Raw genomic sequence first — 57671 nt, 5'->3', positions numbered from 1 at the left:
CAGCAGCCGACGGGGAAGGGCGCGAAGCGCAATCTGAGTCGTGATTATTCCCGGACGAGTTGTGCGTAGTAAGCATGTAGAACTGCTTTGCGGCATCAGATTGACCAGTTGTCCGTCCTCCAGAAACGGCGCAGCGATGTCCGCAGGCATCAGTGTGTAGCCGAGGCTGGCCAGTACAGCATCCTGAACCATGAGTAATGACTGCAGATAGTGACAAGGAAATCGCGCGATCGAGACCCCGAGCAGCTCACGAAGGCATGCGCTATGGCCAGTGGATGAACTTCAAAGCCATCAAGCGCATCGGCAACGACCGATACACATCCTTGCACGTCACCGCGTTTGAGGATATTCAAACTAGAGCATCGATCATCCGAGATGATTTCTACGCAAACCTGCTCAGCGCGCATCAGTTCGATCAGTAACGGCGCGAACCATGTATTGAGTGAGTCGGGATGTACGCCAATGGCAACTTTTGAGCTCATACTGCTTTTGTGCGAGAGCAACTTAAGAACATCATGTTCAAGCGAACGCAAGGCCGAGGCGTGCTGTAGTAAAGCCTGGCCTGCCGACGTGGGGTGAATGGGCCGTTCTCGAATAATTAAAATGGTTGAAAGAGAGTTTTCCAGCGACTTGATCCGTTGCGAAATAGCGCCGCCGGTAATATTAAGGGCCGATGCAGCACGCTCAGAGCTCTTATGTTCTATGACGCAGGCAAATGCTTCCAACTGTTGGCGATCCAGCGTGTCAACCTTCCTGTGAACCAGCGTTAATAACGTTAAAAACGCGTGGTCATGAACATCCGTGTACTCATGGCAGTATTGCCATCACATACATTTCACACTGGCCGTAATCCGAAAAGCCGGATCGATTGAAGCAGGAAGACTAATGCGGGGAACTCGCCCCGGTTGAACCAAATCGCAAGTCGTCAACTATAATTGACTGTCGAGTTTGTATTCTCTCTATAAATTGGAAGCCGTTCAGGCGGTAGATTCATAAATCAGTCTCCTCAGCTCAACAGATCATCGAGGGCTGAACGGAACAACGCTTGCGGATATTGTCATCGAAACGCAGATGAATATCGCGGACGTCAGCCGGCAGTGGGAGTGGCGTATCACCACTGACCACCACCAGGATTTGGCTCTGAGTCACTTTCCCAACCTTCGCCGATCGCGACCAGCCGCCGGCGACCCAGCTGTGAAATTCGCCACATCTAGAACAGGTGGGTTTCATGTGCGCTGAACGGCTGACCCTACATGATTGCTGTAAGCGTATGGCGAATTCAGTATCGGCCTCAGCCCGCGAACCTGGTTCCCGTTCTAAGCGCAGGCTCTATTTTTTTCCGTATAGAGCGCATCGAAGTTGACGGGGGCCAGCATCAGCGGCGGGAAACACCCCTTCAGCATGAGGGTGTCGAGGGTTTCACGAATATAAGGAAACATGACCAGAGGGCAGGCGGAGTTGAGGGCTTCATCCAGTTTCTGCTCGGGGAAACCTTTGATCACAAACAGTGCGGCCTGGTCGACCTCGACCAAGAAGGCGAGAATACCGTCGTTTTTTGCGGTGACCGATATGGACAGCACCACTTCATAGATGCCATCACCGATCGATTCGTGGCTGACATTCAAATCCAGGCTGATCTCAGGTTTCCAGTTCTGCTTGAAAACCTTCGCCGCATTCGGCGCTTCGAAGGATGAACTTTTAATATAGATTTTTTGTAATGCGAAGAACGGTTGTTCGGCGCTGTGGGTATTTTTATTTTTATCCAACATGTCACACCTCATAATGCATTATAGTTTATTAAACAGGCTTGCAACGGGAGGAATCTTGGGAATACTCCGGCCGGAGTCCGGCCGGGGTATCACTTAGGGCGGACGCCGATTAAGCGTTCACGGGGGCGGGCAGATCCAGCCAATCAAACAAGGCTTTCAGATCCGGCTGGAAGTCGTGAATGACCGGATACCAGGGCGTGGGGGCCTCGATATCGTGCATCACTCCACAACTTGGGCAATAGTATTCACGATAGACCTGCCAATTGGTGTCTGGGGCCATCAGCGTGGGATAAACTTCCTGCATCTTCTCTTTGCTGTCACGCACGTAGATCAGCGCATTGAGCTTCCAGTTTTTTTGGTAATCGCCATACTCATGACCACAGGAGCATTTGGTGACAAGTTTTTTATCTTGCTGGGTTTCTGCCAGAAACAGGTGAGGACCAAAGGGCATGATGATCTTATCATTCCAGGATACCTGCTCCTGCAACACGGCAACGTAATTGGCATAGCGCTCTTTGTCCTTGGGCAAAGATAACATGCGGTGCAGAGTATCCCAGTCCAAATCCCCTTTGACCAAATCGGACACTTGTTTTTTGGTATAAGTTGACATAATCAGTCTCTCTTTTATTTTTTGAATTGTGAGATGCCATTGAAGAGGACGCTCAGGCATCCCCTTCGTAGACAATCACTGTTCGGTCATGATCACGGGGTGAACATCGGGTAATTCGCTCAGATCCATATGGTGTTTGGCGCCAAACATGGGTATATCGAGTTCTTCCTCTTTCAATTCCCAGCTGGCCGGCAGATCCCAAAACGTTTTGAATTCGGCGAGGAACTTCTCTGACAGATAAAAGCTGGAGGCGAACATCTGCTGGACCTGGACCGATGCCTTCTTATCCAGAATTTTCTGACGCTCCTGCTCCATCCATTGATGGGTCAGTTGGCCCCGGGCGATCCGCTCCTGGCGGATCGCCTGCCGGCGTGCCGCCGTTTTCTTTTCATCTACTACCCAGTCGCCGGCTTTGTTCTGGGAGATCACTACGCCGTAAACCTTTTGGGCAAATTCCGGCAGCACGAAGTTCTGGTTGAGGTCTTCGGCGACCGCCGCCGGATCGCGATCCAAGGGATCACCGAAGCCCGGACCGCCACGCAGGTAGTTGAGGTAGAGATCGCCATTTTCGAAGATCGTTTCGGTGGTGATGCACTGCTTATCGCGCTTAACCCGCGCACCGGCGTCGAGGTGTTTCTCGAATTCGCAGGTGCCGGGGTCACGATCTTTACCCAGGGGCAGCGACTTGCCCGCCTTGATGCGATCCAAAAGACCGGTGTTATGGGCTTCGAAGCGGTAACCGGTCGCGGCCGGATAACCGCCCATCAGCCCCCAGTCGCTGTTCATATAGCCGTTGCCCATAAAGAACATGGTCCAATCGGCGGAACCCCAGACCATGCGCAGGGTTTCGAATCCGAGACCGCCGCGGTATTTACCGTAACCGCCGGTATTGGTCTTGATGGTCCGTCCCATATAGAGCAGGGGTTCGGCCAGTTCCCAAATCTCGATATCGCCCATGTCCCCTTCGGGATTCCAGATTGCCGCGGCGTGATTCAGGCCATCCTTGACAGCGCAGGCGCCCGTGCCGCAGGCCGCGGTTTCGAAGCTGTTGACGGCATGGATCTCGCCTTCCTGGTTGATACCGCCACCCTGGAGCCAGTTGCAGGGGTTGGAGTTGCCCGCGTTGACTTCCTCCAGATAGCCGCGGCCGAAATAGGTCCGGCTCACGCCGCGCCACAGGGAACTCCAGGAAGAGACCAGGAAGTGCCAGGCATCGGCGTGGGCGGTACGGCGGTCATCCGGATTGGTCCAGGTGCCTTTGGGCATCCGGAATTCGGTGGCGTAACGGGCACCGTCATTGATCCGTTCGGTGGGCACCAGGGATTGGGTCATCATGACCCAGATGCCGCTGGTGAAGGCCACCGGGTTGGCATTGTAGGTGTGCCAGCCCCAGCGGCTGCAGCCCTCGAAATCGAGGCGCCAGGTGGCGTCGGGTTTTACCGTGATTTCGCAAGGGGCATGCATGATTGTATCGATCTTGGCGAAGGGCGGAACGACCACATCTTCGTGCATATAGGGCACGTCCACAAAGGCGACGGTGCGGATCTTGCCGGGAATGGTCATTGCCTTGATCCGGCTGATGAGCCCGCGCCGGCCATCCTCGATCACTTCCGTGGCAAATTTTGTATAGGCGGCGAGACCCTCTTCACGGACCGTCTCCTCGACCAGATCGCGGATCATATGGCAGCCGGCGATACGGGTCTTCTCGTCCAGGATCCAATACTTGGGGGTGCGCACATTGCGCTGGCTCTCGTGGAGCCAATCCCGCAGCGGTGTGTCATTGATGCCAGTCTTACGACAGGTGATCTGCACTCCGTCACCGAAGCGCTGGACCTGGCCGTTGGACATGGAGCCCGGGCCCACCGCGCCCACATCGATGACGTGGGTCACGCCGCCAACCCAGCCGATCAACTGACCTTCATGGAAAATCGGTACGATGGTGGCGATATCGCAAGGGTGAACGTTGCCGATCTGGCAATCGTTGTTGGTGAACATGTCACCTGGGTTAATTCCGGGGTTAGATTCCCAGTTATTCTGAATCATGTATTTGATGGCGGCGCCCATGGTCCCCACATGAATAATGATTCCCGTGGAGGTGGCGATACAGTCCCCCGCCACGTTATAGAGGGTAAAGCACAGCTCCCCCTCCTGCTCGACGATGGGCGATGCCGCAATCTTCTTGGCCACTTCACGGGAATTGACCAACCCCGCACGGAGCTTGGAAAAGATCCGTTCATAACCGATGGGGTCCGACTCTTTAAATTCCAGCCGTTCCAAGCCGTTGTAGTACCCGGTTTTTTCCGTGCGTTGCAGAATCAGATTGCGATAATCATTGAGCGTTAGTCCGCTATCCAGCAGTTTTCCCGCCTGGACATAGGTTTCTTGAATAGTCATGAGAGGTCCTCTACTTGTTATATTTATAATTGGGTAGTTAGCATTCGATCAGATGGAACAGACGGTTCACATCCAGGAAAGTCTGGAATCCCGGCGGTATAATGTAAGTAGTGGCATCGGATTCGATGACCGCAGGACCTTTTATTTCGTTACCGGGCTTGAGCTTTTCCATATGATAAATAGCGGCGTCGACCCACTCTTTTTCGTAATAGAAGGGCCGGGTACCCAAGCGTGATTCAGGAGGTGGAGTAGGGCCGGCTTCCGGCTCCTCCGGAATATTCGGTTTCTTGGTTTCCACGGAGCCACGCATGATGGCGCCGGTGATCCCGTAACCCAATTCCGGCGATCGCGCGGCGTCGGCGTAAACCCGCGCGTAGGTATCGTTGAACGACTGCACCAGGTCGTCCCAGTCCTCGGCACCGGACAGTGCCGCCACCGGCGAATCGATTTCCAGATCGTTCAACTGCCCCAGGTATTGCATGGAGTAACCGGGGGTCAGAGTGACCTCCTCGTCCTTGAAACCGTTGATCCGGAACTCTTCCAGAACCTTGATGCGCAGTTCGTTCCAGGCCGCCTGCAGGGTGGTAGTTGCCGCGGTGATATCCTCGGTGGTGGACTTCTCGTTGATACCGATATCGACACTTTTGTCGTAGCGATACTCGAAATCGGCGGTCGCACAGCCGAAGGCGGAGAAGCCGGCCGCCCAAGCGGGCACGATGGTCTCCTTGAAGCCCAGCCCCTTGGTATAGCCATAGGCATGCACGGGACCGCCGCCGCCGTAAGAGAAGCAGACGAAGTCGGAGGGGCTGTAGCCCTTGCCGGTGATCATGGCGCGCAGATGCTGGCGCAGGGAGAGATCCAGCAGCTCGATGACCCCGGCGGCAGCGTCCTCCACCGAGAGCCCCAGGGGGGCGGCGATCTGACGCTTAATCTCGCGCCGCGCCCGCTCGACATCCAGTTTCAGGATCCCGCCGAGGAAGTTCTCGGGATTCAGATAGCCGAGAATGATGTGGCAGTCGGTCACGGAGACGGTATCGAGCCCCCCTTCCGGCCAGCAGGTACCGACCTTATAGCCCGCACTGTCCGGCCCTAGCTTGATGGCATTGGCATGGGGGTCGATGCGCACGAAGCTCCCGGCGCCGGCACCGATGGAGTCCATCGCCACCAGCGGCAGAGAAAGCACCAGGCGCGCCATATCCCCGTCTTTATGGATGGCGAAATTGTTCTTGGTGATCAGCGCCATGTCGAAGCTGGTCCCGCCGATGTCGGAACAGGCGATATTCTCGTAGCCAAGTTTTTCACCCAGAAATTTGGCCCCGATCACGCCGCCGATCGGTCCCGATACTAAGGATCGTGCCAGCTCTTTGGCTTTCCAGCTGATGGTGCCGCCATGGCTGGCCATGACCCGCAGGTCGAACTGGCCGCCGACATCCTTCATGCTGTTGCTGATGGTCCCCAGGGTGGCGCGGGATGGTTCGGCCGCGTAAGCCTCCAGGATGGTGGTGTTGGTGCGATGGCTTTCCTTGCGCATCGGGTAGTAGTCCACGGAGGCGAACACCGGGATCTCGACCCCCATCTCCCGGGCGACTTCCTTGCAGACATCGCGGACGGCCTTTTCGTGATGCCCGTTCAGGTAGGAGCTCAGTAGACTAATGACGATCGTCTTGCAGCCCTGCTCGATCAGTTCCCGCGCGGCCTCCCGGGCCTCGTGGAGGCGCAGCGGAATCACCACATTGCCCTTGGAGTCGATCCGTTCGGTGACGCCGCGGGTGTCCTTGATGCTCACCAGGGGATCGTCATAGCGATGGGTATTGAGGTGAATGCGATCCTCGAAGGCGTAACCCAGATAGCTCTGGACGGCGCGCCCCATACGGTGAAAATCTTCAAATCCCTTGCTGACGATCAGCCCGGTACGCAGCCCCTTGCGTCCCACGACGCGGTTGAGCATGGCGGTTCCCGAGAAGACGCAGGTCACCATTTCGGGGAAAACATCCTCCACCGTTCTATCCCAATGGGCCAGGGCGTCCTTGCTGGACTCCAGCACCGCCTGGGATTCGTTGGCGTTACTCTGCGCTTTGCCGACGACAAACGTCCCGTCGGCCCGCACAAAAAAGGTATCAGTCATAGTGCCACCGGCATCAATACCGAGGACTTCTACTGGATTCGCTAATTGATTCAAAGTTATATCCTCTAATTATTCTTATTGCGGATTGCTGACGCTGTTTGCCCGTTCCCGATCAGGAGCGGCACATGAGGTCATCCAAACCCACCGGCCTGGACAACTGCTTGAATACATAGCAGCGGTTGTGCCAACAAAAAATAAGCCAACAAAAACAATAGAAAACATTCGTTTTTTTAAAAAAACCAACTTTAGTGGATGGTATTGCGTTCGAAAATCGGTCGCCTATCGACCGCTAATCGAACTCTTCCAGGTAGTAGCATTGGGATGAGAAAGAAAGAGTGCATCATCGGCGCAGATTTGGCCTGAACCAACAATTGTAAATAGGTCAAGGTGGGGTCAAGCTAAGAACAGCTTCTCTAATAATAAATAGAATTAAAGGGGTGACTATCATGAAGCAGAACCCGCCATTACGCAGATCGGTGGCTGTTGAGCAACCCGGGCGCATCGCCGATGCGCGGGAACGGTTACTGAGCATCGGCACCCTTCCCGACGAAACCGTCCGCTCGGTGATCAAAGCCTCGTGGCAACGTTGTGTCTCTAAAGAGGTGAACCCCCTGGTGGCCAAACAGGCCATCGACCTCAAGAGTGCGCAATTGGAGAAGATCCGGGCCGCTCACCAGGAGCTGATCTGTGCCTCGGAAACCATCATGCGTGATGCCCACGATCTCTTGGCCCAATCCGGCACCATCATGCACCTGGTGGCCCCTTCCGGCGTGATCCTGCGCAGCCACGGCGATCCGAAGACGCTGGAACTGGCCAATCAATTCCGGCTCGTGCCCGGCGCCAACTGGGCCGAGAGTGTTGCGGGGACCAATGCCATAGGTACGGCGCTGCGTATCGGCTCTCCGGTGCAGGTACACGCCTACGAACATTTCTGTGCAAACATCAGCAACTGGACCTGCTCCGCCGCCGTCATCAGGGATCCCTTCGAAAACAAGGTGCTCGGCGCAGTTAATATCTCCGGGCTCAAGAACACCCAGCACGATTACTGTCTGGCGCTGGCCGTCTCCGGTGCCCACCGTATCGAAGGGCAACTGGCTCACCTGCTGCTGTCCAAGCGCGAACTGCTGTTGGGCGAAACCCTGGGGCGCTTCACGTCCCCCGGCAATGACGGCCTGTTGCTGATGGATCTGGAGGGGCGACTGGTGCGCGGCAATGGGCACGCGGAGCGTGTGCTGGCGGCGCACGGCATCAAGCTGGACCTTACCCCCTATAGTCCCGTCCTCTCCCTGAACGGGGAGGGGCGTCTGGCGCCACGGGTGGAACTGATTCTGCCGCGGTTAGCGCGAGAATGGATCGAGCCGGTCCGCCACCGTGGAGAAACGATCGGTTACTTCGCGGTGATCCCCTTTCCCAGACCGCGCACTACGCGCGTGGAGAAGGACGACAAACGCACCCAGGAGACGACCCGTCATGCTGGCTTTTCTCGTCTGATCGGCCAGAGCCCGCTGTTTCTCAAAACCGTACAGCAGGCGCAACGCCTGGCCAAAGCGCCCATCCCCATTTTGCTGCAGGGCGAGACCGGCGTCGGTAAGGAGCTGTTTGCCAACGCGATGCACGAGGCCGGCCCCCATTGCGAGGGCGCCTTCATCGCCCTCAATTGCGGCGGCCTGTCCCGTGACCTGCTAGCGGGAGAGCTGTTTGGCTATGTGGAGGGGGCCTTTACCGGCGCCCGGCGTGGCGGGATGACCGGCAAGATCGAGGCCGCCAATGGGGGAACCCTGTTTCTGGACGAGATCGGCGAGATGCCCCTGGACCTGCAACCCCTGTTCCTGCGGGTGCTACAGGAGTTGGAAATCTGCCGGGTCGGTGAAACCCGTCCACGCAAGGTGAACTTCCGCCTGATCGCCGCCACCAATCGCGACCTGACCGAGGAGGTCGCAGCAGGGCGCTTCCGGATGGACCTCTACTACCGCATCTCGTCCATGACCCTGACCCTGCCTGCCCTGCGAGAACGACGGGGGGACACGACCCTGCTGGCCGAGCATATCCTGGCACGGCTGGTCGAACAGCATGGCGGCGTACCCAAGCGGCTTAGCCTGGATTTACAGACCGCGCTCGAAGGCCACTCCTGGCCCGGCAATATTCGGGAGTTGAGCAACCTGGTGACGGCCGCCTATTTCCTCTGCGATGGCGGCGAACTGACCCCCGCCGATTTGCCGGTGACCCTTTGCGCTTCGGCCGCTAGAGTTGAGGAAGCCAGTGACCATCCCCTGGAGTCGGCCGAGAAAGCGGTGATCGCCGAAGTCATTCTCGAGCAGGGCGGCAACCTGACCCGCGCGGCCAAGGCATTGAATATCGCCAAGAGCACCCTCTATAGCAAACTGAAAAAATATGACCTGCCCCGCCCCGACTGACGCATTAGGGGAGGGCGGAGTGAATAAAAATAAATCACTCCGACCCGAATGGCACTCGGCTACCGGAAGTGAGGAGCCCCACCGCTATGCCGAAAGTAAAATCGGATAGGCTTGAAAGTGCATATTTTCGTCTACTCCGCAGATTCCCCTCGATGCGTTGGCTCGCGAAGACACTGCCTTTCCGCTCCGCGGATGTTTGCGGAGTAGCGGCATGGCCGGTGTTAAAAAATGATCGCTATGGGCCAATTTCTGCCTGTCGTTACCGGCAGCAATGAACAGCTCTCTGCCGATCATGGTTACTAAGCGTGCTGGTCAAGTCCGTTGCAATCGTTGGTCAGGTCGAATGCAAGCGCCTGGTCAAGAGCGATGCAAATGAGTGCTGGGGTAATCTGAATCGGTTTTTTATACTCTTGATTATTATGGTTAATGTTTGTTTTCAATTTTGATTGGAATACCTCCCTTTACCCTCCCCTCGGCCGGTTAAGTTCCATCTGGCAACATTTCTTGGCGTTCATGATAAGCAGTGACATATTTACCGCTTTCGGGATAGCAGGCAGAAACCGGCCGATTCTGTTGAAAAAGTCGGTCTCGGTTTTCACGACAGAAAAGTACACGTCTGAGATTGAAATCCCTGTTTTGAGCAGAGGGTGCTGGACTCGGATTTCACGTAGCCGCGTGAAAAAATGACGTTTTCGCACGATTACGGTTTTTGCCTTGTTTTAGGCTTTAGCGGCGCTGACAAGCAGTTCGACCAGCAATCGCGAGTTAGCCAGCTTTGCCTCGCCACATGCTCGTGCCGGTGCATGTCCGTCGGGCACCCAAGCGTCCCAAACTTCGTTCATCGCTTCAAAGTCAGCCATGTCAGCCAACCAAATGGTCACTTGCAGCAGGTGCTCACGCGAGGAACCTGCTTCTTTTAACAGTGCATCGACGCGAGACAATGCTGTACGAGTCTGGTCCGCTACTGATTCGTGCTCATCGCCTACCTGACCTGCCAAATACACGGTATCGCCATGCGTCACGATCTGGCTCATTCGCTTGTTGGTATGTTGGCGCGTGATGGTGCTCATCAAAATTCTCCTATGGAATGTATCGTTAAAATCTGCTGACCGAGAAATGCTCTAGCCAGTCGGGAGCCTTTCCTGCAATGCATTGAGCAACCAGCTCGCCAGTTGCACCTGCCAGAGTTAACCCAAGGTGCTGATGGCCAAATGCATAAATCACTCGGGGATCATTTGGCGAAGGCCCAATCACCGGCAGGGAATCTGGAAGGGATGGGCGGTAACCAATCCATTGGCGTGCCACCGGTGCTGTGATGCCCATAACCCGACGTGCGTGGCGCTCCAGGTAGTCAAATCTTTTGGGGTTCGCAGGGTCGTTGATTGAGCCTAGTTCTACAGTACCCGCGACTCTCAGGCGGCCCTCCATCGGTGTCATATAAAATGCGTTCTCGACAGGGCAGCAGGGTCTGCTGAGCAGTGGCTGATCCATATCAAATTCGATGTGATATCCACGCTCTGTATCCAGTGGGACACGGTCACCCAGTTGGGCGGCCAGCAAAGCAGACCACGCGCCACTGCATACAACTATTCGGTCTGTCTTATAGGTTTCACCGCTGGCGCTGGACAACGTCACGCCGTCTGCCCCCGACTTTATTCCCGTGATTGTGGCTTTGATGAGTGAGCCATCGGCGACCAGAGGAGCTGCGAGTGCCTCAATGAACGCTTTGGGATCGTTCATGTGGGATGAGTCTGGGAACATTAGGCCTGCGACAGACTTGCCTCCCAGTGCAGGCTCCATTTGATCGACTTCTGAAGCAGTGAGTACTTGCTGAGGAATTCCCAAGGCACGGCGCCATTCAATGGCTTGCTGGGCTCCTGCAAAACCAGCATCCGTGCCGTAGCTATAAAGGCATCCGTTGTGGCTCAGACGACGATTCGCTTCCGGGCATTTGTCCAGGAGTGGCGCATAACCGGTGTAAACGTGCTGGAGAATCTGATGCAAAGCTTTTGAGTTCGCCTCGAATCGAGAGTTTCTGCATTCGTTCAGAAACCTAAGCAACCATGGCATCAGCTTAGGTAGCCGCGCCCAGTTGATTACGAAAGGTGATTCGGATGAAAACAATAGTGACGGCAGTGATGTCAGTATCGAAGGTTGAGCGATAGGCATCACGCCATAAGGCGCCAACGTTCCCGCATTACCAAACGAAGCGCCCGAGGCGATGGAGTCGCGTTCGAGCAGTAAAACCTTGTAGCCCTGGCGTCGAAGCCACAAGGCGGTTGAAACACCAACGATTCCGGCCCCAATGACGGCCACATCACCTTTGATAGACAGTGTCATCTGTTCAGATCCGGTTGTGCATGTAGAGGTGACCCTGCCGGGCGAGCTGGCTGATCACCTTCAAAGCTTTAACGAGGTGCTCTCGGGAAAGGGCTGCCGAGATATTGATCCGCACCGCTTGAGGTGAAAGCTCGGACCTCAGGGTGAATGCTCCTCCTGCAAGCAAGATCACCCCTCGTTCCTGGCACAGGAGCGCAAAGCGTGAGCCAATCCACGGTTCAGGCAAAATGAGCCATGCATGGGTGCCTGTGGGGCTGTTCTGAAATTCCAGGCCATCCAGATGCTCTGCGAGCAATGACTGCCGTTCGCGTAGCTCTTCTTTTTGCTCGGTAACCAGTTGTTCCGCGTGACCTTCTTCGATCAATTTTGCTGCGATGAGCGATGTCAACGGAGATGTGCTCCAGCAATCGATTCGTTGCATCGTCGATATGTCCTGAACCAACTGCGGCGGTGCAAGAACAAACCCCATCCGCAGCCCTGGCGCGATGCATTTTGATAGAGCGGAAATATAGATTGTCCTATCAGGCAGCAGGCTCACAAATGGAGGTGGAGAGCTATCCAGCAAAGGGCGATATACGTCGTCCTCGATCACCAGAAGGTTGGTCTCTCGAATCACCGCTGCGAGTGCTTCCCTGCGCTCCAGGTCCAACGTAATGGCTGTTGGGTTTTGAATTGAAGGGACCAAAAAAACAAGGCGCGGATCATATTCGTCGCATGCGATTTTCAGGGCCTCTGGTGACATGCCCCTGGCATCAGCGTCGACGCCAATTAGAACCAGACCAAGTGACCGACACAGGGCGTTAATACCCTGATAGGTCACGCTATCGGCCAGCACCACATCGCCTGCATTCGTCAGGCTTCTAAGGGTGTTCGCGATCCCATGCTGGGCGCCTTCGACGATCAGCATTCGTGATGCTTCTGCGGGTACGCCGGTATGACATAACCACTGGGCAGCAGCCTCGCGGGCCCACAGGGGGCCTTCTGAAGGATGGTAATCCTTCATGTCGATGAAGCGCGGGTCTGCGTGGAGTCGAGGCAGTAGCGCTGCCAAAACTCGATTGAATCCTATTGTCGCGGGGCGGTTGACACTCAGATCGATGGTGTCCGGGTCATTGCTCGGCGCGGATTGGAATTGAGCTGCGGGATGGCGAGGAAGTGATACCTGGGTTCCGCGACCAGGCCGGCTCTGCACCAGTCCTTTCTGCTGAAGTACCGCCATGGCTCGGGTCACGGTGGTGATGTTCAATCCAAGCACGCTTGCGAAGTCCCTGTGCGGCGGTAAGCGGTCTCCCGGCTGCACCTTGCCGCTCTCGATAGCGTCCGCCAAAGCGTCTGCAAGCTGCTTATATAGCGTCTCACTGTTGCCGCGCTGCAAAGCGGCGCTGGCTTTCAGGTCATCTAGCAATTGGTTAGATGCATTCACGGTGTGTTTTCCCTGATTGTCATGCTTGTAATGCAACGAGCGAGACAATTACCTAAGTTTTAATGATTTTTATCCGATAAAACGACCGTTGACAAGCAAAAAAACTCTCTTTAAGGTGGATATTGTAATGCTTGTCATGGTTGCGAACACAAAGATCGGCTGCTACGTCCAGCCTGGATCGAGACCACCGTAACAATCGAACCCACTCTGCCGAGCTCATCATTTTTAGTAGGTGATCTATGTCTGACTCAAAATTTGTTACGCAGGGCTTCTCCAGGCGCGGTTTTCTTAAGGCCACCGGCTATGGCTCTATGGCCGCCGTCGCATTGGGCGCCTTGGGCCCCATGTCCAAAGTGTTCGCTGCCGGTGAGCCAATCAAGACCATTCGCCCTGGTTATCTGACCGCCGCGTGTCTCGGGGAAATGCCCCTGGGCGCTGTGCGTGATGGGGTTCCTATTGGTACTGACCTTGAATTGCTTAAGGTTATTGCTGACCGACTAGAGCTGAAGCTGGATGTTCAGACTATGGGCTTCCCTGCGGTTGTTGAGGCCGTTCGTTCTGGTCGTGCAGATTGGTTCGGCGGTAACTTTGCCTGGAACCCCATGCGGTCGAAAATTTTGCTGCTGACTGACTCGGTTTTCTACACGAGCGCCTACCTGCTGATGCGTGATGAGGAGCCTTTCACTACGTCAATGACCGTGGCTGATCTGAAGGGCCGTACCATCGGTAGCTATACCGGTTACTTCTCGATCCCGGACATGAAAAAAGTACCGGGTGTGAAAGAGGTCAAGTTGTATGACGGCACTGATGCTTGTCTTCGTGATGTCCGGGCCGGGCGCCTTGACTTTGCTGTGCTGGACGCCCCAACCATCGACTACATGATCCTTCAGGACCCAAGCCTGAAGCTCAAGCAAGTACCTATCGTTTTCGATGAAAAATACCCAGCCTTGACCGGCAAGTTCGAGGCGATCTGGGGCATTCATCCGCAAAACCAGGACCTGTTCGATGCCGTAAACCAAGGTCTTCGCTGGGTGAAGTCTACTAATCAGATCAAGCCTATTCTTGCCAAATACGGCATCAAGAATGACGACTACCTTGTGCCGATGGCTAAAGATGGTCGACTGGGTGTAGACCGAGATGAGAAAGGCAATGTTATAGGACCGTTCAAGCACGAACCTCGCGACTTTAGCCAAGCCTTTGCCTGAACAGCGCTGCTTTAACACCGGCCTCATCACTTACGGATAACGCTCATGGCTGTAATGAACCCACTGGTGCGCGTCGAGGGATTACACAAATCCTTCGGCAGTTTGAACGTACTCAAAGGCATCGACCTTACCGTGCAACAGGGCCAGAAGATTTCGCTCATTGGCCCCAGTGGGTCTGGCAAGACCACGCTACTTCGCTGCATCAATTATCTGGAGGAGCCCACTCAGGGCAGTATCTACCTGGATAACGAACTGATCGGCCAGCGGCTCGTGGGTAACCGCAAGGTGCCCATGGGAGACAAAGATCTGGCCCGGATGCGTGCTGAGATGGGCATGGTCTTCCAGCGCTTCAATTTGTTTCCTCACCTCACAGTCCTGGAGAACATCATCCTCGGACCCATGAAGGTACAGAAGCGCGAGAGGAGAGACGCAGTCGCTCATGCTGAAGAGCTTTTGAAGAAGGTCGGCATGCTGGCCAAGCGTGATGCCTACCCAGAGCAGCTTTCTGGTGGGCAGCAGCAACGGATCGCAATCGCACGCTCGTTGGCAATGCGACCCAAGCTGATGCTGTTTGATGAGGCGACTTCTGCGCTCGACCCAGAGTTGGTCGGTGAAGTGCTGAACGTGATGCGAAGTCTTGCGGATGAAGGGATGACGATGATTATCGTCACTCATGAAATGCGTTTTGCTGAAAGCGTTTCTGATCAGGTGGTGTTCATGGCCGATGGGAACATCATCGAGCAGGGGCCGCCTCGGCAGATTTTCCATGACTGCGAAATCGAGCGAACTCGCTCGTTCATTCGAGCGGTTCAGGAGCACTGATCATGGTTGATAGCAGTGCCTTCGGCAAAGCCCTCGAGATGTTGCCGTATTTTCTGAACGTGCTCGGCGTAGGCGCATTGACCACCGTCGGGCTGACCCTGGCTGCTTTCGTCGTCGCCGCAGTGCTAGGTTTTTGCCTGGCGTTGATGCGGCTTTCACGCCACCGCACGTTGGGATTTCTCGCAAGCTGCTACTTGGAGATATTTCGGAATATCCCGATCCTGACACAGCTGTTCATCCTGTATTTCGGCCTTACCTACATAGGCATCACATTACCTGCCGTCGGAGCCGCCATCATCGGGTTCGGGCTGAACGGAGCCGCGATTCTGTCCGAGGTTTTCAGGTCCAGCATCAAGACTATCGACAAGGGGCAGGCCGAAGCGGCGTATTCCATTGGAATGACTCGCAGCATGGCGATGCGCATCATCGTGCTGCCGCAGGCTTTCAAGATTTCCATTCCAGGTATGGCGAACTTTGCCATCGGTCTGCTCAAGGACACCTCATTGGCATCCGCTGCGGCGGTTCCAGAGATGACCTTCAAGGCAAAAATGCTGGTGAGTGAAACCTATCAAACCAACCTTATCTATTTTCTGCTGGCGATCATCTACCTCGCGCTGAGCCTGTTTATTGCCTATTGGGCCTCTCGCACCGAGCGCCGCTTGAAAGTCGTCAAGGAGAATTGAGATGGGATACGGCGAACTGTGGGATGCAACCCACGTAGAGCTCCTGGCTGCCGCACTCGCTACCTTGCAAATGGCAATCGGTGCGCTAGTAATCGGGTTGATTGTAGGGCTGGTCCTGGCCCTGGCCAGACGTTCATCAAGCGCTCCACTGAGGCGTGCTGCCTCAATCTATATCGAGGTCTTCAGAGGAACGCCCGCGCTGGTACAGCTTTTCATCATTTACTTCAGCCTCACGGCTGTGGGGATCGAGTTCAGCTCGTTCGTCGCAGCAATCATTGGCTTGGGATTGAACGCTGCTGCATACCTCGCAGAGATCTACCGTGCAGGTCTGGAAGCGGTGCCGAAGGGGCAGATGGAGGCAGCCAAGGCCATCGGGATGCCGCGGGTGCAGGTAATGAGGTGGGTCGTACTTCCTCAAGCGATCAGGATCGTTCTCGCACCCATTGGCAACGTCGCTATTTCGCTCTTGAAGGACACCTCTGTCGCATCGCTGATCGCGGCTCCAGATCTGATGCTGAGGGCACAAGATCTCAGCGCGGTGTACTTCATGCCGTTGGAGACCTACATCCTGGTGGGCGCGATGTATTTCGCCCTGTGCTTCCCGCTGTCTCTCGGCGTTCGATTGCTGGAACGTAAGGGCAAGCGCTGACAGCGATCCCTCCCTGTATATTCGCTTAGCCGCAGTTGGGCGAATTGAAATGCATGTCGATTCAATGGGTTCGGGTTATCAACGGACCTCATTTTGCGTGACTGGCATGAAACAAAGAGGATTTGAGACATGGCTCAATTTGTCCACACTATTGGTGGTCAAGTCTGGCGATTCGACAGCCTGCGAGAGTTGCTGTTGTCTACGACTTCAGCCCCAGCCGCGCGGGTGAGCATGCTCGTAACTTCCTGCACAACTGGAAAGGCAAACTGGTCTGCGACGACTTTGGCGGTTACAAGGCGAGTTTCGAACTCGGCGTGACCGAAATCGGCTGCATGGCCCATGTCCGGCGCAAGTTCTTCGAATTGCACGCAACTAATAAGAGCCAAATCGCCGAGCAGGCGCTGCGCTACATCCAGTTGTTGTACGAAATCGAAAGCGAAGTGCGCGACCTCGTGCCCGAAGGTTCGGCTATCAGCAGGGCACTGGATTACAGCCTGAAACGCTGGGCAGCGCTGTCGCGCTACCTTGATGACGGTGCCGTCCCCATTGACAATAACTGGGCCGAGAGCCAGATCCGACCATGGGCGCTTGGGCGCAAGAACTCGCTCTTCGCCGGGTCGCTACGCAGCGGAAAACGGGCTGCGGCGATCATGAGCTTGATCCAGTCTGCGCGGCTGAATGGTCATGATCCGTAAGCCTATCTGAAAGATGTTCTCACGCGCCTGCCGACGCAGCGAGCGAGTTAAATCGAGCAACTGCTTCCGCATAAGTGGCATCAGGCTTAATCGCGCAAGGCCAACAACGGATGCTTGGTGTAGGCCGTCCATACCAGCGCACCTGAACTTAACTCCGATGACGGTATTCACGCGGCGTTATGCCGGTATGACGTCTGAACAATTGAGCGAAATAACTTGGGCTGGCATAGCCAACCTCAAGGGCGACGTTCAGGATGCTGAGGTCGGATTCCAGAAGCAGCTCCCGCGCCGTTTCCATCCGCAGATGAATAAAGTACTGGGATGGGCTCCGTCCTGTTGCTTTCTTGAACAGGCGACTGAAGTGCGAAACGCTCATGCCTGCTTCGGATGCCAGTCTGTCCAGGCTGAATGCACTGCCCATCCCTGTTTGCAGGGTCGCAATGGCCTTATGGAGTTTGTAGGCCGGTAAGGCGTTCATACGTTTGGACGGTTCGCTGCCGTCGCCATAGCGTCGGGCCAAATGCACAGCAAGCGCTTGGCCTACGCCTTGTAGGTACAGAGAGCTGGCTTGCGGGTTTGAAGTCACTTCGTGATAGAGGGATCTCATCAGCCCCGTAACTTCGGGATCTCGTTCGCCGGACACCTCTCGTAGCCGCTGGACTCCGTCGGGACACGAAACAATATCCCGCGCGGCAAGATCCAGCAGATGCTGGCTGAGATAGACATGCATCACTTCAAAGCCCCCATCGCTTTCTGTTTGCCATCGCATTTCATAGGGGAGGGGCGACGTTGTCAGAAAAAAGTCGCCAGCAGCGACAGGGGTGGCCGTCCACTCTTCGTTCCCAATGCGCTCTTCTATGACGGCAGCACCTGAAACGATCAGAACAAGCAGAGGTTCTGCGACAGCAGGAATCATCAGACTCTGCTGGGTGGTTCGATGTCTGAATATCTGTACCTGCACCTGCGAGTTCAAACTTTGGCCAAAAGGCTGATGGGCCGTAGCGGGTAGGTAGTCCGGCATTTTATGGGCGGGAATCCGCTCATGATGATCTGAACGGGATGGTTGGCCAAGCGTTGCCATGGCATGTTTTCGCGGGTGATGGGTCGACAGAGTAGCGAGTCCAGGCGACTAAAAGCAAAATCCCGACAGCCCGGCAAAAGTGCGGCAGATCCGCGCGAAAGAATGGGAGAAGGTGTCGTCGTCTACAGCAGCAGTTGTTGCAGCTGGATGCCTTCTCTGGAGAGAAAGATGACGGTTGATACATGTGGTGAATTCGAAGGTCGGGTGGTTCTGGTGACCGGTGCAGCGAGTGGGATTGGCCGGGCTGTCGCCCTGATGCTGCATGAGCGCGGGGCTAAAGTGGTAGCTGAAGACAAAAGTCCGACAGTCGAGCAACTCGCCCGGCCGGGCCTAGTTCCACTGATTGCGGATATCACTGAAGATGGCGCTGCCGAAACAGCAGTGGCGACAGCGATAGCACACTTTGGCCGTCTGGATATATTGGTCAATAACGCCGGAATCATCATAAACAAATTGGTCGTGGACATGACTCGCGATGATTGGGAGCGTATCCAGGCCGTCAATGTCACGGCGGCATTTTTACATGCTCGGGAAGCCATAAAGGCGATGATCCCGAATCGAACGGGTGCCATTGTCAACATCGCGTCCTATGCGGCTTACCAGGCGTTCCCTACGATTGCGGCTTATACCGCTTCAAAAGGTGCGCTGGCCCAGCTGACTCGCACGTTGGCCCTGGAGGTCATTGACTACGGTATACGCGTCAATGCAGTCGGCTCCGGAGATGTTGTGACCAATATCCTCAACGATGTTGTTGAAGACGGCCCTGGGTTCCTTGCCCAGCATGGTGAAAAGACGCCGATCAAACGTGCCGCTCAGCCCGAGGAAATCGCTGAAGTCGTCGCGTTTCTAGCCTCAGAGCGGGCATCTTATATTTTGGGCGCCGTCGTCATGGCGGATGGAGGGATGAGCGTCCCCGCCGGAGCCTGATAGGGCCTATTTCTGTCACTTACACCGTGTTGACCGACTGGGCCTGCGATCCTGTTCATGTGATTGGTTGATCTGGTCGCATCAACGACAAAAGGGGCCTTGCCCAGACGGTTACTATCCGGCGTATTTACTGGGTTTCAGGCACAAAAAAAGACATCCGTGGATGCCGGGGTAATCTGAATCATATATATAAGTTATTGATTTATATTGAAAAAAAATATTCCAAATTTTAGTTGGAATACCAATTGGAATACTGGGCGTCATCTCTGCGAATCATCTCATCATCTGGAGCCGAAAAGCGCTCGGCTTGACGGTGCCGGGTAAAATTTAACGTTCGAACCGTGCATTCTTTAGGTACTGCCGGGTCATAGTGCTCCTTGATCAACGCAAAATTTGCGCATGATGCTGGTCTATACCTGGCACATTTCCATCCCAGCTTGGAACCAGTCTTATACTCATCCTTGGCGGGCACAAATCAGGGAGCCGGCGCCTCTGTCACGGCGCTAGTAGGGCTCAGACTTATCGCGATATGCCGCCAAATTTACTCTAAAAAATCCAAGAACTTAGCGGTTGCCAATTGAGGTCTGCTTGCTCACACTCGCTCGATAAATCGACCTAGCCTTGTTAAGGCTGTACTTGTCTAGCTTGATACGGATATGGGCTGGGAGAGATACGTAAGCTCTCCTAGCGAAATTGTTGCAGCAACAATCTGGCAGGGGAGCCTGAGGCACCGTGAACAATCCTTTTTTTGAGCAGCCCATCCTTAACTCCCCATATGACTACCCCAGTCGTCACTGGGAGCTGGATAACTCCGGTCAGCCCACCCAGAAAACTATTGAAAAGCGCCGTCGAGCTGAATTCATTACGCCAATCCCTAAGCCTAAAAAGCTAAAAGGGATACCTACCCAAGCGGGTCTGCTCTTTGATGAGGGCCTGGGTTTGACTTCTAATGATCAGCAGTACGATCACACAGCAGTCATTAATGCCGTGCGAGAGGAAGTGGATAAATGGCGCCGCATCCCCAGCCCGACTGACTGGCGAGTAACTCCTGAAACTGCCCGTCTGCTCCAACATTGGCGTCAGCATGATTTTGCCGGTGTACGTCCGTTCTTCTGCCAGGTCGAAGCGGTGGAGACCGCCATATGGCTTACTGAAGTCGCTCCGCAGCTAGGAAAGGCTGGTCATCGCTTCCTTGATCATTTGGACAGCACCAATCGTGAAGCTAACCCGGAGCTGATGCGTCTCGCTCTTAAGCTAGCTACCGGCGCAGGTAAAACCACGGTAATGGCCATGTTGATTGCATGGCAGACCATCAATGCAGTACGCAAGCCAGGCAGCAAGAAGTTCACCCGTGGATTTCTACTTGTGGCCCCAGGTATCACCATACGTGACCGCCTGCGGGTGCTGATGCCAAACGATCCGGAGAGTTATTACCAAAACCGTGAATTGGTGCCTGCGGATATGCTGGAGGACCTTCACAAGGCCAAAATCGTGATCTCCAACTATCACGCTTTCAAGCTGCGCGAAAGAGTGGAGCTGTCGAAGGGAGGGCGTTTACTGCTGCAGGGAAGAGGGGGGGATGAGCTTAATTTGCTCGAAACCGAAGGCCAGATGCTGCAGCGCGTTATTCCTGAATTGATGGGGATGAAAAACATCATCGTCATCAACGATGAAGCGCATCACTGCTATCGTGAAAAGCCCGGAGGCAATGACGAAGAAGATCTTTCAGGTGATGAGAAAAAAGAGGCAGAGCAAAACAAGGAAGCAGCACGTCTCTGGATCTCTGGCTTAGAAGCAGTCAATCGCATGCTTGGAGTGAGGCGTGTGTTCGATCTGTCCGCCACACCGTTCTTTCTCAGCGGTTCCGGTTATGTAGAGGGTACGCTGTTCCCTTGGACTATGAGCGATTTTTCTCTGATGGATGCCATCGAATGCGGCATCGTTAAGCTACCCAGGGTTCCGGTGGCGGAGAATATTCCCGGTAATGAAATGCCCATGTTTCGTAAATTGTGGGATCACATCGGCAAGAAAATGCCTAAGAAAGGGCGAGGGCAGAGCAAGTCACTTGATCCTCTCAGCATACCTGTGGAGCTGCAGACCGCTCTACAGGCGCTCTACGGTCACTACGAGAAAACTTATCACCTCTGGAGCAAGGCCGGCATCAAGGTGCCCCCGTGCTTTATTGTCGTCTGCAATAACACGGCCACCTCCAAACTTGTCTACGACTACATTTCCGGATTCGTGCGCGAAAATGAGGATGGCTCATCGAACATCGAGAATGGCCGACTGGCGTTATTCCGTAATTACGATGAAAACGATAACCAGTTGGCTCGTCCGAATACCTTGCTGATTGACAGTCAGCAGTTGGAGTCAGGTGAGGCGTTGGATAAAAATTTCCGTGAGCTCGCTGCCGACGAAATTGAACGCTTCAAGCGAGATGCGCTTGAGCGTGGTGGCGAACTTGCCAACCATATTCGTGCGGGTAGGGATATTGACGACGCCACTTTACTGCGTGAAGTGATGAATACTGTAGGTAAGGCTGGACAATTAGGTGAGTCAATACGTTGCGTAGTATCGGTATCAATGCTTACGGAAGGGTGGGACGCGAATACAGTAACCCACGTTCTGGGTGTGCGCGCATTTGGCACTCAGCTGCTCTGCGAGCAGGTCATTGGTCGCGCACTACGTAGGCAGTCTTACGACCTCAACGAGGATGGACTTTTCGATGTGGAATATGCCGATGTGCTTGGCATCCCTTTCGACTTTACGGCCAAACCGGTGATTGCTCCACCGCAATCTCCCCGAGAGACCATCCAAGTGAAGGCTGTGTTACCACAGCGAGAATCGCTAGAAATCCAGTTCCCGCGGGTAGCCGGTTACCGCGTCGAACTACCTGATGAACGTCTAACCGCTCATTTCAACGACGACTCCATATTTGAGCTCACTCCAGCTATTGTCGGACCCTCAATCACCCAAAACTCCGGCATCATTGGAGAGACTGTGGATTTGAGCCTTGAGCATATACGTGATATGCGAAGGTCCAGTTTACTCTTCCACCTCACCGAACGTTTGCTCTACACCAAATGGCGCGATCCGGGTGAGGAACCAAAGCTGCACTTGTTCGGGCAACTTAAGCGCATTGCCAAGGAATGGCTGGACACATGCCTAGTTTGCAAGGGTGATACCTATCCCGGACTGCTGATGTACCAGGCGCTGGCTGATATAGCTTGCGAGCGCATCACCGCAGCTATTACCAGAGCAGAGCAAGGGAAGCGGCCTATCAAGGCAGTTTTAGATCCCTACAACCCGACCGGCTCGACAGCACATGTCAACTTCACCACCTCTAAGACAGACCGCTGGGAAACCAAGTCCACTCGCTGCCAGCTTAATTGGGTCATTCTCGATAGTGATTGGGAGGCCGAATTTTGCCGAGTGGCCGAGGCACACCCCAAAGTGATTGCCTATGTGAAGAACCATAATCTAGGGCTGGAAGTGCCATATCGCTACGCATCAGAATCGCGTAAATACCGTCCAGATTTCATTGTGCATGTCGATGATGGTAGCGGGCAGGATGATCCACTCAACCTGATTGTCGAGATCAAAGGTTACCGTGGCGAGGATGCCAAGGAGAAAAAATCGACGATGGAGACCTATTGGATCCCCGGAGTGAACAATCTGAACAGTTTCGGTCGCTGGGCCTTCGCTGAATTCACCGACGTGTTTCAGATGCATGATGACTTTGCCAAAAAAGTCGAAAGTGAATTCAACAAAATGATCAATCGCGTCACCGCCAAGTCGGTTGCGTAAGGAAGCAGACATGGCCAAGAACCCGAAAACAGCGCTTTCTGTCGAAGCGCTCACGCACGACGAAGCTACACGTAAGAATATTCCTACCGCCGAGTACCAGTCGGTAATGAAAAAGGATGAGCAGGCCCCAGTAAAGGTCAGGTATCCACGTGGTAGCAAAGAGCTCGCAGATGAAAAGAAAAGTCGCAATTACGATTTAGATCCGCAACTCGTGTGGCGTGGCAAGGACCAACAGGATTGGTCCGAATTGGTGGTACACGCGCCCCCGCTCTACATTCAAGAGAAAGTTCACCCCAAGGTGTTAATCGATGATCTGCGCAGGCGCACTGAAGCCGCAGATCTTGCAGATGAGGCCGGTCAGGCTGGGGCCATGGTAGATCTGTTTGCCGACTTCAATGGGCTCCCTGACGACAACGCCAGAACCGAGTTTTACCAGCACGACGCGCATTGGACAAATCGCATGATCCTTGGTGACTCGCTGCAGGTTATGGCTAGTCTGGCCGAGCGCGAGGGGCTTCGTGGCAAAGTGCAATGCATATATTTTGATCCCCCTTACGGCATCAAATTCAACTCCAACTTTCAGTGGTCGACCACCAGTCGTGATGTCAAAGATGGTAATACTGATCACATCACGCGAGAGCCGGAGCAAGTCAAGGCATTCCGAGATACCTGGCGCGATGGCATTCACTCTTATCTAACCTACTTGCGTGATCGGCTTGCCGTCGCTAGAGATTTGCTGATCCATTCCGGCTCAATTTTCGTGCAAATTGGCGACGAAAATGTTCATCGAGTCAGGGGCTTAATGGACGAGGTTTTCGGTGATGAAAACTTCGTAAGCATGATTACCATGAAGACTACAGGTGGTTTAGGTAGTTCAGGGCTCAAAGGTGTAAGTGACTACATCCTTTGGTATGCGAAGAGTAAGGATGTGATGAAGTTTCGAAAGCCTTTGCTTAATAAAGTACAGGGTGAGGGGGCCTCAACGGGTGAAAGGTATAGTGCCGTCTATGAGGTGGATTCCGGGGTATATCGGACTTTAACTAAAGATGAACGTCAAGACTCTAGTACTATTCCGCTAAATGTAGCAACATTTAGATATGATAATTTGGTTTCATCTGGTTATACACCAACTTGCACTTTTCCGTTGATGTATCAGGGTCGTGCCTTCACGCCTGGTGGTGGACGGAGCTGGAAAACTAACCAAGCTGGTGTGGAAAGATTAATTAAAGCATCTCGCATTGGTTGTACTGGTAAAAGCGTCCAGTATCGCCGGTTTTTGAATGACTACCCAGGGTTCGAAGTTAATAATATATGGTTGGATATTGCGGTTCGAACAGATAAGCAATATGTTGTCGAGACATCCACTAACGCTGTGCAGCGTTGTCTTTTGATGGCGACTGACCCAGGTGATTTAGTACTTGATCCAACCTGCGGCTCGGGAACTACAGCGTACGTCGCTGAGCAATGGGGCCGTCGATGGATTACCATAGACACCTCGCGCGTTTCTCTCGCTCTGGCCCGAGCCAGAATCATGGGGTCTCGCTACCCGTATTATCTTTTAGCTGACAGTCGCGATGGGCAGCTGAAGGAAGCGGATATTACTCGCAGTGTGCCTTCCAGTCAGCCCACCAAAGGCAATATTAGTCACGGTTTTATCTACGAGCGCGTCCCGCATATCACTCTTAAATCTATCGCCAATAACACTGAAGTCGATGTTATCTGGGAAAAATTTCAGGTGTCTCTCGAGCCCTTGCGCGAGAAGCTAAATAATTTGTTGGGAAAGAGCTGGCAAGAATGGGAAATTCCACGGGAAGCCGATGAGCTGTGGCCAGATAAAACTCAAGCGTTATTTGTGAAGCTTCGCGCAGAACAATCTCGCGGCGAGAAGGCTAATCAGGCGAAAATTTCCGATTGGTTGCTTACCATAAATAAAAATCTGCAGCGCAGTTATACACTCAAAACACTGCCATCCCGTCCGGCCGACCCTTGGCCTAGCGAATCGGTAAGTATCCACTCAGCATGGTGGCAAGCCCGTATCGCTCGTCAGCAGGAAATCGATGCCTCCATCGCTGCTAAGGCAGACTCCGAGTTTCTCTACGACAAGCCATATGAAGACAAAAAGAAAGTCCGCGTTGCTGGCCCCTTCACCGTGGAGAGTTTGTCACCGCATCGAGTGCTGGGAGTGGATGAGCACGACGAGCTTATTGATCCTGCCGTGAGTGAAAAACAGGTGGGTCATGGTGAAGAACACAATTTCGTGCAGATGATACTGGAAAACCTGAAAACAGCTGGGGTTCAGCAGGCTCACAAGGAAGACAAAATTAACTTCACTTCGCTCGGCCTTTGGCCTGGCGGATTCGTTTGTGCGGAAGGACGTTACTTTGAAGGCGAGGAAGAGAGTGGTACGGAGAGACGTGCTGCCATTTTTATTGGTCCCGAGTTCGGAACAGTATCGCGCCCTGATTTGGTTGCGGCTGCTCGCGAAGCCGGCGATGCCGACTTCGATGTACTGATTGCTTGTGCGTTCAACTACGACGCTCACTCTAGTGAGTTCGACAAGCTTGGTCGTATTCCTATTCTTAAGGCGCGCATGAACGCTGACCTACATATGGCAGATGACCTAAAGAATACCGGCAAGGGCAATCTTTTCGTAATATTCGGTGAGCCAGACATCGACATCCTTGATGCGGAAGATGGCCATATTCAGGTTAAGGTTAACGGTGTGGACGTGTTTCACCCAAATACCGGTGAAGTGCGGTCTGACTCCGCTGATGGCATAGCCTGTTGGTTTATCGACACTGACTATAATGAAGAGTCTTTCTTTGTCCGCCATGCCTATTTTCTTGGCGCGAATGATCCCTACAAATCCTTGAAAATTACACTGAAGGCCGAAGTCAACGAAGACGCATGGGCAAGCCTTAACAGCGATGTATCTAGAACCTTCCCAAAACCACAGTCTGGTCGCATTGCCGTGAAGGTGATCAACCATCTTGGAGACGAGGTTATGAAGGTATTCAAGGTATGAATTTTGGGGGGCGTATGCTTGAAATATTTATAAAGTTATCTATCCCGGATTTCAAAAGGCAAGCTGCTGCGCACTTTGCTAAGCATACAAAAATAATGTCTATATGGACTTTGGGGGCTGAATGAACTTTCTTATAGCTGATACGTTTTCGGATAGCCTTGTAAAACTTACTGGTGACGAGCAAAAGCAAGTAAAAACGACTGCTTTTGACCTTCAGATGAATATTGCTAATCCGGGGATGAGCTTCCATAAGTTAGACAGGGCTCGCGACAAGAATTTCTGGTCAGTACGAGTAAGTAGCGACATTCGTATTATTGTACATAAGACCGTGTCCAGTTTATTGCTCTGCTATGTTGATCATCACGATAGAGCTTATCATTGGGCTGAGCGTAGAAAGCTGGAAATTCATCCTAAGACAGGTGCGGCGCAGCTGGTAGAGGTTAGAGAAACAGTACAGGAAATACGTATACCAACCTACCTGCCAGGAGAGTCAGTCAAAACGGTCAAGCCTGCCTTGTTTGCGGGCGTGGAAGAAGATGCATTGTTGGCCTATGGTGTTCCGCTTGAATGGTTAGCTGATGTTAGAACGGCCGATGAAGATAGTTTGTTACAACTGGCGGAGCATTTACCTAGCGAGGCCGCCGAAGCGCTATTGGAACTTGCGACTGGGGGGCGGCCGCCATTGCCTGTTGTTGCTGTTCCTGGCGTAGACCCTTTCAAGCATCCAGATGCTCAGCGACGCTTCCGGGTTATGGCGGACGCTGAAGAACTTGCTAAGGCACTGGATTACCCTTGGGAGAAGTGGGCTGTATTCCTACACCCTATACAGCGTCAATTGGTAGAAAAAGATTACAACGGACCGGCGCGCGTTGCAGGCTCCGCAGGAACAGGAAAAACAATTGTGGCGTTGCACAGGGCTGTGTATCTAGCTCGGAGCAATCCCGATTCACGCGTGTTGCTCACAACCTTTTCTACCGCTTTGGCCAATGCGCTGCACTTTAAGCTGAAGCATTTAATTGGCAATCAACCTCGTCTGGCTGAGCGGCTGGAAGTGGTCGCTTTGGATGAATTAGCTCGGAGACTGTTCGTCGCGCAAAATGGCCCGGTAAAAATTGCATCTGACGAAAATATAGACTTTCTATTGAAAGGAATTCTCGAAAGTACAACGGATATTAAATTTTCTCGTCGGTTTTTATTGGGTGAGTGGGAAGATGTCGTTGATGCATGGCAGTTAAATAGCTGGGAAGAGTATCGCGATATCAAACGGTTAGGCCGTAAAACGCGCTTGCCGGAGGGACAGCGCGAAGCACTATGGGATGTTTTCGCTAAGCTTAAAGATGCCTTAAAAAAATCGGGCGTAATGACTCGGTCAGAAATTTTTACTCGTGTCACATCGATGATTGGCCTGAGGCGCAACCCTTTATTTGATTATGCCATAGTGGATGAGGCTCAGGATCTTAGTGTTTCTCAGCTTCGGTTTCTCGCAGAGCTGGCAGGCGGGAGGTCCAATGGGCTATTCTTTGCAGGCGACCTAGGGCAGAGAATTTTCCAAACTCCATTCTCGTGGAAGTCTCTTGGTGTGGATGTACGAGGTCGTTCGCAGACGCTGCGAATCAACTATCGGACTTCCCATCAAATTCGCTTACAGGCAGATAGGTTGCTCGGGCCTGAGATAAGTGATGTTGATGGAAATACCGAAGACCACCGCGGTACTATCTCTGTTTTTAATGGACCTAGCCCGGAAATTCGTCGTTACGATAGTGAGGCTGCAGAGCAGCGGAATGTTGCTAGCTGGCTTACCGATCGCTTAAAAGAAGGCGTAAATCATGACGAAATTGGTATTTTTGTGCGCTCCGAAGTTGAAATGTCCAGAGCTATTGCAGCGGTAGAGCATGCTGGTTTACCGTACTCTGTACTCGATGAAAATCTAACCATTCTTCCTGCGTCTCTAACTATTAGCACCATGCATCTGGCCAAAGGATTAGAGTTCCGGATTGTGGTCGTGATGGCCTGTGATGACGAAGTGATTCCTTCCCAGGTTAGGATTGAATCCATTACGGATCAGGCCGACTTGGAGGAGGTTTATGAAACTGAGCGTCATCTACTCTATGTCGCCTGTACTCGGGCTAGAGATCATTTACTTATAACCTGTGTGAATCCAGGATCTGAGTTCTTGGACGATATGCTGTAATAGGAACGCACTTATAGAGTGTTGGTGGCTGAGCTACAGCAATGAGCTCTACCGCCAGTGCTCTGGAACTTCTATCCCATAGTTTTTCGCGACGGTTTGCAAAGTGAGAAGGATTTCAGTGTGCCTAGCCTGATCGGGAGCCATCCAATCGCTGCGACGATTCAGTAACGACTTAAGTTCGGATAGATTGTACATACCTAAGCGATGAAAATTACCCCAGCTGGGAATACCGAAAAGGTTGTAGATAACCACCGTTCCGTCACGTTCACTTGCCAGCCGTTTTTCGCCAGTCAGCTTCTCGGCTGCGTCGTCTGCATCATCTCGGTCTTCGTAGGTGTTGAGGAGTTTCATGAAAATCCCAGAAAATTTTGGAAAGGATTGTACTTCACACGCTCGGCCAGTTTCTACCTGTCGTGACTTCAGCGCAGTGGGGAGTCTGGCGATCAGTGAAGCATCGAGAATTTAGAAGGGGGGAGGTTAAATTCAGGCCGCCACACGTTACCAAAACTGATGTTTAAAGCCTCAAACGACCCGAACTGGTCGGTTGGTTTACCTGCGGTAACAAAACCAATTTAATGCCAAGTTAAAGGGGCCGCTTACATCGACTTGATCGATATCACTTCCACAAACCTATATTTTTTTCTGGCCGTCTTTGTGGCTTCTTGTCCCGCAAGCAGGGAGCTCAGCGTATCGGCCTCATGTACAATTTCGTGCATCCTGCCTTCGAATTCATTTCCTACTCGTAACGTGACTTTAAGCCTCGGAGTAAAGGCTTTTGAGACATTCTTTTTTGTCGTTGCCTTTGCTGGCTGCACTATCACCACATTCGGAGCGGTTTCTTGCTCGTGTAAGTCAATTGATGATGTAGGAATCTCAAACTCACCGAAAAGCGCTTGGCGCATCTCTTCTTCCGTCAAATCTGTATTCATACCATTTCTCATAAAGGCGTTATGTATAGCCTTCATAATTGTATCAGCATGTTCGGATTCTGTAGCCGAAAGACACCGAGGCAGTCACGTAGCGATCAACGGTGAGCAATAACTCGAGTTTCACCGTCTGGCCGGCAGTTTTCAGTCGGGGTTGGGGCTTATTGATACTCATGCTTGTGTTGTCGCTGCTTCGCATTTACGCTTTGTCCCGTCGTGGTCAATCCCGCGACCGGGTGTGACAACCTGAATTGTTCGAGGCGCATGGCGCCATAGCCAGTACAAAGTGCTTACACAGGCTTAGCTGCTGCTTTTCTATGGCGGATCGTGCGGGGCAGGCTTACGCCTGGCCGGTACCCTCGGACGCCGGTTTGTCACCCCCGTACGGTCTGCCACCCAACCGCGTGACAACGGTTGATGGCGGTTTTTACTTGTCCGAGGAGATAAGGAAAATGGCATGCCCACCTTTTAAGCTCGTGCGCCACCCCGGCCCAATGGTTCAAGCTGCAAACTATCTCGGAGGATTCCGCGATGTTTGATCTTTCGCTTCTGATCGGCCTCCCCAAACCCAACAGCATAGATACTTCATCGCTTAGCTCTGAAGACGCAGCGGTTAAGCTGCGGCAGGCTGCTACTCTCCGGCTTAACGGAGCCCAGAGTATTCTGCTTCATTTTCCCCAAGACGTTGAACTGGCAGTAGAGCTGTTGGATGACGCCGCCGTGTTGTACGACAAGGCATTCCGAAATTTAACTGGTATTCCAGCTCAAAGCGATCATCAGCAGATCCATGAGTACGTTTCTGTCCCATCCGCTGAAGGGTCTCCCGCAATCCAAACCCCGTGGGGCGATGAGTTCGCTCCGGTAATCAAGGAGGGTGTTCGTTGCGCCGAGACTTGGCTTGAAGGCTCATCATTACCATTATGGTGGGCGCTTTCTCAGAACCGAAAACGTCATCGTCCAGGTGATCCACAAGAGGCATTTGAAGCAGGTTTTTTGCTGCGGTTGCAGCAGACTTTGATCATGCGGCGTGAGGCCGTCATTTCTCAATCAACCCGCTTTGATGCCTGAGTCTGTGATTGACGTTTGAGATTTGCTTTTCCCGCCAAACCCTCCGATCAAGCGATCTTTGATCGCGCCGATCGGAGGGTTCACTCGCTTTTTCTCGAAGCCACCTCGTGCCACTTCCCAATTTTCAAATTTGATTAGCGCCACGCTCGCTTTCACCCTCCAGTAACTTCCCGCGATTTTTTATAGAGGGCAGCGTCATTTCAGCTTAAGTGCGGATCCTTTCGTTGGGCATGTATGCAGTTGTGGCGACAGCGGCGACGCCGGCGACAAACCACGTGGAACGTGGTCTGGAGCATGGCGACAAAAGTGGCGACAGTCGCCACTTTCTGAGCGCTTTGGCAGTGATGCTTGACCGCCATTTCGAGTGGGTATAAAAATTGGCGCACGGATCGCTGTCGTTGACAGCACCAGCCCAGGTAGCCAGAACCTTCAAGGCTACGCCACTTGCGTGGTGGTTCTCCCAAAGTGCGATTAGCATCCGGCGGCTCGCACGGTCACTCCCCAAGAGTGAAGGATGCCTACTCGGCTTATCTGTCCATTGCGGCAGACGATGGACCGTCCTCGCTGCGCTGCAGCAACCTCACCTCTCGACGCACTTCGCTGCGCCAGGCTGCGCCCGTCTCTTTCTTCTGGAAAGAGACGGGCGCTCGTACCACTGCTGCAAGCCACGTCACAAAAGGCATTGCCGCATCTCTCCTCGTGACAATCGGCCTGACAAATCCGATTCGTCGCAATCCGCAACGACACAGGCGCCGGTGCCGCAGCCTATGGAAAGACTGCACCTGACTGACAGTCAGGCATGCCCCAGGTGTCGATGTTGTTGCCTTCTCCCGCTCAGGATCTCCAGGTGCCGAACTCGTCAGCCGGCACAGCCTCCACCCGCCCGCATCTTCGAATGCGTCTAGGGAGGCCAGATTCATGGGTCATGCCCTTGCTCCCGGTCGTAAGGAGCCGTTCGTTCCACGTTAGTGAACACCTCACAGGCCGCAGGGGCCTTGATCCCTGATAACACTCAACAGCCGTGGCGGGACTACGTGAGGACAGCCAGCAATGAACGAGGAGAGGGCCCATGCAGCAGTTAGATCCGAAGCTTGAACTACCACGACCACCTCGACCGCTGATTGAGTCGAATCCCGTGGCCCAGCCTTATCCGGTGCAGGCACTGGGTGGGATTCTTGGGCCTGCGGTGGAACGCATGGCCGAGGTCATCGGCGTGCCCCAAGCACTGGCCGCGCAATCGGTGTTGGCTGCCTCGGCGCTGGCTACCCAAGGTCATGCGGGCTTACAGCTCGACGGGAGAAATTATCCCCTGTCGCTGTACCTGATCACGGTGGCAGCGTCGGGGGATCGTAAAACGGCGGCAGACCGATGTGCATTGCTGCCGGCACGGCAATGGGAGCGTGAGCAGTGGCAGCGTTACCGCGAACAGCTTGCACGGCACCGTGCCGCACAGCGGCAGGCGCAGCGTATCAATCCTGCCGATCCTGAGTCCGCGAACGGGGCGCCGCTCGAAGCGGAGCCCTCAGCCCCTAGGCTGATCACCACGGACCCAACTATCGAGGCCCTGATCAAGGGGCTCTGTCATGACCTGCCCAGCATGGGGCTGTTCTGTGATGAGGGCGGACAGTTTCTCGGCAGCAGCACCATGAGCCGGGATAACCGTTTGAAAGCGGTCACGACCTTGTCGTCACTTTGGGATGGCAGTCCGATAGATCGCGCGCGTTCCATGGTTGGTGAAAGCCTACGAGCCTATGACCGGCGTTTGAGCCTGCATCTGATGCTTCAGCCGTATTTAGCCATGCAGTTACTCAGTGATCCGTTGCTGCAGGGGCAGGGCATTCTCGGTCGCTGTCTGATGACCTGGCCCTCCAGCCTGGCAGGACAACGTAGCTACCAGGCTGTCGACTTGTCGAAAGACGGCGACTTGAAGCGCTATCACCACCGCATCTCGGCGCTGTTTCATCAGCCCTGGTCACTTACATCTGACGGTGCTCTGCAGCTATCACCGCTGACCCTCAGTCCGTTGGCCCGCCGTCGGTGGATAGATCTGCATGATGCCATCGAAGCCCAGTTGGGTGAGTTTGGCGAGCTGGCCTGCGTGCGGCCTAGCGGATCGAAGGCCGCCGATAACCTGCTGCGCGTCGCCGGCATTCTGGCAGTGGTGGAGGAGAGCAGCGTCGTGGAGGTCGACCATATCCAACGGGCCTCCGCATTAGTCGGCTACTACCTCAACGAGATCCAGCGCCTGACTGAGCAGGAGCCAGTGTGTCGAGTAAAAGAGGAGGCAGACCGGCTGCTGCGATGGCTACAGGTCAAAGATTGGAAGCGTTTCAGTATTCGTGAATTGAATCGCAACGGTCCCCGCTTTGCCCGCAAGAGCAGTCGTCATGCCGCCAAGCTACTGGTCGAGTTGATTGATCATCAGTGGTTGATCACTGATGGCCACACCTTCGAGGTGCGCCATGTTTAATCTTGATGAAGCGCTGCGCAACCATCTGGCTCAGCGCCAAAAGGAGCCCAAAGCGCGATTTGTCGCCGCTACCGTCGCCACTTTGTCGCCACGCTCAAAACCAAGCAGGACAAGGGTTGTCGCCGCTGTCGCCGGTGTCGCCACTACCCACAAAACTATTGCCTCGACGACAGCCATCATCCAATGGTTGGAAGAGCAGGGCGCGCAACTCTACGTCGCCAACAACACGCTTTGTTTCCGTCCAACTGATTGGGCCCAGTTCGCTATTGTGAGTGCACACTGGCAAGCCCTTCTACATGAGCTTGCTGCAGTCGATCAGGATCAGAAAAATGGCTCGCGTCGGTAAGCGCGCGGGGCGAAATTTCGGCTTCGGTCGCCAGCTCAGCTATGCCGGACCGCAAGCCCTGAAAGATCTGTTTGGCGACGGCCATTTTGCTACCGTCAAAGCCCATAGCGATCGGTGGCAGGCCTTCGTGAATTGGTGTCGATCCGAGGAAGGGCCGAGGCTCAATGACGCGCGTCAGATCGACCGCGAGATCCTCATGCGGTACGCCGCCTATATGAGGCAGCAGGTTGACCAAGGCAACGTCGGCATCGCCACCGCGCAGAACCGACTGTCAAGCGTGAACCGAACGATGGCTGCGCTGCGCGGTGATCAGTACGTCAAAATCCCCAGTCCGAGCAAGGCGCTGGGTATGCAGCGCTCAAACGTGCGCGGGGAGGCACCGCAAGGCCAAGATCGTGCTCAGATCGAGTTGATCGCACGCGCACTGTCAGAGCGAGGTCAGCAACGAGTGACCGCAATTGTGTATCTGGCTCGGGAGACTGGTATGCGCCTGCGTGAAGCGATCTTGGCTGACCTGCCCCGACTGCAACGTGAGGCCGGGCAACTGGGCAAGATCAACATCCAAGACGGCACCAAAGGTGGTCGATCAGGCGCGTCAGCACCGCGCTGGATCGCGGTCACTGATCAAATCCGTGGCGCCTTGGATAGGGCCTGGGAGGCTTCACCCAGCGGCAGTCGGAACCTGTTGGCTCCCAACGAGAGCTACAAAGAGTTTATGCAATCAGTTGTGCGACCGGCACGGGACCTCCTGCATGAACATGGATTGAAAGGCTTTCATGAGCTGCGGGCGGCTTACGCCTGTGAGCGCTATGAGCAACTAATCGGCTTTCCTGCACCCGTTAATGGTGGTCGTGTTCGTCAAGAGGATCGAGCACTCGATCAGCGAGCCCGTAAGCAGATCAGCCACGAGTTGGGACATAACCGCATCGATGTGGTGAGTGCCTACATCGGAGGCCGGCGATGACGGCCGAGTTCGACATAGCGTTGTTCCTGCGCCCCGTGCTCAAAGGTGCACATGCCACGCAGCAGCGGCACATCAGGCAAGCAAAAAGGATGCACGAGGTGATTCGTGAACGCTGGGGTTGCGCGACTCCCTGGTTCTGGAGAGAGAAGCACGTGAGATGGTTTCTGGAGCACTATTTGCGATGCTCAGCTCCAGCTACCATCTATTACTACGAGTTAACAGCAGGGTTGATCCGCCGTAGAAAGGCAAAACCCGTGGTTGCCTGATAGACCTTTAAGCGTGAGCCCCTGAGTATGGGAATGCGGAGCCTTCCCATACTCAGGGGCTTGGCTGAAAAAGCGCAGGCATACCAGAGATTTGGCAACTGTCGTCACTCCTTTCACCCTACTACACGACACGAATCGTAGCCGGTGCCGCGTACCTTTTGGATGTTCAGCGAATCGGTACGACGTTGCGATCTCTGGTTTGATTGATAGCCGATGCCGACAGGCTGCCGGTGGCCGCGTTCTGGATATGTTCACTCCACCAAGCCATCATCGGACGCCGGCGTTCGATGTAGTCAGTCCTGTTGTAGGCGCTACGAACTTCGTCCTTGTCGACATGCGCCAGCGCGACCTCGATCAGTTCCGGATCCCAGCCATGCTCATTCAGGATGGTGCTCGCCATCGAGCGCAAGCCGTGGCTGACTAGACGGTCCTGAAAGCCCATGCGCTTCAACGCCATGTTGGCGGTCTGGCTATTGGCATGGGTGCGGGGGTTTCTATCTGAGGGGAACACGTACTCTCTGTTACCACTGAGTTGCTTGAGCGTTTCCAGTAACGAAAGTGCCTGATCGGTGAGGGGGATTGTGTGCGGGCGCCGCTTTTTCATGCGCTCTGGCGGAATGGTCCAAATGCGCTTGTCGAAGTCGATATCTGCCCATCGTGTGGTGGCTGCTTCGGCGGGGCGGGTCATCGTGTGCAACTGCCATTCGATCAGGCAGCGGGTCGTGCGCTTGATGCTGGCATTCGCGATTTCCATCATGAGCTCGGGAAGCTCCTCAGGTGGCAGCGCAGCCATGTTTTCTTTCTTGGGTTTCTTGAACACCGCCCGAATTCCATTGAGGGGGTTCGCAAATATCAGCCCGGAGTTGACCCCGTAGGTCATGATCTCGTTGAGTCGTTGGCTCAATCGTTTCACGGTTTCGAGGCTCCCTTTGGCCTCGATTGGGCGAAGGATCTTGATAACCATCGGAGCAGTGATTTGAGAGAGCGGCGTTGTTTTCATGCTTGGGAACACATGGAGCGTCAGCGATCTCCAAATGTCTTCGGCGTAGGCTTTGGTTACGGAGTCTTTCTTCAGCTCGAACCAGGCGGTGGCCACCTTCTCGAACGTGTGTTCAGTCTCAGCAAGTTTGGCTTGCCTTACCTCATCACGCTGGGTTTTGGGATCAATGCCCAAAGCGAGCAGCTCACGCGCCTCTGCTGCTTTCTTCCGGGCGTTGGCTAGCGAGAGGTCGGGGTATGGACCGAGCGCCATATTAAGACGGGCTCTGGTCAACGGCTCGCGGTAATTGAAATTCCATATCATCGAGCCGCTGGCGCGTACTCGAAGCTGCAGGCCGTCGCCGTCGCTGAGGACGAAGTCTTTACCAGTTGCCTTGACTGCCTTGAGCTGGCGATCGGAGAGGCGGGTTGCGTTAGTAGGCATGGGGGCTACCTCCAGCACCGTTTTGGTATCCTGAAAATAGCATTTGGTAACTCGGGATACCACCTGGGATACCAAAGCGCATGGAACTCAGAAACCCTCCAAAGCCGCCAAAAGAGCTAAACCCCTCGTATTTACTGGGTTTCAGGCACAAAAAAAGACGTCCGTGGACGTCTTTAGTTGATCAAATGGTGGAGCCGGGGGGATTTGAACCCCCGTCCGCCAGTACTCCGCTGTCGGTACTACATGCGTAGCCGTGTCTATTAAGTTAACCCTCAGCGACCCGACGGGCAGGGTGCTTTGGGCGAGTTGTGTAAGTTTTAGCCGCTTCGTCCACAACGTACTGCACGGCGATTCTGTTCTATATGACAATCATTTTGGGTTTACAGACATCCCCTGATGATTGCTGGACCCGAAGGTACCAGGAGGGAAGGGCTAAGGCTGCTTACGCAGCGAGAGCGTATTCCCCGTAGGTTTCGTCATTGGCAACTATAGAAAGTTGCAACAGTGGATTTACGAGTTCTGTTACCAACTCGGCATGCACCTAAAGTTTCGCGACCGGCGTCGAATCCTAAACGGCCCCGTGCTTGTAACTCGTTGTTTCTTAGTGAGTGACAAGCCTGTGCAGTGTACGCCAAACGGTCACAGAAGGCCAACCCGAAGGTTGGCCATGAGCGTCGGGGTGTTACTGATTGGCGCCTTTGTCGCTGTTCTGTAGGTCTTGCAGGGCTTTGGACGTGATCTCTATGCACCTCTTGTCATCACCTGCTGCTTGGGCGGCTTTGGCTTGAGACACTGCGGTGTCGATTTCGCCGCTTTTGCCAGTGGTGTCGGTAGCGAGCAGGGCTTTGCCGTTGTTGATTTTGTCGAGATTAATCTGACAAAGCTGGTCGGTTTTTCCGGCGGCAAACGCCGGTGAGGCCAGCATCGCAGCGGTAATGAACACGCCAGCAAGAGCGGAATGCTTCATAAGGGTATCTCCTTGCGAAAAAGGGCTCGACGCTGCTGGCGTTCAAGGGCTGCCAGCGACATCACTGATGAGCCTCGATCGCCGAGGCCTATGCAGATGACTACGTCGCCGCGCAGGGGTTCTGTTTTTATGCAGGATTAGTGCGCCCTCGGTCGGGTTACGCGGTCCACGAGGTAGACCAGCCCGTGGTAATCGATGCCGCCATGCTGGCTCAGGCCGATCTCGCAGGTGCGGCTGGTGGAGATGCCTTCGCTGCAATATTGCACGGCATCTTTCAGTGAGCGCAGGGAGTGGGCGTTGAGTTCCGGGGTGGTGAAGCCTTTGTCGCCGGCAAATCCACAGCAGTGGATGCCTTCCGGGATCACCACGGTTTTCGCGCAGCGGCGGGCCAGGTCGATCAGGGCCTGGCTTTCCCCGAGGTGCTGGGTGCTGCAAGTGACGTGTACGGCGATTGGTGCTTCCTGCGGTATGAAGTCGAGGCGGTCCATCAGGTGTGTGCGGATAAATCGTACCGGGTCGTACAGGTCCAGGCGTGTTTCGCCCAGGTCTTGCACCAGGCGCAGGGTGCAGGGGCTGGTGTCGCAGTAGATCGGGTCGAGGCCGCCGCGGCTGGCGTGGAGCAAGGCGCCGATCAGTTCCTGGCGTTTGTGTTCGGCCTGTTCGGCATAGCCCTTGGAGGCGAAAGGCTGGCCGCAGCACAGGTTGTCCTGGTTGTCGGGGAAGACGACTTGGTAGCCGGCTTTTTCCAGCAGGCCGCGGGTTTTGTCGTACAGCGACGTTTGCTCTTTATCGCCAGCCGCCGGGCCCATGGCGCGTGAGACGCATGCCGCGAGGTAGACCACGCGTGGCCGCTCATCGGTCACTGCCGGGCTGAAGCGAATGGCTTTTTCCGGTTGCGGCATGGCGTTGGTCCATTGTGGGATTTGTCCCTTGGACAACTTGCTCACTGTGGCCGACAACTTGGCCAGGCGCGGCGCGCCCAACAGCATGCGTGCGCCGTTGGCGACGTGCAGGGTAAAGCGCGCGCCTTGTAGCGCAGTGGCGAAGTGGGTGGCCAACCATTCGGCGGTTTTCGTATGGTCAGCGTCGCGGGCCCGGAGTTTTTTCACCAAGTCGCCGGTGTTGATTCCCACAGGGCAGCGCTGGGCACATAACCCGGTGGCGGCGCAGGTGTCGATGCCCTGGTAGTGGTAGGCCGTTTCCAGTTCAGTGGTGTCGATGCCGGCGCGTTTCTTCGCCTGGATATCGCGCCAGATCACGATGCGCTGGCGCGGGCTCAAGGTCAGGCCTTTCGACGGGCATACCGGCTCGCAGAAACCGCACTCGATACACTTATCCACAAGCTCGTCGGCGGCAGGCAGCGGCTTGAGGTGTTTAAGGTGGATCTGCGGATCTTCGCTGAGCACCACGTCCGGGTTGAGAATACCGTTGGGGTCGAGCAGGCGTTTGAGTTGCCACATCAGTTGATAGGCGTCGCTGCCCCATTCCAGCTCGACGAACGGCGCCATGTTGCGGCCGGTGCCATGCTCGGCTTTCAGTGAGCCGCCAAACTCTACGGCCACCAGTTGGGCGACGTCGTCCATGAACGCTTGGTAGCGTGCGACTTCTTCGCTGCTGTTGAAGCCTTGGGTGAACACAAAGTGTAGATTGCCTTCCAGAGCGTGTCCGAAAAGGATGGCTTCGTCGTAGTGGTGTTTGTCGAACAGCTCGATCAAACGGTTAACGCCGATGGCCAACTGCTCGACCGGGAACGTCACGTCTTCGATGATCACCGTGGTGCCGGTTTTGCGCACGGCACCGACGGCGGGGAAGGTGTCTTTGCGGATTGCCCACAGGCGGGCGTTTTCCACCGGGTCTTCGGTGAAGTCGACCTGTTTTTCCACCGGAAACGCCGCCAGGGACGCCATGATCAGCGCCAGTTGCTCCTGGAGCAAAGAGGGCGATGCCGCACGGGATTCGATCAACAGTGCGCAGGCATTTTCCGATAGATGTTGTACGAAGGCGGGCATGCCGGGTTTGTCCTGCACCGAACGCATGCTGCGTCGGTCGAGCAGCTCAACCGCTGAGACCGGTTGGGTTTTCAGGACGGTCACCGCATTGCAGCAGGTCTCGACATCGGGGAATACGATCAGCGCCGAGGCTTTGTTCGGGTGGTCGATGACGGTGTCGTAAGTCACTGCGCTGATAAAGGCCAGGGTGCCTTCGGAGCCCACCAGCAGGTGGCTGAGGATATCCAGCGGCTCATCGAAATCCACCAGGGCGTTGAGTGACAGGCCGGTGGTATTTTTCAGACGGTATTTGTGGCGGATTTTGGCGGCCAGTTCAGCGTTTGCCCGCGTCTCCCGACCGAGTGTGGCCAGGCGTTCAAGCAGCGCGCCGTGCTGCTGACGAAATGCCACGACGCTGGCGGCATCTTCGGTGTCCAGGCGGCTGCCGTCGGCCAGCACCAGGCGAATCCCGGCCAGGGTGTGGTAGGTGTTTTGCGCCGTACCGCAGCACATGCCGCTGGCATTGTTGGCGACGATGCCGCCGATTTTGCAGGCGTTGATCGACGCCGGATCCGGCCCGATCTTGCGCCCGAATGGCGCCAGCCAGGCGTTGGCCTGGGCACCGATCACGCCGGGTTGCAGGCGGATCTGCGTGCCTTGCCCACGAATTTCGCGGCCGTTCCAGTTGTCCCCCAGTACGATCAGCACCGAATCGCTGATGGCCTGCCCGGACAAGCTGGTGCCCGCTGCGCGGAAGGTCACCGGAACATGATCGCGCTGGGCCAGTTTCAGCAGCGCCACGACTTCGTCTTCCGACTCGACGCGAATCACCAGCTGTGGGATCAGTCGGTAAAAACTGGCGTCTGTGCCAAATGCCAAGGTGGAAAGTGGGTCGTCGAAGCGACGAATTTTCGGGATCAGCTGTGCGACGTCAGCAAGGAAAGCGGCAGGCAGACTCATTGGTCCTCCAGGATCAGCACCACCAGGTCCTTCGGACCGTGGGCGCCATAAGCCAGAACTTGTTCGATGTCAGCGGTCTTCGACGGGCCGGACACCAGCAGGGCATTGGTGGGCATGCCTTGGGCCCAGGCGAATTGCTGCTGGACCTGATAAAAGTTGTCGTAAATCTCGCTGGCCTTGAGCAGTGCAAAGTGTACCGGCGGCACCAGGCTCATCAGTCGCGGTTCTTCCCGCGTGGGCCACAGAATCAGGCTACCGGTGGCGGCGATGGCGCCGAGGGTCGTGGTCAGGCTGGCCGGTGTGTCATTAAACAGCTCGGCTTTCCATTCTTCCACAGGGCGGTCGTAGGCTTTGAGCTGCGGCAATTGCGGATGGTTCGACCAGTGCTCGGTGATGCGCCGCCCATGCTCGGTTGTCGGCGCGATGAGCAGGCTGGGCAGCTCGCGTTTTTGCAGCAGCTGCGCGAGTAAAGCTGGCCATTCGGCGCCGCGGGTCAGGTGGATCTCGGTATGCACCGCCTCCATCAGCTTGCGCAATTGTGCGATGCGCTGTTCTGGCGGGTAGGTGTAGATCTGTGTGACCAGGGTCTCATCGAAGTTGTCGGGCACTGGTGTTGTGCCCGTCAGGCTGTGGCGCAATTTGCCGAGGATATTTTGCTTGGCGCTCATCAACGCGCTCCCTGTTTGGCCAAATGCTCGCGTGCCAGGTCATGCAGCGAACGGGCGGCGGGTTTAGGTGCGCTATGGTTTTGCGTCCATGGCCCGACGTTGTTCGGTACGAGGGCGCGCAGGCGCGTGGCGGCGAATGTGAACAGGCGGTACAGCGTCGGTGAGCTGTGGAGATTGGCCCAGGCGTTCCAGATGAACCGTTCCTGGCGCGAATACTTGCTGCCTTGGCCGCGCATCACGGGGTGTGGGCTATCCGGCGCTTTTACGTTCTCTTCCCGCAGACGGCGCAGCAAGGCCGGGATCGGAATTTTTACCGGACACACTTCTCCACAAGCACCGCACAACGAAGACGCACTGGGATGGTCCGGTACTTTTGCCAGGCCGACCATATGCGGTGTGATGATTTTTCCGATAGGGCCGGGGTAGACCTCGCCGTAGGTATGGCCACCGATTCGGGTATACACCGGGCAATGATTCATACAGGCGCCGCAGCGAATGCAGTTGAGTGTCTGACGCAATTCGCTGTCGGCAAACGCCTGGCTGCGTCCGTTGTCCAGCAGCACCAGGTGGACTTCCTCGGGGCCGTCGAGCTCATCGGCCTTGCGCGGGCCGGAGATCATGTTGACGTAGGTGGTGATTGGCTGGCCGAGCGCGGAGCGGGTCAGCAGCGACAGTAACGGCACCACGTCGCGCAGGTTTTCCACGACCTTCTCGATGCCGGTCACGGCGATATGCACGGGTGGCACTGTGGTCGACATACGCCCGTTGCCTTCGTTTTCCACCAGCAGCAGCGTGCCGGTTTCGGCCACGGCGAAGTTGACGCCGGAGACGCCGATATCCGCTTCGAAGAACTTTTCCCGCAGTACACGGCGACCAATCTGAATCAACTGGTCGACATCCTTGGTGTACTCCACGCCGAGTTTTTCGTGGAACAGCGACGCGACCTGGCTGGCGTTCTTGTGGATTGCCGGCATGATGATGTGGGACGGCTTCTCGTGGTCGAGTTGAACAATAAACTCACCCATGTCGGACTCAAGGCATTCGATGCCTTGGGCGGCGAGTACGTGGTTCATCTCCATCTCTTCGCTGACCATGGATTTGCCTTTGATCACCTGCGTGGCTTCGCGCCGGCGGATGATCGACAGCACGATCGCATTGGCCTCTTCAACCGTTTCTGCCCAATGCACGGTCACGCCGTTTCGGGTCAGGTTGGCTTCCAGTTGTTCGAGCAGGTCGGGCAGCTTTGACAGGGCGCGGGCGCGCACCGCGTTACCGAGGGCGCGCAGGTGTTCGCGTTCGTGGGCGTCGCTGAAAGACGCCGCCCGTTTGCTCATCAGGGAATCCATCGCATTGCGAAAGTTGTTTCGCAGTTGCGCGTCGCCCAGTGCCTGGTGGGCGCGGGTGCGGAAGTCTTCCGACACCTCGACGGTGGGAATCAGCGCGGCGTTCATCGTTCACCCCCGGTGCGTTGCCAGAGAAAGCTGGCCAGGTGTTGCCCGCGTAAGGCCGCCTGTTGTTTCTCCAGGGCGCCATTGATGTTCATCAGGCAACCGCAATCAGCACTCAGTACTTGATGGGCGCCGGAGTCCTGCAAGGCTCGGGTCTTGTCGGCCACCATTGCGCCGGAAATGTCCGGCATACGCACGCTGAACGTCCCACCAAAGCCACAGCATTCGCTTTCGTGGCTGTGGTCGACGCGTTCGACATTGCGCAATTGGGCCAGCAGTTCGCGGCCGTGAAGGTGGGTGTTCATTTCCCGACGCGCGGAGCACGACGTGTGCAGGGCGACCTTGACCGGCGCCCCGCTGTCGTTGAGTTGCACCTTGCACACGAACAACAGGAACTCCGCCAACTCATAAGTCCGGGCCGCGAGGGCCTGCACTTGTTTGAGGGTGTCGGGTTCGTCCTTGAAGAGGTCGGCGTAGTGCTCACGTAACATGCCGGCACAGGAGCCGGATGGCACCACCACCGGGTAGTCGCCGGCGAACAGCGCCAGTTGCGCGCGTGCCACTTGTCGGGCCTGGTCGGTATAGCCCGAGGTGTAGGCCGGTTGCCCGCAGCAGCTTTGCCCTTGGGGATAATCCACGCAGATCCCTTCGCGTTCCAGCAGGTGGATCGCGTCCATGCCGGCTTCGGGATAAAACAGATCGACCACGCAGGTGCCGAACAGGTAGACCTTCTGCGGTTTTTCGTGGGGGTATTCGCGTGGCTCGGCCAGAGGCGGCGCGACACGGGTGGCATTCGGCACGGCGTTGTAAAAAAGCTCGCTCATCAGGCGCGTTCTCCGGGTGGTCCCGGTTGTCCGTCCGTCAGGGCCGCAGCGTGTTCAGCGGCCCGGCAGAGGGGTTGTGGAGAGCTGACGCCGAAATCGCGGTTCGGCGTCGGTTATTGCGTGATTACCTGTGGTCTCAATGCACCAGCATGCCGGTGAACCAGTAGGCCTGGGCCAGTGTGATCAGCCCGACGATGGTGGCGAAAAACAGGCTGTGCTTGAGGGTGAAGCGGAACAGGTCGGATTCCTTGCCGACCAGGCCGGTAGCGGCGCAGGCCACAGCGATCGATTGCGGCGAAATCATCTTGCCGGTCACGCCGCCGCTGGTGTTTGCCGCGACCAGCAGGACGTCGTTGACACCGATCTGGTGGGCGGTGGTGGCTTGCAACGAGCTGAACAGGGCGTTGGACGAGGTGTCGGAGCCTGTCAGGAAAACCCCCAGCCAGCCGAGGAACGGCGAGAAGAACGGGAAGGCTGCGCCGGTGCCGGCCAGGACCAATGCCATGGTCGAGGACATGCCCGAGTAGTTGGTGACGAACGCGAACGCCAGCACCATGCCGATGGACAGGATCGGCCAGCGCAGTTCGTAGAAGGTCTCTTTTAAAGTGGTAAGACCAGTTTTGATGTCGATCTTCAATACCAGCATCGAGATCAGCGCGGAAAAGAAAATCGCAGTGCCGGTCGCTGAAATGGGGTCCAGTTTGAATACCGCGGGGATGGCCGTCGGGTTGGTCACGATAGGCGCAACCTTGACCACCAGTTGGTCCAGGTGCGGGATCGCAAAGTTGAACACCCAGCTGTACATCGAGCCGCCTGCGGCGAACATCGCCTTGAAGGGCTTGAGGGTCCAGATGGTCACCAGCACGGTCAGGATCAGGAACGGCGACCAGGCTTTGAAGATTCGCCCCAGGCTGTAGGGCGAAGCGACAGTGCTGCGTGGCAGGCCGAAGCCGCCGGCGCTGGCGGTGATCGTTGCGCTGGAGGTCGCACCGGCAATCTGCGCGCCGGCGGTGCGCTTGGGTTGCCAGATTTTCAGGAACAGAGTCAAGGAAACCAGGCTGGCCAGGGCCGAGGTGATGTCCGGCAGTTCCGGGCCGATGAAGTTGGAGGTGAAGTATTGGGTGATGGCAAAGCTCAAGCCTGCCACCAAGGCGGCCGGCCAGGTTTCGCGCACGCCGCGCAGGCCGTCCATCATGAACACCAGCCAGAACGGAACGAACAGCGACAGCAGTGGCAATTGGCGACCAGTCATGGCGCCGATCTTGAACGCGTCGATGCCGGTCACTTGCCCGGCGACGATGATCGGAATCCCGAGGGCACCGAAGGCGACGGGCGCGGTGTTGGCGATCAGGCACAGGCCGGCGGCGTACAGCGGGTTGAAGCCCAGGCCGACCAGCAGCGCGGCGGTAATCGCCACAGGAGCACCGAAGCCGGCGGCACCTTCCAGGAAGGCACCGAAGCAGAAGCCGATCAGCAAGACCTGCAGGCGTTGGTCGTCGGTGATCGACAGTACCGAGCTGCGGATGATCTCGAACTGGCCGCTCTTGACCGTCAGTTTGTAGAGAAATACCGCAGCGACGATGATCCAGGCGATGGGCCACAGGCCGTAGGCAAAGCCATAGCCGGCAGCGGCCAGTGCCATGTCCACCGGCATCTGGAAGGCAAAGATCGCCACCAGGATCGACAGCGCCAGCGTGATGCTGCCGGCGACGTGGCCTTTAAGGCGAAACACGGCCAGAGCCAGGAAGAAAAATACGATTGGAATAACGGCGGCCAGTGCGGACAGGCCGAGGCTGCCGAGCGGGCTGTAGAGCTGTTGCCAGGTTTGCATATGGGGTGGCCCCTAATTGTTGTTGGTTAGGCACATTTTAGTCGGCTTGGGTAATTGGTAATACCAATTTACAGCCGCTGTTGGCTAGAGTAAAAGCCTAGGCAGGTATGTGTCAATTTGCCGCCTGCGAAACTTTGGTCTTAAGCGGGAGGGCGGGCGCTCTGATCGCATCAATCGAAGATGTTCTGATGGGTGCTGCAAGCGTTGCGATAGGCCAGAATAGAGGCCCCGGCGAGTGGTCGGGATCGTGGAGAGAGAGTTATGGGGTTTGATCAGGTGCGTCAGCGCCGTTTGTCTGACGATATTGTCGAGCAGCTTGAGGGCATGATCCTTGAGGGCACGCTGAAATCGGGCGAGCGCTTGCCGGCCGAGCGCGCGTTGGCTGAAAAGTTCGGCGTTTCGCGCCCCTCGCTGCGTGAGGCGATTCAGAAACTGGCGGCCAAGGGGTTGCTGGTCAGTCGCCAGGGCGGTGGAAATTATGTGTCTGATTCGTTGGGCTCGACGTTCAGCGATCCGTTGTTGCACCTGCTGGAAAACAATCCCGAGGCGCAGCGTGATTTGCTGGAGTTTCGCCAAACCCTCGAAGCGTCCTGTGCCTATTACGCGGCATTGCGTGCTACCGAAGTCGACCGTGAGCGGCTGACGGCAGCCTTTGAAGCGCTACAGGATTGTTACGCGCGCGACGATAAGGTCAGCCGCGCAGAGGAGGGGGCCGCGGATGCGCGGTTTCACTTGGCCATTGCCGAGGCCAGCCACAATGCTGTGCTGTTGCACACCATCCGCGGGTTGTTCGACCTGCTCAAGCGGAACGTGGTGACCAACATTGGCGGCATGTACCAGCAGCGCACGGAAACCCGCGATATGCTGATCAGTCAGCACCGGGATTTGTACCTGGCGATCATCGAGGGGCGGGCCGAGCAAGCGCGGGAAGTCTCAACACGTCACCTGTTGTATGTGCAGGAGGTGTTGGAGGAAGTACGTCAGGAAGTTCAGCGCGTGGCCCGGGCGGCGCGGCGCAAGGGCATGTAGCCAGGGGCGAAGCGCCCTAGGCTACAGCGGCACAAGGATTATTCTTCCTTGCCCTTGTTGCGCACGGCGCGATGCAGTTCGCGGTCGGAATCGCGCTCGCGCTCGGTGTCACGCTTGTCGTATTCCTTCTTGCCTTTGCCCAGTGCGATCTCGCACTTGACCAGATGCTTGCTCCAATACCAGGACAGGCAGACGCAGGCATAGCCTTTCTGCTGTACGGCGGCGGCGAGCTTGTCCAGTTCGCGGGCATTGAGCAGCAGCTTGCGTGTGCGTACCGGGTCGGCAATCACATGCGTGCTCGCGGTGGTCAGCGGGGTGATATGACTGCCGAGCAGCCATGCCTCGCCATCCTTGAGCAGCACATAGCTGTCGACCAGTTGCAGCTTGCTGGCACGCAGACTTTTTACTTCCCAGCCGGCCAGGACCAGACCAGCCTCGAACCGATGTTCGATGAAGTAATCGTGTCGCGCTTTTTTATTCTGCGCGATGGTCCCTGTGGGGTGTTTCTTTTGTTTAGCCATAGGGGCGGCATTATAGGGCGTTGCGAGCGTGTCGGCTACGGTCAACCTGCGTGCTTGAGCGTGTTGGACGAATCCCGGACAATACCGGCAGTTCTTTGGTTTTTTTCTCTCGCGGATCGGGTTGTTCTTTCGCGATGTTTGCCGCTCAGCTGTGGAAATAACGCTCACATGACGACGCATATTCAACGTTCGGCCCTGCTGCCCTATCCGGCCCAGGTGCTTTATGACCTGGTCAACGACGTGGCGCGTTACCCGGAATTCCTGCCTTGGTGCTCAACCGCCGAGGTGCTGGAAGGCGGTGATGAGCACATGGTTGCCAGTGTCGGGGTGGCCAAGGGGGGGCTCAGCCAGCACTTTGTGACACGCAATGTCCTGGTGCCGGGCAAGTCCATTGAAATGAATCTGCAGGAAGGGCCGTTCACCCAGTTGCATGGTGTCTGGGTGTTCAAGGCGTTGACCGAGAAAGCCTGCAAGATCAGCCTGGATCTGTCCTTCGATTATGCGGGGCCCATTGTGCGGGCGACGCTGGGGCCTTTGTTCAATCAGGCGGCCAATACCCTGGTCGACGCATTCTGTCAGCGAGCCAAGCAACTGCATGGTTGAGATTGAAGTGGTGTATGCCGGCGTGGATCGCCAGGTGTTGGTAGCGGTCGCGGTGCCAGCGGGGACGAGCCTGCGGGCTGCGGTGCAGGCGTCGGGGATTGCTACGCACTTTCCTGAGGTGAACCTTGCTGATTGCCCGTTGGGGGTATTCGGTAAGGCGGTGGTCGACCCCGATACCTGCACCGTGCAGTCAGGTGATCGTATCGAGATCTACCGCCCGCTGCTGGCCGACCCCAAAGAAGTGCGGCGGCTGCGTGCGGCCAAGGCGGCGTTGGCCAAGCAACAGCGTTCATAGGCCGGCGAATCTGTAGGCAACAAAAAGCCCGGCATGCCGGGCTTTTTATCGAGCGTCGCAAACTTACTGCGGGCTGGTGTCCAGAGGCTGTGGCGTCGGGACTGGAACTGTTTGTACGCGGTCGACGTCTTTCTGGATCTTGTCGAGCAATGAGCCAGGCTTGGCCGGTACTTCGGATTTCGGCTTCTCGGCTTCCTGCGCAGGCGCAGTCACGTTGGTGCCGTTATCCTTGCCCAGCAAGGCGTCATCGCGGCTTACGCCGGGCATGAAATCGCCGGACAGACTGACCAGTTGATCATTGCCATTAAAGATGACGCTGACGCGTTCCTGTTGGCGTTCACCGCCCCCAGGCTGGATGCTGTAGAGATAATCCCAGCGATCGGCATGGAAAGTGTCAGTCAGCAGGGGGTTACCCATAATAAACCGTACTTGCCGTCGGGTCATTCCCGGGCGTAACTGGTCTATCATGTCCTGCGTGACGACATTGCCCTGCTGGATGTCGATTTTGTAAACCCCGGGGAATGAACAACCGGCGAGTGCGAGCAGTCCCACAAAGGTGAAACTGGTTAGCAAGAGCTTGGTGTTTTGCATCGGTGGGCGACTTCCACTATCTTGGCTGGGACAACGTAAACGCCGATCATACCCGTATTAAGAGAAGCTGCGAAGCAGCATCCGCGAGAAAGCTAACCATGGTTGAAAATAGCGAACTACGCAAAGCCGGTCTTAAAGTGACTCTGCCACGCGTCAAGATTCTACAAATGCTCGATTCTGCTGAGCAGCGCCACATGAGTGCCGAGGATGTTTACAAGGCGCTGATGGAGTCCAATGAGGACGTTGGCCTGGCCACGGTTTACCGCGTGCTGACCCAGTTTGAAGCCGCGGGGCTGGTGGTTCGTCATAATTTCGACGGCGGTCACGCAGTGTTCGAATTGGCTGATGGTGGTCATCACGACCACATGGTCGACGTGGACACTGGTGAGGTTATCGAATTCACCAACCCGGAAATCGAGCGGCTGCAGAAGGCAATTGCCGAGGAGCATGGCTACGATCTGTCGGACCACAATTTGGTTCTTTACGTACGTAAGAAAAAGTAAAAATCGACGCAGATTCGCTCTGCGGAACGATTGAAGGCGACCCCCGGGTCGCCTTCGTGCTTTCTACAGAGAGAAAATTGCCGGTTTGGTCAGGCCTTCGCCGCCACCACCATTTTCTTCGCGTGGGCCAGGGACTCCTTGGTCAGGTCGATGCCGCCGAGCATGCGCGCGACTTCCTCCACGCGTTCCGACTTGTTCAGCTTGGACACCGCCGTGTGTGTCGCATCGCTGCCGCGTACTTTGTGTACAAACAAATGCTGATGCCCTTGGGCGGCTACTTGCGGTAAGTGGGTAACCGTCAGCACCTGGCCGCGATCCCCCAGGCGACGCAGCAGTTGGCCGACAATTTCTGCGGTCGGGCCACCAATGCCAACGTCTACCTCGTCAAAGACCAGCGTCGGCACCCGTGAGGTTTGGGCGGTGATCACCTGAATCGCCAGGCTGATCCGCGATAGTTCGCCCCCGGAGGCGACTTTTGCCAGCGCTTTGAGCGGCTGCCCTGGGTTGGCGCTGACCAGCAGTTCTACCTGTTCCAGGCCGTGGGGCTGCAGTTCGGCGCTGGTATTGCTGTGCAGTTCGATGGTGAAGCGGCCGCCGGGCATGCCGAGGCGCTGGATTTCCTGCTCGACCGCGCCGGCCAGGCTCGTGGCGGCTTGATGGCGCAGATCGCTCAGTTCGCGGGCCTTCTCTTGGTAATGGCGGGCGAAAGAAGCCAGCTCGTCGCCCAGGCGCTCAATGGACTCGTCATTCGCGTTCAGGGTTTCGATTTCATCCAGCAGCTTCTGCTGCATCGTTGCCACTTCAGTCGGCTGGATCCGATGTTTGCGCGCCAGGGTGTAGATGGTGTCCAGGCGCTCTTCTATTTCCTGCAGGCGTGCCGGGTCGGCGTCGAAGTGATCGAGGAAGCGGTTCAGTTCGCCTACGGCTTCTTCTACCTGGATTTGCGCGCTGGTCAGCAAGGTTGTGGCTTCATTCAGCGAGCCGGACGCATTGTTCACGCTGGACAGCCGATTGAGGCTGACGGTCAGTGCATTGAGCACATTGCCCGAGTCGCTCTCGCTGCATTGCTCCACCACCTGGCGGCAAATACCCAGCAGGGTTTCGGCGTTGGTGAGGTTCTTGTGTTCCTGCTCAAGCTGTTCCAGCTCGCTTTCGCCGAGGCCAAGGCTTTCGAGCTCTTCGAGTTGATAGCTGAGCAATTGGTGGCGTGCGCGTTGCTCGTCGCCGGAATTGGAGAGGCGCTCCAGTTCCAGGCGGGTCTGGCGCCAACGTTGGGCGGCGAGCTGGACCTGGCGGGCGAGGTCGGTGGCGCCGGCGTATTCATCGAGCAGGCGGCGATGGGTGTCGGTTTTGAGCAGGGATTGGTGTTCGTGCTGGCTGTGGATATCGATCAGCAGCTCGCCCAGGGCTTTCAAGTCACCCAGCGGGCAGGGCGTGCCGTTGATGTAGCCACGGGAGCGGCCTTCGGCGGTGATGACCCGGCGCAGGATGCACGGCCCTTCATTATTAAGGTCGCGCTCGGCAAGCCAGGCTTCGGCTTCGGGGATGTCCGCCAGGTCGAAGGTCGCCAGGATGTCGGCCTTGTCTGCGCCGGGGCGTACCACGCCACTGTCGGCGCGGTCGCCCAGGGTCAGGCCGAGGGCGTCGAGCATGATCGACTTGCCGGCGCCGGTTTCGCCTGTGATTACGCTCATCCCGCGATCCAGTTCGAGATCCAGATGTTCAACGATGGCGTAGTTATGTACGGACAGGTGCACGAGCATGACGGCCGCTCCCAGGCTTTAGGTCTGGTTATTTATACAGTGTTTTGTTCCGGGCTGACAATCCTGGCGCTTAGCTCGATTTGCTTGCTTCGATGTTTTTTTTAGTGCGAAGAGGAATGAATGGGTCGGAATTGATCTGGATCAGATGAAAGACTTTTGGTGACGCCCGCACCCTTGAACCTGGAAATTGTGGCCCCATATACCGGAACAGAAGCGCGAGTTGAGTTCGCGCATGATTTTGAAAGGAGAAATCTATGGCTGACGAACAGACGCAGGATACGCAAACTCCAGACGCCAATTCGGCTGCCGGTGATGAGCTGGCGACTCGTGTGCAAGTGCTCGAAGAGCAATTGGCCGCTGCGCAGGATCAATCTTTGCGTGTTGCCGCCGATCTGCAGAACGTCCGCCGCCGTGCCGAGCAGGATGTAGAAAAGGCCCACAAGTTCGCGCTGGAAAAATTCGCCGGTGATCTGTTGCCGATCATCGACAGCCTGGAGCGCGGCCTTGAGTTGTCCAACCCGGATGACGAAAACATCCGCCCGATGCGTGAAGGTATCGAGCTGACCCTGAAAATGTTCCAGGACACCCTGAAGCGTTATCAGTTGGAGGCTGTCGATCCGCAAGGCGGCGAGCCGTTCAATGCCGAGCATCACCAGGCCATGGCGATGCAGGAAAGTCATGACCTTGAGCCAAACAGCGTGTTGAAAGTATTCCAGAAGGGATACCAGCTCAACGGTCGCCTGCTGCGTCCGGCAATGGTCGTGGTCAGCAAGGCGCCTGCACCGGTTTCACCTTCGATTGATGAACAGGCTTGAAATACGCCGCAAGGCCCCCATTTATAAGTCAAGCGTTTAAGTGCTACCGCAGTTAGCCACCACTGCTGCGGCATCCAAATTCAAGTTTCGGGAGAGTAAATCATGGGCAAAATTATCGGTATCGACCTGGGGACCACCAACTCCTGCGTCTCCGTGCTGGAAAACGGCGTTGCAAAAGTCATCGAAAACGCCGAAGGCGCGCGTACTACGCCGTCGATCATTGCTTACGCCAACGACGGCGAAATCCTCGTCGGTCAGTCGGCCAAGCGTCAGGCGGTGACCAACCCGCACAACACCCTGTACGCGGTGAAGCGTCTGATCGGGCGTAAGTTCGAGGAAGAAGTCGTACAGAAAGACATCAAGATGGTCCCTTACAAAATCGCCAAGGCTGACAACGGTGACGCCTGGGTTGAAGTGAACGGCCAGAAAATGTCGCCGCCACAGATCTCGGCTGAAATCTTGAAAAAGATGAAGAAAACCGCCGAAGACTACCTCGGTGAAGCCGTGACTGAAGCGGTGATCACCGTTCCGGCCTACTTCAACGACAGCCAGCGCCAGGCGACCAAAGACGCCGGCCGCATCGCGGGCCTGGACGTAAAACGTATCATCAACGAACCAACCGCAGCCGCTCTGGCCTACGGCATGGACAAAGCCAAGGGCGACCACACTGTCATCGTTTATGACCTGGGTGGCGGTACCTTTGACGTGTCCGTGATCGAAATCGCGGAAGTTGACGGCGAGCACCAGTTCGAAGTGTTGGCCACCAACGGCGACACCTTCCTGGGTGGTGAAGACTTCGACATCCGTCTGATCGACTACCTCGTTGACGAGTTCAAGAAAGAAAGCGGCATGAACCTCAAGGGTGATCCGCTGGCCATGCAGCGTCTGAAAGAAGCTGCCGAGAAAGCCAAGATCGAGCTGTCTTCGGCTCAGTCGACCGACGTTAACCTGCCGTACATCACTGCAGACGCTACCGGTCCTAAGCACTTGAACGTGAAGATCTCGCGCGCCAAGCTGGAAGCGCTGGTTGAAGACCTGGTTCAGCGCACCATCGAACCTTGCCGCATCGCGCTGAAAGACTCCGGCATCGAAGTGAGTGCGATCAACGACGTGATCCTGGTCGGCGGTCAGACCCGTATGCCACTGGTTCAGAAGTTGGTGACCGAGTTCTTCGGCAAAGAAGCACGTAAAGACGTGAACCCGGACGAAGCAGTTGCCATGGGTGCTGCCATCCAGGGTGCGGTACTGGCCGGCGACGTGAAAGACGTATTGCTGCTGGACGTCAGCCCGCTGACCCTGGGTATCGAAACCATGGGTGGCGTGATGACTGCGCTGATCGAGAAAAACACCACGATTCCTACCAAGAAATCGCAAGTGTTCTCGACGGCCGATGACAACCAGGGTGCCGTGACCATTCACGTGCTGCAAGGTGAGCGTAAGCAAGCGGCGCAGAACAAGTCCCTGGGCAAGTTCGACCTGGCCGAGATTCCACCAGCACCGCGTGGCGTGCCACAAATCGAAGTGACCTTCGACATCGACGCCAACGGCATCTTGCACGTAGGCGCCAAAGACAAGGCTACCGGCAAAGAGCAGAAGATCACCATCAAGGCCAACTCCGGTCTGTCTGATGAAGAAATTCAGCAGATGATTCGTGATGCGGAAACCAATGCCGAGGCTGACAAGAAGTTCGAAGAGTTGGCGGCTGCCCGTAACCAGGGCGACGCACTGGTTCACTCGACGCGCAAAATGATCGCTGAAGCTGGCGACAAAGTGACTGCCGAAGAGAAGACCGCAATCGAAGCGGCCTTGGTTGCCCTGGAAGCCGCAGTTAAAGGCGACGACAAGGCGGCCATCGAAGCCAAGGTTGAGGAACTGTCGAAGGTCTCCGCGCCGGTTGCTCAGAAAATGTACGCCGAGCAAGGTCAGCCAGCTGACGGTGCCGCGCATCAGGCAGAGCCTGAAGCCAAGCACGATGATGTTGTCGATGCCGAGTTCGAAGAAGTCAAAGAGCAGAAGTAATCTGCTTGGCCGGTTGACCGCTATCAAGCGGTGACTGGTAGGATGTCGCCGCGCGGGAGCTTGCTCCCGCGTTGGCGTGTCTGGGGTATGCGAATTTTTACAGCATGCGACAAGGCTCGGATGCTGGCGGTGTGATCGGGAATGCTCCTGCTTTCCGGCGACAGTCACCGCGTTTTTGGCCGGGTCCCTGGCTGAAAGCAGTTATGACCAGGATCGTTGAATTGACGTGAGTTGGGTCCGGGCCTGTATTGGGGCTCAACGAGTTCGGCAAGGCTCAGGAGGGTCTGGCTGAACGTCCTTAAGAGTGCAAAGACTTATGGCAAAGCGTGACTATTACGAAGTATTGGGTGTGGAGCGCGGTTCCAGCGAGGCGGACCTGAAGAAGGCTTACCGTCGCCTGGCGATGAAGCACCACCCGGACCGTAATCCGGATAACAAAGAATCCGAAGAAATGTTCAAAGAGGCCAACGAGGCCTACGAATGCCTGTGTGATCCCAATAAGCGTGCGGCCTACGACCAGTACGGTCACGCCGGCGTCGACCCGAGCATGGGTGGCGGCGGTGCCGGCTTCGGCGGCCAGAACTTCTCCGATATTTTCGGCGATGTGTTCAGCGACTTCTTCGGTGGTGGCCGCGGTGGTCAGCGTGGCGGTGCCCAGCGCGGCAGCGACCTGCGCTACACCCTGGAACTGAACCTGGAAGAAGCCGTGCGCGGCACCAGCGTCAATATCCGCGTGCCGACGCTGGTCAACTGCAAGCCGTGCGATGGTTCGGGGGCCAAGAAAGGCTCCTCGCCGATCACTTGCCCGACCTGCGGTGGTATCGGTCAGGTCCGCATGCAGCAGGGCTTCTTCTCGGTGCAGCAAACCTGCCCGCGGTGCCAAGGCCAAGGCAAGATCATCTCTGACCCGTGCGATGCCTGCCACGGCGAAGGGCGTGTCGAAGAGTACAAAACCCTGTCGGTCAAAGTGCCGGCGGGCGTGGATACCGGTGACCGCATTCGCCTGTCGGGCGAAGGCGAGGCGGGGACCCAGGGTGGCCCGACGGGGGACCTGTATGTGGTGATCAATGTGCGCGAGCACTCGATCTTCCAGCGCGACGGCAAGCACCTGTTCTGCGAAGTGCCGATCAGTTTCGTCGACGCGGCGCTGGGCGGCGAGTTGGAGATTCCGACCCTGGATGGTCGGGTCAAGCTCAAGATCCCTGAGGGGACGCAGACCGGCAAGCAGTTCCGTATCCGTGGCAAAGGCGTGGCGCCGGTGCGTGGTGGCGGTGCGGGCGACCTGATGTGCCGTGTCACGGTGGAAACGCCGGTCAACCTGGGCCGTCGCCAACGCGAGTTGCTCGAAGAGTTCCGCAGTTCGCTGGAAGGTGACGACTCCCATTCGCCGAAAACCACGGGCTTCTTCGATGGCGTGAAGCGCTTCTTCGGCGACTTGTAAGGAATTGAGTATGCGACGTATAGCCGTAATGGGCGCTGCCGGGCGCATGGGTAAAACCCTGATCGAAGCGGTACAGCAGCGCTCGCCGGCCTCCGGCCTGACCGCGGCGATCGTTCGCCCAGGCAGTACGCTGATCGGCGCCGATGCCGGTGAGCTGGCTTCGCTGGGGCGTATCGGGGTGTCGTTGTCCGGCAACCTGGAGCAGGTGGCGGACGAATTCGACGTGCTGATCGACTTTACGCTGCCGGACGTGATGCTGAAAAACCTGGCGTTCTGCCGCAAGGCGGGCAAGGCCATGGTGATCGGCACCACCGGCTTGAGCGCTGAGCAGAAGCAGTTGCTGGTCGAGGCGGGCAAGGATATTCCCATCGTGTTTGCCGCCAACTTCAGCGTGGGCGTGAACCTGTCGCTCAAGCTGCTGGATCTGGCGGCGCGCGTGCTGGGCGATGAGGCGGATATCGAAATCATCGAGACCCATCATCGCCACAAGATCGATGCGCCGTCGGGAACCGCGTTGCGCATGGGTGAGGCTATCGCCGATGCCCTGGGGCGCGACTTGTCGAAGGTGGCGGTGTACGGGCGTGAAGGTCATACCGGCGCGCGTGCGCGTGACACCATTGGTTTTGCCACCGTTCGTGGTGGCGACGTCGTCGGTGATCACACCGTGCTGTTCGCCACTGAAGGCGAGCGCCTGGAAATCACGCACAAAGCCTCCAGTCGCATGACATTCGCCAAGGGTGCGGTGCGTGCCGCGCTGTGGCTGGATGGGCGTGCGCCGGGTCTGTATGACATGCGCGATGTGCTGGATCTGCACTAATCAGTAGCTAAAATGGGGCCTCGGGATTATCCTAAGGCCTCGTTTTTACCCGCTAAGCGACGTCCTGTCGCATTCTCCTGCCTTTAAGGCTCATTAGCGGTGGACCAAAACAGCCTTTTTCTGTAAGCTACAGCTTTAGTGTGTCCACTAAAAGCGCGCAGAATAATTCAGTGAAGAAGCGGGGTGACGTGTCCATACGTCACTCCGCTTTTTTACAACCTGCGATCGCCCTTTCAGGCTTTATTTACGGGAGGTCTTCTTGACTAAGCCAGCCATACTCGCCCTTGCTGATGGCAGCATTTTTCGCGGCGAAGCCATTGGAGCCGACGGTCAAACCGTTGGAGAGGTGGTGTTTAACACTGCCATGACCGGCTATCAGGAAATCCTTACCGATCCTTCCTACGCCCAACAGATCGTTACCCTGACTTATCCGCACAGCGGCAACACCGGTACTACACCGCAAGACGTCGAGTCCAATCGCGTCTGGTCCGCGGGCCTGGTGATTCGTGACCTGCCACTGGTTGCGAGCAACTGGCGTAGCACGATGTCGCTGTCCGATTACCTGAAAGCCAACAACGTTGTGGCGATCGCCGGTATCGATACGCGCCGCCTGACACGCATCCTGCGTGAAAAAGGCTCGCAGAACGGCTGCATCATGGTCGGTGAGAATATCTCCGAGGCTGCGGCAATTGCTGCGGCGCAAGGCTTCCCTGGCCTGAAGGGCATGGACCTGGCGAAAGTCGTCAGCACCCAGGAACAGTACGATTGGCGCTCCACTGTCTGGGACTTGAAGACCGACAGCCACGCGACCATCGACGCCGCTGATCTGCCCTACCACGTAGTGGCCTACGACTACGGCATCAAGTACAACATCCTGCGCATGCTGGTCGAGCGCGGTTGCCGCGTGACCGTGGTGCCGGCGCAAACCCCTGCCAGCGACGTCCTGGCGTTGCAGCCGGACGGCGTGTTCCTGTCCAACGGCCCGGGTGACCCTGAGCCATGCGACTACGCCATCAAGGCGATCAAGGACGTGCTGGAGACCGAGATCCCGGTGTTCGGTATCTGCCTGGGCCACCAGCTGCTCGCTCTGGCCTCCGGCGCCAAGACCCTGAAAATGGGGCACGGCCACCACGGCGCGAACCACCCTGTACAGGACCTGGACACTGGCGTAGTGATGATCACCAGCCAGAACCACGGTTTTGCGGTGGATGAAACGACCTTGCCGGCCAACGTCCGTGCGACCCATAAGTCGCTGTTCGACGGTTCCCTGCAAGGCATCGAGCGCACCGACAAGAGCGCGTTCAGCTTCCAGGGCCACCCTGAAGCCAGCCCGGGCCCGAACGACGTAGCGCCGCTGTTCGACCGTTTCATCAATGAGATGGCCAAGCGACGCTGACTGAGCGGCCTGCGGGCGGCCCCGACTGTCGGTGGCCCCCGCAGGCTCTTCAAAGATTGTTCAAGACGGCTTGCCGACTGACCTGCGGATTTGAGTGACAAACCCATGCCAAAACGTACAGACATAAAAAGCATCCTGATTCTCGGCGCTGGCCCGATCGTGATCGGCCAGGCCTGCGAATTCGACTACTCCGGCGCCCAGGCCTGTAAAGCCCTGCGCGAGGAGGGTTACCGCGTCATCCTGGTGAACTCCAACCCGGCCACCATCATGACCGACCCGGCCATGGCCGACGCCACCTACATCGAGCCGATCAAGTGGCAGACCGTTGCCAAGATCATCGAGAAAGAGCGTCCGGACGCACTGCTGCCGACCATGGGCGGCCAGACCGCCCTGAACTGCGCCCTCGACCTGGAACGCGAAGGCATCCTGGAAAAATTCGGCGTTGAGATGATCGGTGCCAACGCCGACACCATCGACAAGGCCGAAGACCGTTCGCGCTTCGACAAGGCGATGAAATCCATCGGCCTGGCGTGCCCGCGTTCCGGTATCGCCCACAGCATGGAAGAAGCCAATGCGGTCCTCGAGACCTTGGGCTTCCCGTGCATCATCCGTCCGTCCTTCACCATGGGCGGCACCGGTGGCGGTATTGCGTACAACCGTGAAGAGTTCGAAGAAATCTGCGCCCGCGGCCTGGACCTGTCGCCGACCAAAGAGCTGCTGATCGACGAATCCCTGATCGGCTGGAAAGAATATGAGATGGAGGTTGTCCGCGATAAGAAGGACAACTGCATCATCGTCTGCTCCATCGAAAACTTCGACCCGATGGGCGTACACACCGGTGACTCGATCACCGTTGCTCCGGCACAGACCCTGACCGACAAGGAATACCAGATCCTGCGTGACGCCTCCCTGGCGGTACTGCGCGAGATCGGCGTGGAGACTGGCGGTTCCAACGTGCAGTTCGGTATCTGCCCGAACACCGGCCGCATGGTCGTGATCGAGATGAACCCGCGTGTGTCCCGTTCGTCGGCCCTGGCCTCGAAAGCCACCGGTTTCCCGATCGCCAAGGTCGCGGCCAAGCTGGCTGTGGGTTACACCCTGGACGAACTGTCGAACGACATCACCGGCGGCAAGACCCCGGCGTCCTTCGAGCCGTCCATCGACTACGTCGTGACCAAGCTGCCACGTTTCGCCTTCGAGAAGTTCCCCAAGGCTGACGCGCGCCTGACCACCCAGATGAAGTCGGTCGGCGAAGTCATGGCCATTGGCCGGACCTTCCAGGAATCCCTGCAGAAAGCCCTGCGCGGCCTCGAAGTCGGCGTTTGCGGCCTGGACGAGAAGCTCGACCTGAGCAATCCGGAAAGCATGAGCGTGCTCAAGCGCGAGCTGACCGTGCCGGGCGCCGAGCGTATCTGGTACGTTGCTGACGCGTTCCGCGCCGGCATGACCGTCGAAGACATCTTCGGCATGAACATGATCGATCCGTGGTTCCTGGTGCAGATCGAAGATCTGATCAAGGAAGAAGAGAAGGTCAAGACCCTGGGTCTGGCCAGCATCGACCGCGACACC

The 57671-nt window shown here is 56.3% G+C and carries 47 protein-coding genes, 1 other RNA gene and 1 pseudogene (2 of these 49 running past the window's edge); 25 read left to right on the top strand and 24 right to left on the bottom strand.

The genetic code is table 11. The annotated features are described in order from the left end of the window. The 7 genes from INT12_RS01920 to INT12_RS01890 form a co-directional block, all read right to left on the bottom strand. On the bottom strand, window positions 1-192 hold the 5' end (the start) of the coding sequence (locus tag INT12_RS01920) for a class I SAM-dependent methyltransferase (RefSeq protein WP_193040064.1). Its footprint begins 591 nt before the window's first position; the window shows 192 of its 783 coding nt (coding positions 1-192); its start codon is at window positions 190-192; the stop codon falls past the left edge of the window. Next, window positions 150-725: a LysR family transcriptional regulator gene (locus INT12_RS01915; RefSeq protein WP_193040063.1), complete on the bottom strand. Its 576-nt coding sequence runs from the start codon at window positions 723-725 to the stop codon at window positions 150-152. The genes INT12_RS01920 and INT12_RS01915 overlap by 43 nt, the downstream gene beginning before the upstream one ends. Before the next feature lie 286 nt (window positions 726-1011). Then, window positions 1012-1149, bottom strand: coding sequence for a hypothetical protein (locus INT12_RS01910; RefSeq protein ID WP_158683897.1), 138 nt, complete (start codon window positions 1147-1149; stop codon window positions 1012-1014). A gap of 167 nt (window positions 1150-1316) precedes the next feature. Then, the gene (gene secB / locus INT12_RS01905; RefSeq protein WP_046487662.1) at window positions 1317-1769 is read right to left on the bottom strand and encodes a protein-export chaperone SecB; all 453 of its coding nucleotides are present in this window, start codon (window positions 1767-1769) and stop codon (window positions 1317-1319) included. A gap of 109 nt (window positions 1770-1878) precedes the next feature. Further along, window positions 1879-2379 (bottom strand): acetone carboxylase subunit gamma, encoded by a 501-nt coding sequence (locus INT12_RS01900; protein WP_017847353.1) that lies wholly within the window; start codon window positions 2377-2379, stop codon window positions 1879-1881. Between the two features lie 75 nt (window positions 2380-2454). Continuing rightward, complete coding sequence (locus INT12_RS01895; protein WP_046487660.1) at window positions 2455-4773, bottom strand: hydantoinase B/oxoprolinase family protein; 2319 nt, start codon at window positions 4771-4773, stop codon at window positions 2455-2457. A gap of 37 nt (window positions 4774-4810) precedes the next feature. Beyond that, window positions 4811-6952, bottom strand: coding sequence for a hydantoinase/oxoprolinase family protein (locus INT12_RS01890; protein WP_226925944.1), 2142 nt, complete (start codon window positions 6950-6952; stop codon window positions 4811-4813). A 392-nt stretch (window positions 6953-7344) separates the two neighbouring features. On the opposite strand from INT12_RS01890, the gene INT12_RS01885 reads away from it, so the two are divergent. Then, window positions 7345-9312 (top strand): sigma-54-dependent Fis family transcriptional regulator, encoded by a 1968-nt coding sequence (locus INT12_RS01885; protein ID WP_052743382.1) that lies wholly within the window; start codon window positions 7345-7347, stop codon window positions 9310-9312. 719 nt (window positions 9313-10031) lie between these two features. On the opposite strand, the gene INT12_RS01880 is transcribed toward INT12_RS01885, so the two are convergent. Genes INT12_RS01880 through INT12_RS01870 form a run of 3 tightly spaced genes read right to left on the bottom strand, consistent with a single transcriptional unit; the run spans window position 10032 to window position 13075 of the window. Further along, a complete protein-coding gene (locus tag INT12_RS01880) occupies window positions 10032-10382 on the bottom strand; it encodes a RidA family protein (RefSeq protein WP_104904427.1) in 351 nt (116 codons plus the stop codon). A 25-nt stretch (window positions 10383-10407) separates the two neighbouring features. Then, entirely contained in the window at window positions 10408-11652 is a 1245-nt protein-coding gene (locus INT12_RS01875; protein WP_193040835.1) for an NAD(P)/FAD-dependent oxidoreductase, read from the bottom strand. A 4-nt stretch (window positions 11653-11656) separates the two neighbouring features. After that, window positions 11657-13075 carry a PLP-dependent aminotransferase family protein gene (locus INT12_RS01870; protein ID WP_017847360.1) on the bottom strand — a complete coding sequence of 473 codons (1419 nt, stop codon included), beginning with the start codon at window positions 13073-13075 and terminating at the stop codon, window positions 11657-11659. 239 nt (window positions 13076-13314) lie between these two features. Here INT12_RS01870 and INT12_RS01865 point away from each other — a divergent pair, with 239 nt between their 5' ends. The 5 genes and pseudogenes from INT12_RS01865 to INT12_RS01845 form a co-directional block, all read left to right on the top strand. Then, a complete protein-coding gene (locus INT12_RS01865; RefSeq protein WP_017847361.1) occupies window positions 13315-14280 on the top strand; it encodes a substrate-binding periplasmic protein in 966 nt (321 codons plus the stop codon). Between the two features lie 45 nt (window positions 14281-14325). Continuing rightward, on the top strand, window positions 14326-15102 hold the full coding sequence (locus tag INT12_RS01860; protein WP_017847362.1) for an amino acid ABC transporter ATP-binding protein: 777 nt from the start codon (window positions 14326-14328) through the stop codon (window positions 15100-15102). Window positions 15103-15104: 2 nt separating this feature from the next. After that, a complete protein-coding gene (locus tag INT12_RS01855; RefSeq protein WP_104904431.1) occupies window positions 15105-15785 on the top strand; it encodes an amino acid ABC transporter permease in 681 nt (226 codons plus the stop codon). 1 nt (window position 15786) lies between these two features. Next, complete coding sequence (locus INT12_RS01850; protein ID WP_017847364.1) at window positions 15787-16434, top strand: amino acid ABC transporter permease; 648 nt, start codon at window positions 15787-15789, stop codon at window positions 16432-16434. Between the two features lie 149 nt (window positions 16435-16583). Further along, window positions 16584-17180: pseudogene (locus INT12_RS01845) on the top strand (IS66 family transposase); the annotation flags it as partial. Between the two features lie 97 nt (window positions 17181-17277). Here INT12_RS01845 and INT12_RS01840 read toward each other — a convergent pair. Then, window positions 17278-18210 (bottom strand): helix-turn-helix domain-containing protein, encoded by a 933-nt coding sequence (locus INT12_RS01840; protein WP_226925943.1) that lies wholly within the window; start codon window positions 18208-18210, stop codon window positions 17278-17280. A gap of 168 nt (window positions 18211-18378) precedes the next feature. On the opposite strand from INT12_RS01840, the gene INT12_RS01835 reads away from it, so the two are divergent. The 4 genes from INT12_RS01835 (at window position 18379) to INT12_RS01820 (ending at window position 28160) form a co-directional block, all read left to right on the top strand. Further along, complete coding sequence (locus tag INT12_RS01835; RefSeq protein WP_193040836.1) at window positions 18379-19137, top strand: SDR family NAD(P)-dependent oxidoreductase; 759 nt, start codon at window positions 18379-18381, stop codon at window positions 19135-19137. A 732-nt stretch (window positions 19138-19869) separates the two neighbouring features. Then, a complete protein-coding gene (locus INT12_RS01830) occupies window positions 19870-22944 on the top strand; it encodes a BPTD_3080 family restriction endonuclease (protein WP_193040837.1) in 3075 nt (1024 codons plus the stop codon). A gap of 10 nt (window positions 22945-22954) precedes the next feature. Beyond that, entirely contained in the window at window positions 22955-25969 is a 3015-nt protein-coding gene (locus tag INT12_RS01825; RefSeq protein WP_193058745.1) for a site-specific DNA-methyltransferase, read from the top strand. A gap of 121 nt (window positions 25970-26090) precedes the next feature. Continuing rightward, window positions 26091-28160, top strand: a complete 2070-nt coding sequence (locus INT12_RS01820) for a UvrD-helicase domain-containing protein (protein WP_193058744.1) — start codon at window positions 26091-26093, stop codon at window positions 28158-28160. Between the two features lie 48 nt (window positions 28161-28208). Here the strand turns inward: INT12_RS01820 and INT12_RS01815 are convergent, their stop codons facing one another. Together INT12_RS01815 and INT12_RS01810 are read right to left on the bottom strand one after the other, a co-directional pair. After that, on the bottom strand, window positions 28209-28511 hold the full coding sequence (locus INT12_RS01815; protein WP_032699731.1) for a hypothetical protein: 303 nt from the start codon (window positions 28509-28511) through the stop codon (window positions 28209-28211). A gap of 245 nt (window positions 28512-28756) precedes the next feature. Further along, window positions 28757-29089: a hypothetical protein gene (locus INT12_RS01810; RefSeq protein WP_032699730.1), complete on the bottom strand. Its 333-nt coding sequence runs from the start codon at window positions 29087-29089 to the stop codon at window positions 28757-28759. A gap of 528 nt (window positions 29090-29617) precedes the next feature. Between INT12_RS01810 and INT12_RS01805 the strand changes: the two genes are divergently transcribed. From INT12_RS01805 to INT12_RS31120, 5 genes are all read left to right on the top strand, one after another. Next, on the top strand, window positions 29618-30154 hold the full coding sequence (locus INT12_RS01805; protein ID WP_193058743.1) for a LasR-specific antiactivator QslA: 537 nt from the start codon (window positions 29618-29620) through the stop codon (window positions 30152-30154). Between the two features lie 1069 nt (window positions 30155-31223). Continuing rightward, complete coding sequence (locus INT12_RS01800) at window positions 31224-32624, top strand: YfjI family protein (RefSeq protein ID WP_032699727.1); 1401 nt, start codon at window positions 31224-31226, stop codon at window positions 32622-32624. Next, window positions 32617-32970, top strand: a complete 354-nt coding sequence (locus INT12_RS01795; protein WP_032699725.1) for a hypothetical protein — start codon at window positions 32617-32619, stop codon at window positions 32968-32970. The genes INT12_RS01800 and INT12_RS01795 overlap by 8 nt, the downstream gene beginning before the upstream one ends. Further along, window positions 32954-33934: an integrase domain-containing protein gene (locus tag INT12_RS01790; protein ID WP_004411731.1), complete on the top strand. Its 981-nt coding sequence runs from the start codon at window positions 32954-32956 to the stop codon at window positions 33932-33934. The genes INT12_RS01795 and INT12_RS01790 overlap by 17 nt, the downstream gene beginning before the upstream one ends. Next, the gene (locus INT12_RS31120) at window positions 33931-34200 is read left to right on the top strand and encodes a hypothetical protein (RefSeq protein WP_032699723.1); all 270 of its coding nucleotides are present in this window, start codon (window positions 33931-33933) and stop codon (window positions 34198-34200) included. The genes INT12_RS01790 and INT12_RS31120 overlap by 4 nt, the downstream gene beginning before the upstream one ends. Window positions 34201-34366: 166 nt before the next feature. Here INT12_RS31120 and INT12_RS01785 read toward each other — a convergent pair whose 3' ends face one another. From INT12_RS01785 to INT12_RS01750, 8 genes are all read right to left on the bottom strand, one after another. Further along, the gene (locus tag INT12_RS01785; RefSeq protein ID WP_004411729.1) at window positions 34367-35623 is read right to left on the bottom strand and encodes an integrase domain-containing protein; all 1257 of its coding nucleotides are present in this window, start codon (window positions 35621-35623) and stop codon (window positions 34367-34369) included. 186 nt (window positions 35624-35809) lie between these two features. After that, window positions 35810-36203: a transfer-messenger RNA gene (gene ssrA, locus INT12_RS01780) on the bottom strand. A 102-nt stretch (window positions 36204-36305) separates the two neighbouring features. Then, the gene (locus tag INT12_RS01775) at window positions 36306-36590 is read right to left on the bottom strand and encodes a hypothetical protein (protein WP_046382031.1); all 285 of its coding nucleotides are present in this window, start codon (window positions 36588-36590) and stop codon (window positions 36306-36308) included. A gap of 137 nt (window positions 36591-36727) precedes the next feature. Continuing rightward, window positions 36728-39538 (bottom strand): FAD-binding and (Fe-S)-binding domain-containing protein, encoded by a 2811-nt coding sequence (locus tag INT12_RS01770; protein WP_193039620.1) that lies wholly within the window; start codon window positions 39536-39538, stop codon window positions 36728-36730. Further along, on the bottom strand, window positions 39535-40206 hold the full coding sequence (locus tag INT12_RS01765) for a LutC/YkgG family protein (RefSeq protein ID WP_046487594.1): 672 nt from the start codon (window positions 40204-40206) through the stop codon (window positions 39535-39537). The genes INT12_RS01770 and INT12_RS01765 overlap by 4 nt, the downstream gene beginning before the upstream one ends. Continuing rightward, window positions 40206-41657 (bottom strand): LutB/LldF family L-lactate oxidation iron-sulfur protein, encoded by a 1452-nt coding sequence (locus tag INT12_RS01760; protein ID WP_169884820.1) that lies wholly within the window; start codon window positions 41655-41657, stop codon window positions 40206-40208. The genes INT12_RS01765 and INT12_RS01760 overlap by 1 nt, the downstream gene beginning before the upstream one ends. After that, window positions 41654-42478 (bottom strand): (Fe-S)-binding protein, encoded by an 825-nt coding sequence (locus INT12_RS01755; protein WP_046382035.1) that lies wholly within the window; start codon window positions 42476-42478, stop codon window positions 41654-41656. The genes INT12_RS01760 and INT12_RS01755 overlap by 4 nt, the downstream gene beginning before the upstream one ends. Window positions 42479-42614: 136 nt before the next feature. Continuing rightward, window positions 42615-44309 carry a lactate permease LctP family transporter gene (locus INT12_RS01750; RefSeq protein ID WP_017847401.1) on the bottom strand — a complete coding sequence of 565 codons (1695 nt, stop codon included), beginning with the start codon at window positions 44307-44309 and terminating at the stop codon, window positions 42615-42617. 261 nt (window positions 44310-44570) lie between these two features. On the opposite strand from INT12_RS01750, the gene INT12_RS01745 reads away from it, so the two are divergent. Then, window positions 44571-45338 (top strand): FCD domain-containing protein, encoded by a 768-nt coding sequence (locus INT12_RS01745; protein ID WP_017847402.1) that lies wholly within the window; start codon window positions 44571-44573, stop codon window positions 45336-45338. Between the two features lie 38 nt (window positions 45339-45376). Here the strand turns inward: INT12_RS01745 and smpB are convergent, their stop codons facing one another. Beyond that, the gene (gene smpB, locus INT12_RS01740) at window positions 45377-45859 is read right to left on the bottom strand and encodes an SsrA-binding protein SmpB (protein WP_017847403.1); all 483 of its coding nucleotides are present in this window, start codon (window positions 45857-45859) and stop codon (window positions 45377-45379) included. A 168-nt stretch (window positions 45860-46027) separates the two neighbouring features. On the opposite strand from smpB, the gene INT12_RS01735 reads away from it, so the two are divergent. Next, on the top strand, window positions 46028-46462 hold the full coding sequence (locus INT12_RS01735) for a type II toxin-antitoxin system RatA family toxin (RefSeq protein WP_017847404.1): 435 nt from the start codon (window positions 46028-46030) through the stop codon (window positions 46460-46462). Further along, window positions 46455-46757 carry an RnfH family protein gene (locus tag INT12_RS01730; RefSeq protein ID WP_046382037.1) on the top strand — a complete coding sequence of 101 codons (303 nt, stop codon included), beginning with the start codon at window positions 46455-46457 and terminating at the stop codon, window positions 46755-46757. Before INT12_RS01735 ends, INT12_RS01730 begins: the two co-directional genes overlap by 8 nt. A gap of 63 nt (window positions 46758-46820) precedes the next feature. Here INT12_RS01730 and INT12_RS01725 read toward each other — a convergent pair whose 3' ends face one another. Then, window positions 46821-47348, bottom strand: coding sequence for an outer membrane protein assembly factor BamE (locus INT12_RS01725; protein WP_017847406.1), 528 nt, complete (start codon window positions 47346-47348; stop codon window positions 46821-46823). Between the two features lie 98 nt (window positions 47349-47446). Here INT12_RS01725 and fur point away from each other — a divergent pair, with 98 nt between their 5' ends. Continuing rightward, complete coding sequence (gene fur, locus INT12_RS01720) at window positions 47447-47851, top strand: ferric iron uptake transcriptional regulator (RefSeq protein WP_026140081.1); 405 nt, start codon at window positions 47447-47449, stop codon at window positions 47849-47851. 89 nt (window positions 47852-47940) lie between these two features. Here fur and recN read toward each other — a convergent pair whose 3' ends face one another. Further along, window positions 47941-49614 (bottom strand): DNA repair protein RecN, encoded by a 1674-nt coding sequence (gene recN, locus INT12_RS01715; RefSeq protein ID WP_017847408.1) that lies wholly within the window; start codon window positions 49612-49614, stop codon window positions 47941-47943. Between the two features lie 254 nt (window positions 49615-49868). On the opposite strand from recN, the gene grpE reads away from it, so the two are divergent. From grpE to carB, 6 genes are all read left to right on the top strand, one after another. After that, on the top strand, window positions 49869-50429 hold the full coding sequence (grpE, locus tag INT12_RS01710) for a nucleotide exchange factor GrpE (RefSeq protein ID WP_017847409.1): 561 nt from the start codon (window positions 49869-49871) through the stop codon (window positions 50427-50429). Window positions 50430-50531: 102 nt separating this feature from the next. After that, window positions 50532-52448 carry a molecular chaperone DnaK gene (dnaK, locus tag INT12_RS01705; RefSeq protein ID WP_017847410.1) on the top strand — a complete coding sequence of 639 codons (1917 nt, stop codon included), beginning with the start codon at window positions 50532-50534 and terminating at the stop codon, window positions 52446-52448. Window positions 52449-52764: 316 nt separating this feature from the next. Next, entirely contained in the window at window positions 52765-53889 is a 1125-nt protein-coding gene (gene dnaJ, locus INT12_RS01700) for a molecular chaperone DnaJ (RefSeq protein ID WP_017847411.1), read from the top strand. Window positions 53890-53899: 10 nt separating this feature from the next. Next, window positions 53900-54706: a 4-hydroxy-tetrahydrodipicolinate reductase gene (gene dapB / locus INT12_RS01695; protein ID WP_026140082.1), complete on the top strand. Its 807-nt coding sequence runs from the start codon at window positions 53900-53902 to the stop codon at window positions 54704-54706. A 259-nt stretch (window positions 54707-54965) separates the two neighbouring features. Beyond that, window positions 54966-56102: a glutamine-hydrolyzing carbamoyl-phosphate synthase small subunit gene (carA, locus tag INT12_RS01690; RefSeq protein WP_193058742.1), complete on the top strand. Its 1137-nt coding sequence runs from the start codon at window positions 54966-54968 to the stop codon at window positions 56100-56102. Window positions 56103-56207: 105 nt separating this feature from the next. Beyond that, window positions 56208-57671, top strand: the 5' end (the start) of a protein-coding gene (carB, locus tag INT12_RS01685) for a carbamoyl-phosphate synthase large subunit (RefSeq protein WP_017847414.1). The gene runs 1758 nt beyond the window's last position; 1464 of the gene's 3222 nt are visible here — the first part of the coding sequence; the start codon lies at window positions 56208-56210; its stop codon lies beyond the right edge, outside the window.

It is taken from the genome of Pseudomonas sp. K8 (assembly GCF_014889455.1).
Lineage (GTDB): Bacteria > Pseudomonadota > Gammaproteobacteria > Pseudomonadales > Pseudomonadaceae > Aquipseudomonas > Aquipseudomonas veronii.
The sequence above is the reverse complement of the archived record's forward strand: the minus strand, read 5'-3'. Positions and strand labels throughout refer to the sequence as shown.

What these genes read in the sequence shown, in the direction of transcription:
- secB (WP_046487662.1), bottom strand. Translation starts at nt 1,769, where the DNA reads ATGTTGGATAAAAATAAAAATACCCACAGCGCCGAACAACCGTTCTTC.
- INT12_RS01900 (WP_017847353.1), bottom strand. Translation starts at nt 2,379, where the DNA reads ATGTCAACTTATACCAAAAAACAAGTGTCCGATTTGGTCAAAGGGGAT.
- INT12_RS01895 (WP_046487660.1), bottom strand. Translation starts at nt 4,773, where the DNA reads ATGACTATTCAAGAAACCTATGTCCAGGCGGGAAAACTGCTGGATAGC.
- INT12_RS01885 (WP_052743382.1), top strand. Translation starts at nt 7,345, where the DNA reads ATGAAGCAGAACCCGCCATTACGCAGATCGGTGGCTGTTGAGCAACCC.
- INT12_RS01880 (WP_104904427.1), bottom strand. Translation starts at nt 10,382, where the DNA reads ATGAGCACCATCACGCGCCAACATACCAACAAGCGAATGAGCCAGATC.
- INT12_RS01875 (WP_193040835.1), bottom strand. Translation starts at nt 11,652, where the DNA reads ATGACACTGTCTATCAAAGGTGATGTGGCCGTCATTGGGGCCGGAATC.
- INT12_RS01865 (WP_017847361.1), top strand. Translation starts at nt 13,315, where the DNA reads ATGTCTGACTCAAAATTTGTTACGCAGGGCTTCTCCAGGCGCGGTTTT.
- INT12_RS01860 (WP_017847362.1), top strand. Translation starts at nt 14,326, where the DNA reads ATGGCTGTAATGAACCCACTGGTGCGCGTCGAGGGATTACACAAATCC.
- INT12_RS01855 (WP_104904431.1), top strand. Translation starts at nt 15,105, where the DNA reads ATGGTTGATAGCAGTGCCTTCGGCAAAGCCCTCGAGATGTTGCCGTAT.
- INT12_RS01850 (WP_017847364.1), top strand. Translation starts at nt 15,787, where the DNA reads ATGGGATACGGCGAACTGTGGGATGCAACCCACGTAGAGCTCCTGGCT.
- INT12_RS01840 (WP_226925943.1), bottom strand. Translation starts at nt 18,210, where the DNA reads ATGGCAACGCTTGGCCAACCATCCCGTTCAGATCATCATGAGCGGATT.
- INT12_RS01835 (WP_193040836.1), top strand. Translation starts at nt 18,379, where the DNA reads ATGACGGTTGATACATGTGGTGAATTCGAAGGTCGGGTGGTTCTGGTG.
- INT12_RS01825 (WP_193058745.1), top strand. Translation starts at nt 22,955, where the DNA reads ATGGCCAAGAACCCGAAAACAGCGCTTTCTGTCGAAGCGCTCACGCAC.
- INT12_RS01820 (WP_193058744.1), top strand. Translation starts at nt 26,091, where the DNA reads ATGAACTTTCTTATAGCTGATACGTTTTCGGATAGCCTTGTAAAACTT.
- INT12_RS01815 (WP_032699731.1), bottom strand. Translation starts at nt 28,511, where the DNA reads ATGAAACTCCTCAACACCTACGAAGACCGAGATGATGCAGACGACGCA.
- INT12_RS01810 (WP_032699730.1), bottom strand. Translation starts at nt 29,089, where the DNA reads ATGAATACAGATTTGACGGAAGAAGAGATGCGCCAAGCGCTTTTCGGT.
- INT12_RS01805 (WP_193058743.1), top strand. Translation starts at nt 29,618, where the DNA reads ATGTTTGATCTTTCGCTTCTGATCGGCCTCCCCAAACCCAACAGCATA.
- INT12_RS01800 (WP_032699727.1), top strand. Translation starts at nt 31,224, where the DNA reads ATGCAGCAGTTAGATCCGAAGCTTGAACTACCACGACCACCTCGACCG.
- INT12_RS01795 (WP_032699725.1), top strand. Translation starts at nt 32,617, where the DNA reads ATGTTTAATCTTGATGAAGCGCTGCGCAACCATCTGGCTCAGCGCCAA.
- INT12_RS01790 (WP_004411731.1), top strand. Translation starts at nt 32,954, where the DNA reads ATGGCTCGCGTCGGTAAGCGCGCGGGGCGAAATTTCGGCTTCGGTCGC.
- INT12_RS31120 (WP_032699723.1), top strand. Translation starts at nt 33,931, where the DNA reads ATGACGGCCGAGTTCGACATAGCGTTGTTCCTGCGCCCCGTGCTCAAA.
- INT12_RS01785 (WP_004411729.1), bottom strand. Translation starts at nt 35,623, where the DNA reads ATGCCTACTAACGCAACCCGCCTCTCCGATCGCCAGCTCAAGGCAGTC.
- INT12_RS01775 (WP_046382031.1), bottom strand. Translation starts at nt 36,590, where the DNA reads ATGAAGCATTCCGCTCTTGCTGGCGTGTTCATTACCGCTGCGATGCTG.
- INT12_RS01770 (WP_193039620.1), bottom strand. Translation starts at nt 39,538, where the DNA reads ATGAGTCTGCCTGCCGCTTTCCTTGCTGACGTCGCACAGCTGATCCCG.
- INT12_RS01765 (WP_046487594.1), bottom strand. Translation starts at nt 40,206, where the DNA reads ATGAGCGCCAAGCAAAATATCCTCGGCAAATTGCGCCACAGCCTGACG.
- INT12_RS01760 (WP_169884820.1), bottom strand. Translation starts at nt 41,657, where the DNA reads ATGAACGCCGCGCTGATTCCCACCGTCGAGGTGTCGGAAGACTTCCGC.
- INT12_RS01755 (WP_046382035.1), bottom strand. Translation starts at nt 42,478, where the DNA reads ATGAGCGAGCTTTTTTACAACGCCGTGCCGAATGCCACCCGTGTCGCG.
- INT12_RS01750 (WP_017847401.1), bottom strand. Translation starts at nt 44,309, where the DNA reads ATGCAAACCTGGCAACAGCTCTACAGCCCGCTCGGCAGCCTCGGCCTG.
- INT12_RS01745 (WP_017847402.1), top strand. Translation starts at nt 44,571, where the DNA reads ATGGGGTTTGATCAGGTGCGTCAGCGCCGTTTGTCTGACGATATTGTC.
- smpB (WP_017847403.1), bottom strand. Translation starts at nt 45,859, where the DNA reads ATGGCTAAACAAAAGAAACACCCCACAGGGACCATCGCGCAGAATAAA.
- INT12_RS01735 (WP_017847404.1), top strand. Translation starts at nt 46,028, where the DNA reads ATGACGACGCATATTCAACGTTCGGCCCTGCTGCCCTATCCGGCCCAG.
- INT12_RS01730 (WP_046382037.1), top strand. Translation starts at nt 46,455, where the DNA reads ATGGTTGAGATTGAAGTGGTGTATGCCGGCGTGGATCGCCAGGTGTTG.
- INT12_RS01725 (WP_017847406.1), bottom strand. Translation starts at nt 47,348, where the DNA reads ATGCAAAACACCAAGCTCTTGCTAACCAGTTTCACCTTTGTGGGACTG.
- fur (WP_026140081.1), top strand. Translation starts at nt 47,447, where the DNA reads ATGGTTGAAAATAGCGAACTACGCAAAGCCGGTCTTAAAGTGACTCTG.
- recN (WP_017847408.1), bottom strand. Translation starts at nt 49,614, where the DNA reads ATGCTCGTGCACCTGTCCGTACATAACTACGCCATCGTTGAACATCTG.
- grpE (WP_017847409.1), top strand. Translation starts at nt 49,869, where the DNA reads ATGGCTGACGAACAGACGCAGGATACGCAAACTCCAGACGCCAATTCG.
- dnaK (WP_017847410.1), top strand. Translation starts at nt 50,532, where the DNA reads ATGGGCAAAATTATCGGTATCGACCTGGGGACCACCAACTCCTGCGTC.
- dnaJ (WP_017847411.1), top strand. Translation starts at nt 52,765, where the DNA reads ATGGCAAAGCGTGACTATTACGAAGTATTGGGTGTGGAGCGCGGTTCC.
- dapB (WP_026140082.1), top strand. Translation starts at nt 53,900, where the DNA reads ATGCGACGTATAGCCGTAATGGGCGCTGCCGGGCGCATGGGTAAAACC.